Annotated in this window: 47 protein-coding genes and 2 pseudogenes (1 of these 49 running past the window's edge); 42 read left to right on the forward strand and 7 right to left on the reverse strand. The window is 46.7% G+C overall.

Features of this window, described 5'->3' with window-relative positions:
* From A8L45_RS04410 to A8L45_RS04480, 16 genes and pseudogenes are all read left to right on the forward strand, one after another.
* Window positions 1-899 (forward strand): baseplate J/gp47 family protein (locus A8L45_RS04410; RefSeq protein ID WP_175401904.1); only part of this gene is annotated, 899 nt, incomplete at its 5' end.
* Window positions 900-901: 2 nt separating this feature from the next.
* Window positions 902-3628, forward strand: a complete 2727-nt coding sequence (locus tag A8L45_RS04415; RefSeq protein WP_068899649.1) for a baseplate J/gp47 family protein — start codon at window positions 902-904, stop codon at window positions 3626-3628.
* Window positions 3625-5112, forward strand: coding sequence for a hypothetical protein (locus A8L45_RS04420; protein ID WP_245680640.1), 1488 nt, complete (start codon window positions 3625-3627; stop codon window positions 5110-5112). The genes A8L45_RS04415 and A8L45_RS04420 overlap by 4 nt, the downstream gene beginning before the upstream one ends.
* Window positions 5079-5708: a hypothetical protein gene (locus tag A8L45_RS25185; RefSeq protein ID WP_245680641.1), complete on the forward strand. Its 630-nt coding sequence runs from the start codon at window positions 5079-5081 to the stop codon at window positions 5706-5708. Before A8L45_RS04420 ends, A8L45_RS25185 begins: the two co-directional genes overlap by 34 nt.
* A gap of 10 nt (window positions 5709-5718) precedes the next feature.
* Window positions 5719-9054, forward strand: a complete 3336-nt coding sequence (locus A8L45_RS04425) for a DUF6519 domain-containing protein (protein WP_068899651.1) — start codon at window positions 5719-5721, stop codon at window positions 9052-9054.
* Window positions 9055-9063: 9 nt separating this feature from the next.
* The gene (locus A8L45_RS04430) at window positions 9064-9531 is read left to right on the forward strand and encodes a hypothetical protein (protein ID WP_139122300.1); all 468 of its coding nucleotides are present in this window, start codon (window positions 9064-9066) and stop codon (window positions 9529-9531) included.
* A 22-nt stretch (window positions 9532-9553) separates the two neighbouring features.
* On the forward strand, window positions 9554-11014 hold the full coding sequence (locus A8L45_RS04435) for an eCIS core domain-containing protein (protein ID WP_068899655.1): 1461 nt from the start codon (window positions 9554-9556) through the stop codon (window positions 11012-11014).
* Window positions 11014-11196: a hypothetical protein gene (locus A8L45_RS25190; protein WP_068899656.1), complete on the forward strand. Its 183-nt coding sequence runs from the start codon at window positions 11014-11016 to the stop codon at window positions 11194-11196. The genes A8L45_RS04435 and A8L45_RS25190 overlap by 1 nt, the downstream gene beginning before the upstream one ends.
* Before the next feature lie 301 nt (window positions 11197-11497).
* Entirely contained in the window at window positions 11498-11689 is a 192-nt protein-coding gene (locus tag A8L45_RS04445) for a hypothetical protein (protein WP_139122301.1), read from the forward strand.
* A gap of 360 nt (window positions 11690-12049) precedes the next feature.
* Window positions 12050-12805, forward strand: coding sequence for a DAPG hydrolase family protein (locus A8L45_RS04450; RefSeq protein ID WP_068899660.1), 756 nt, complete (start codon window positions 12050-12052; stop codon window positions 12803-12805).
* Window positions 12806-13031: 226 nt separating this feature from the next.
* Window positions 13032-13628 carry a Rossmann-fold NAD(P)-binding domain-containing protein gene (locus A8L45_RS04455; RefSeq protein WP_068899663.1) on the forward strand — a complete coding sequence of 199 codons (597 nt, stop codon included), beginning with the start codon at window positions 13032-13034 and terminating at the stop codon, window positions 13626-13628.
* A gap of 653 nt (window positions 13629-14281) precedes the next feature.
* Window positions 14282-14677 carry a DUF3224 domain-containing protein gene (locus A8L45_RS04460; RefSeq protein WP_068899666.1) on the forward strand — a complete coding sequence of 132 codons (396 nt, stop codon included), beginning with the start codon at window positions 14282-14284 and terminating at the stop codon, window positions 14675-14677.
* Between the two features lie 21 nt (window positions 14678-14698).
* Window positions 14699-15022, forward strand: a pseudogene (locus A8L45_RS04465) (helix-turn-helix transcriptional regulator); the annotation flags it as partial.
* Window positions 15023-15197: 175 nt separating this feature from the next.
* On the forward strand, window positions 15198-15422 hold the full coding sequence (locus A8L45_RS04470; RefSeq protein WP_068899668.1) for a hypothetical protein: 225 nt from the start codon (window positions 15198-15200) through the stop codon (window positions 15420-15422).
* 76 nt (window positions 15423-15498) lie between these two features.
* The gene (locus tag A8L45_RS04475; RefSeq protein WP_068899670.1) at window positions 15499-16182 is read left to right on the forward strand and encodes a helix-turn-helix transcriptional regulator; all 684 of its coding nucleotides are present in this window, start codon (window positions 15499-15501) and stop codon (window positions 16180-16182) included.
* A 149-nt stretch (window positions 16183-16331) separates the two neighbouring features.
* Window positions 16332-17324: a WD40 repeat domain-containing protein gene (locus tag A8L45_RS04480; protein WP_068899672.1), complete on the forward strand. Its 993-nt coding sequence runs from the start codon at window positions 16332-16334 to the stop codon at window positions 17322-17324.
* 47 nt (window positions 17325-17371) lie between these two features.
* Here A8L45_RS04480 and A8L45_RS04485 read toward each other — a convergent pair whose 3' ends face one another.
* Together A8L45_RS04485 and rne are read right to left on the reverse strand one after the other, a co-directional pair.
* Window positions 17372-18928, reverse strand: a complete 1557-nt coding sequence (locus A8L45_RS04485) for a SulP family inorganic anion transporter (protein ID WP_068899673.1) — start codon at window positions 18926-18928, stop codon at window positions 17372-17374.
* A 265-nt stretch (window positions 18929-19193) separates the two neighbouring features.
* On the reverse strand, window positions 19194-22466 hold the full coding sequence (rne, locus tag A8L45_RS04490; protein WP_432416288.1) for a ribonuclease E: 3273 nt from the start codon (window positions 22464-22466) through the stop codon (window positions 19194-19196).
* A gap of 433 nt (window positions 22467-22899) precedes the next feature.
* Here rne and rluC point away from each other — a divergent pair, with 433 nt between their 5' ends.
* Window positions 22900-23847, forward strand: a complete 948-nt coding sequence (gene rluC / locus A8L45_RS04495; RefSeq protein ID WP_068899677.1) for a 23S rRNA pseudouridine(955/2504/2580) synthase RluC — start codon at window positions 22900-22902, stop codon at window positions 23845-23847.
* Window positions 23848-24504 carry an HAD family hydrolase gene (locus A8L45_RS04500; RefSeq protein ID WP_083228200.1) on the forward strand — a complete coding sequence of 219 codons (657 nt, stop codon included), beginning with the start codon at window positions 23848-23850 and terminating at the stop codon, window positions 24502-24504.
* Between the two features lie 138 nt (window positions 24505-24642).
* On the opposite strand, the gene A8L45_RS04505 is transcribed toward A8L45_RS04500, so the two are convergent.
* Entirely contained in the window at window positions 24643-25233 is a 591-nt protein-coding gene (locus A8L45_RS04505; protein ID WP_068899679.1) for a Maf family protein, read from the reverse strand.
* 266 nt (window positions 25234-25499) lie between these two features.
* Here A8L45_RS04505 and yceD point away from each other — a divergent pair, with 266 nt between their 5' ends.
* The 14 genes and pseudogenes from yceD to ptsG all read left to right on the forward strand — a co-directional run bounded on the left by yceD (window position 25500) and on the right by ptsG (window position 37986).
* Window positions 25500-26030, forward strand: coding sequence for a 23S rRNA accumulation protein YceD (yceD, locus tag A8L45_RS04510; RefSeq protein ID WP_068899681.1), 531 nt, complete (start codon window positions 25500-25502; stop codon window positions 26028-26030).
* Between the two features lie 5 nt (window positions 26031-26035).
* Window positions 26036-26206: a 50S ribosomal protein L32 gene (gene rpmF, locus A8L45_RS04515; protein WP_068899683.1), complete on the forward strand. Its 171-nt coding sequence runs from the start codon at window positions 26036-26038 to the stop codon at window positions 26204-26206.
* A gap of 9 nt (window positions 26207-26215) precedes the next feature.
* Window positions 26216-27240: pseudogene (gene plsX, locus A8L45_RS04520) on the forward strand (phosphate acyltransferase PlsX).
* Window positions 27241-27245: 5 nt separating this feature from the next.
* Window positions 27246-28214, forward strand: coding sequence for a beta-ketoacyl-ACP synthase III (locus A8L45_RS04525; RefSeq protein ID WP_068899687.1), 969 nt, complete (start codon window positions 27246-27248; stop codon window positions 28212-28214).
* Window positions 28215-28226: 12 nt separating this feature from the next.
* Window positions 28227-29150 (forward strand): ACP S-malonyltransferase, encoded by a 924-nt coding sequence (gene fabD, locus A8L45_RS04530; RefSeq protein WP_068899689.1) that lies wholly within the window; start codon window positions 28227-28229, stop codon window positions 29148-29150.
* 59 nt (window positions 29151-29209) lie between these two features.
* Entirely contained in the window at window positions 29210-29944 is a 735-nt protein-coding gene (gene fabG, locus A8L45_RS04535) for a 3-oxoacyl-ACP reductase FabG (RefSeq protein ID WP_068899691.1), read from the forward strand.
* Window positions 29945-30101: 157 nt separating this feature from the next.
* Complete coding sequence (acpP, locus tag A8L45_RS04540; RefSeq protein WP_068899694.1) at window positions 30102-30335, forward strand: acyl carrier protein; 234 nt, start codon at window positions 30102-30104, stop codon at window positions 30333-30335.
* A gap of 97 nt (window positions 30336-30432) precedes the next feature.
* Entirely contained in the window at window positions 30433-31671 is a 1239-nt protein-coding gene (gene fabF, locus A8L45_RS04545; RefSeq protein WP_068899697.1) for a beta-ketoacyl-ACP synthase II, read from the forward strand.
* Between the two features lie 87 nt (window positions 31672-31758).
* Window positions 31759-32568: an aminodeoxychorismate lyase gene (gene pabC / locus A8L45_RS04550; RefSeq protein WP_068899699.1), complete on the forward strand. Its 810-nt coding sequence runs from the start codon at window positions 31759-31761 to the stop codon at window positions 32566-32568.
* On the forward strand, window positions 32562-33575 hold the full coding sequence (gene mltG / locus A8L45_RS04555) for an endolytic transglycosylase MltG (RefSeq protein WP_068899701.1): 1014 nt from the start codon (window positions 32562-32564) through the stop codon (window positions 33573-33575). The genes pabC and mltG overlap by 7 nt, the downstream gene beginning before the upstream one ends.
* Entirely contained in the window at window positions 33572-34204 is a 633-nt protein-coding gene (gene tmk, locus A8L45_RS04560) for a dTMP kinase (protein WP_068899703.1), read from the forward strand. The genes mltG and tmk overlap by 4 nt, the downstream gene beginning before the upstream one ends.
* On the forward strand, window positions 34194-35159 hold the full coding sequence (gene holB, locus A8L45_RS04565; protein ID WP_068899870.1) for a DNA polymerase III subunit delta': 966 nt from the start codon (window positions 34194-34196) through the stop codon (window positions 35157-35159). The genes tmk and holB overlap by 11 nt, the downstream gene beginning before the upstream one ends.
* A gap of 161 nt (window positions 35160-35320) precedes the next feature.
* A complete protein-coding gene (locus A8L45_RS04570) occupies window positions 35321-36097 on the forward strand; it encodes a TatD family hydrolase (RefSeq protein ID WP_068899704.1) in 777 nt (258 codons plus the stop codon).
* Window positions 36098-36564: 467 nt separating this feature from the next.
* On the forward strand, window positions 36565-37986 hold the full coding sequence (ptsG, locus tag A8L45_RS04575; RefSeq protein ID WP_068899707.1) for a PTS glucose transporter subunit IIBC: 1422 nt from the start codon (window positions 36565-36567) through the stop codon (window positions 37984-37986).
* A gap of 81 nt (window positions 37987-38067) precedes the next feature.
* On the opposite strand, the gene A8L45_RS04580 is transcribed toward ptsG, so the two are convergent.
* On the reverse strand, window positions 38068-38970 hold the full coding sequence (locus A8L45_RS04580; protein WP_068899709.1) for a LysO family transporter: 903 nt from the start codon (window positions 38968-38970) through the stop codon (window positions 38068-38070).
* Between the two features lie 459 nt (window positions 38971-39429).
* Between A8L45_RS04580 and A8L45_RS04585 the strand changes: the two genes are divergently transcribed.
* Both A8L45_RS04585 and dsdC read left to right on the forward strand, forming a co-directional pair.
* Window positions 39430-40014, forward strand: a complete 585-nt coding sequence (locus A8L45_RS04585) for a TfoX/Sxy family DNA transformation protein (protein WP_068899711.1) — start codon at window positions 39430-39432, stop codon at window positions 40012-40014.
* 204 nt (window positions 40015-40218) lie between these two features.
* Window positions 40219-41145, forward strand: a complete 927-nt coding sequence (dsdC, locus tag A8L45_RS04590; protein WP_068899872.1) for a DNA-binding transcriptional regulator DsdC — start codon at window positions 40219-40221, stop codon at window positions 41143-41145.
* 38 nt (window positions 41146-41183) lie between these two features.
* Here the strand turns inward: dsdC and A8L45_RS04595 are convergent, their stop codons facing one another.
* Window positions 41184-41741: an outer membrane beta-barrel protein gene (locus tag A8L45_RS04595; protein WP_068899720.1), complete on the reverse strand. Its 558-nt coding sequence runs from the start codon at window positions 41739-41741 to the stop codon at window positions 41184-41186.
* A gap of 474 nt (window positions 41742-42215) precedes the next feature.
* Between A8L45_RS04595 and A8L45_RS04600 the strand changes: the two genes are divergently transcribed.
* Both A8L45_RS04600 and A8L45_RS04605 read left to right on the forward strand, forming a co-directional pair.
* Window positions 42216-43535, forward strand: a complete 1320-nt coding sequence (locus A8L45_RS04600; RefSeq protein ID WP_068899722.1) for a DUF945 family protein — start codon at window positions 42216-42218, stop codon at window positions 43533-43535.
* Between the two features lie 226 nt (window positions 43536-43761).
* Entirely contained in the window at window positions 43762-44178 is a 417-nt protein-coding gene (locus tag A8L45_RS04605) for a CBS domain-containing protein (RefSeq protein WP_068899723.1), read from the forward strand.
* Window positions 44179-44249: 71 nt separating this feature from the next.
* Here the strand turns inward: A8L45_RS04605 and A8L45_RS04610 are convergent, their stop codons facing one another.
* Window positions 44250-44837 carry an LEA/WHy family protein gene (locus tag A8L45_RS04610; RefSeq protein ID WP_068899725.1) on the reverse strand — a complete coding sequence of 196 codons (588 nt, stop codon included), beginning with the start codon at window positions 44835-44837 and terminating at the stop codon, window positions 44250-44252.
* Between the two features lie 459 nt (window positions 44838-45296).
* Here A8L45_RS04610 and A8L45_RS04615 point away from each other — a divergent pair, with 459 nt between their 5' ends.
* The 5 genes from A8L45_RS04615 (at window position 45297) to udp (ending at window position 52949) form a co-directional block, all read left to right on the forward strand.
* A complete protein-coding gene (locus tag A8L45_RS04615; protein WP_068899727.1) occupies window positions 45297-46634 on the forward strand; it encodes an MATE family efflux transporter in 1338 nt (445 codons plus the stop codon).
* 577 nt (window positions 46635-47211) lie between these two features.
* Entirely contained in the window at window positions 47212-47583 is a 372-nt protein-coding gene (locus tag A8L45_RS04620) for a diacylglycerol kinase (RefSeq protein ID WP_068899728.1), read from the forward strand.
* A gap of 21 nt (window positions 47584-47604) precedes the next feature.
* Entirely contained in the window at window positions 47605-49254 is a 1650-nt protein-coding gene (locus tag A8L45_RS04625) for a phosphoethanolamine transferase (RefSeq protein WP_390336302.1), read from the forward strand.
* Between the two features lie 367 nt (window positions 49255-49621).
* Window positions 49622-51952, forward strand: coding sequence for a zinc/cadmium/mercury/lead-transporting ATPase (locus A8L45_RS04630; protein WP_083228202.1), 2331 nt, complete (start codon window positions 49622-49624; stop codon window positions 51950-51952).
* Between the two features lie 235 nt (window positions 51953-52187).
* Window positions 52188-52949 (forward strand): uridine phosphorylase, encoded by a 762-nt coding sequence (gene udp / locus A8L45_RS04635; protein ID WP_068899732.1) that lies wholly within the window; start codon window positions 52188-52190, stop codon window positions 52947-52949.
* Window positions 52950-53015: 66 nt separating this feature from the next.
* Here udp and A8L45_RS04640 read toward each other — a convergent pair whose 3' ends face one another.
* Window positions 53016-54182 carry a Card1-like endonuclease domain-containing protein gene (locus tag A8L45_RS04640; RefSeq protein WP_068899734.1) on the reverse strand — a complete coding sequence of 389 codons (1167 nt, stop codon included), beginning with the start codon at window positions 54180-54182 and terminating at the stop codon, window positions 53016-53018.
* Window positions 54183-54550: 368 nt separating this feature from the next.
* On the opposite strand from A8L45_RS04640, the gene A8L45_RS04645 reads away from it, so the two are divergent.
* On the forward strand, window positions 54551-57671 hold the start of the coding sequence (locus tag A8L45_RS04645) for a hypothetical protein (protein WP_068899735.1). Its footprint extends 5189 nt past the window's final position; only the first 3121 of its 8310 coding nucleotides appear in the window; the start codon lies at window positions 54551-54553; the stop codon falls past the right edge of the window.

Below are 57671 nucleotides of genomic sequence, written 5' to 3' on the forward strand. Positions count from 1 at the left end.
ATTTGCTGGCGACAACAGGCTCGGCACTGGTGTTCACCACTGACATTGAGGCTGACGGCACTGTTTCACTGCGTTTTGGTGACAATACGTTTGGTCGTCGTCCGTTGCCCGGCACCCAGTTTACTGCGAGCTATCGGGTGGGTATTGGTACCGCAGGTCACATTGGCCCAGACAAGCTGTTTCACTTGGCGCTGCCGCTGCCCGAGGTAACAGAAGTTCGCAATATCACGGCGGGTGAGGGGGGACGTAACCCGGAAACCAATGCCCAAATCAGAAAACGGGCCCCTTTTTTGTTCAAGACGCAGGAGCGGGCAGTAACCCGGGAAGACTATCAGACACTGGGCCGGCGGGTGGCGGGCATTCAGGATGTGTCCTGTGCCTATATTCACACCGGAAGCTGGATCACCACCTTTGCTTTGCCAGACCCCGAGGGGCGGATAGAAACATCGGACGCCTTGCGGACAGCTCTGAGAGATCACTATGAGGTGTTCAGGCTGGCGGCCCATGATGTCGAGGTCTCTTCACCTGTGTATGTGCCACTTGAGATCACCCTGCACGTTTGTGTTGCCCCCAACGCCTCGCGATCTCAGGTGCGTCAGCAACTGTTGAGGCTGTTTTCTTCCCGCCGTTTACCTGATGGATCGCTCGGCCTGCTTCATCCCAATCGTTTTAGGGCGGGCGAGACCTTTCATCTTTCACCGCTGATTGCTGCGGCCCAGAAACTCGATGGCGTGATCGCCGCTAAGGCATTGAGGTTTCGGCGCTTTGGTGATCCCCGTACCAGTGGCTTGGGCGACAGAAAACTCACTTTTTCCCGTACCGAGATTGCCCGCGTTGATAACAACATCAGCAACCCGGCCAATGGGGTGTTCGAGGTTGAAATGGATGGAGGACGTTGATCATGAACGATGCATCCCATTGTGATGCCTGCGGCGGTGTTGACGTCCGGACACCTGCTGCGCCTGATAATCCGGCCGGACTGTCGCGAATTGGCTATCGCAGTGGTGAGTATCAGGATTTCTCTCTGAGTATGACGGCGCGGCTGTCTTCAGCGAAATACGGTGCGCTGGGTACCCTGACCTCCCGGGAGCTGGATGACTTCACTCTGGCGCTCATTGATGCTTGGTCAGCCAGTTGTGATGTGCTCACCTTTTATAACGAAATGTGGCTCAACGAAGCTTATATCAATACCGCCATTGAAACCGCTACCTTGCACGAACTGGCAACCTTGATTGATTACGTGCCGCACCCGGGCGTGGCGGCAACTGTCGATCTGGCCTTTACCGTGGCGGAAGGGGAAGGCATTCCAGAACAGCTCACCGTGCCTGCAGGCACCAAAATTCAGAGCACGCCGGGACAAGACGAGAAGCCGGTTATTTATGAAACCCTGTCTGACCTTCCTGTCCGGGCGGCATGGAATGCTATTCGACCGACACTGACCGCGCCGCACCCGCTGACTGCCACAACCACCCGCATTCCGCTTCCCGGCAGCAGCCTCAACCTTAAGCCCGGTGATGCGGTGTTTTTTGTTGGTGACGGCGGCAATCAGGTGTTCGCCACCATCAATAAGGTGACGATAGTGCTGGCCGACATCGCCCGCGATCCGGAGGCCATTGATTTAACCTGGATTGATATTTCTCCACTCGCCACTGCACCGTTGAGCGCGATGAGTTTAAGCGGCACCGTAGCGGTATCTACCGCATTTTCAGCCGGGACGCCGTCTTCTAACAAGGTGCCGCTCGCCAGCAAAGTTGACAGCTATAAGGGTGAAACACTGGCAGCGCAAGAGTTAAGTGAATTACTGGCCGTAGAACAAGAGAAAGAAAAAGCCTTCTTTTCTCCCTTTATTGCTTTAGCCAAACCCACCCGGGCAGTACAGGTGTTTCGCACCAAAGCGGCGATTTTTGGCCATGCGGCGCCGCCGCTGGATAGCCTGCATTATTCATTGACGGGTACGTTTCCGGTTTTTGATAAAAATACCAGCGGTGTGATTGTTGAAGATGTGGCCTCTGGACCTTATGCCGGGTTAACGAAAACCAGTTGGGCCGACAAAGGCACCCTTCAGCTGATGGATGATGGCAACGCTAGTCAGATTTACCTCGAGCGACCCATGAGTGACATTGCCAAAGGCAGTACCGTGGTATTGCTTGATGGCGATAAATGGCTGACATCTGAGGTGACGGACAATACCGAGCTGGCTGCCGCCTTTTTTACTGTCACCGGAAAAAGTGCCCGCCTGGCACTCGATTCGCGTCTGTACTTCAGCCAGTTTTCTATTCGCGGTACATCGGTGTTCGGTGCCAGTGAATGGTTGACCATTGCCGATCCACCGCTGGTGGAACCGCTTGATCAGACTGCCATTTCCGTTGCGTTAAATGGCTGGTATCCGGGACTGGAAGCAGGACGAACAGTGATCCTCAAAGGTGAGGCGGAAGGGATGGGCGCAGAGCCTGTGGTGGCGAAAAAAGTGGTGCAGTCGGTCAGTCACAGTCTTGAGGAGCAAGGCGGCACAACCTTGACCTTTACCGAGCCCATCGGCGCATCTTATCTGCCGCAAAGCCTGCGTATTTATGCCAATGTCGCCGATGCGACGCAGGGTGAGTCAGTGGTGGAAGTGATGGATGATGGCAGCGCTACGCCGCACCTTGCTTTGGTCTCCAAGCAAGCGCCGCAAACCTTTGTCCCTGCGGCCACGGCCTCGGGTGTCAAATCGACCATGGACATTCGGGTCAATAAAATTCTTTGGCATCCAGTCCCCCATTTTCTTAATGCGTCCCCGACCGATCGGGTATATACCCAGCGTATCGATGAGGAGGGCTACAGCCATATCACCTTTGGCGATGGTGTAAATGGTGCGATGCCGGGTAAAGGTCAGCAAAATATCCGAGCAAGCTACCGCAAAACACTGGGTCTGGAAGGACGGGTCAAGGCAGGTCAGCTTAACTTGCTCATGTCGCAACCGCTTGGCGTTCAGGCGGTGAAAAATCTGCTGGATGCCGAAGGCGGTGCTGACCCTGAGAGTCGGGACCATATCAGGGTCAGTGCGCCGCTGTCGTGCCGGACTCTGGGCCGGGTCGTGTCGTTGACCGACTATGCCGATTTTTCCCTCAGTTATGGCGGGATTGCCAAGGCGACGTCTCAGTGGCTGCATATCAACGGCAGACAGCAAGTGGTGGTGACGGTCGCTGCAGAGGAAGGGGCACAGGTGCCGGAAGGCGGCGATCTGCATACTGCGCTCAGTGAAGCCCTTGCCGTGGCTGGCGACCCTTTTGTGCGTTTTATGCTGCGAAGTTTTCGTCACCGCTTTTTCCGACTCGGCATCCGGCTCAAGGTCCATGCGGATTATCTTCGCGAAGAGGTGGTTGTTGATGCAGAGGCAGCGTTGTGGGCCAAGTTATCTTTTGCTGCCCGCCATTTCGGTCAGCCAGTGTTTGCCAGCGAAGTGATCGCGATTTTACATGATGTTCAAGGCGTCGAGGCGGTGGTGGTTGAGCGCCTTTACAGCGGCAATATTCCCACCCGCAATGACGGTCTGGCTGCGCCGATGGCAGAAATCAACGCGGGTGAGGTGGTGGGTGCCACCATTCTGAGCCTTGGCTCCATTGATTATCTGGAGGCCAGCCTATGAACAGTCTGTCACCTGAATCACTCTATAACCTGTTACCCGAGGTGTATCGCCGTCGCGACGAGGAGCAGGGCTTCCCACTAAAAGCCCTGATGGAAATACTGGCTGAACAGGCGCAAATTGTTCGGCATGATATCGACCGACTATACGACAACCAGTTTATTGATACCTGTGATGAGTGGGCGGCCCCCTACTTGGGTGAGCTGGTCGGTTACCGCTACGGACCAGAGATTCCGGGGTTAAGTCGACGGGCAGCTGCGGCCAATCAGATTCGGCTGACCCGCAAGCGCGGTGTTGCGCTGGCGCTGGAGCAGCTTGCCGTGGATACAACCCGCTGGCCTGCACGTGTGGTGGAGTTTTTTCAGCAACTGGCGCGGCCTGAGCACTTGTCAGCGTTGCGGCCACAGCATCATTACACGCTGAATGTCCGAGACAGTGATCGCTGTGACGCTATCGGCACCGCGTTTGATACCGCGAGTTATACCATGGCGACCGGGCGGATCAGCCAGGGAGAAGGGCGTCATCATTTTCGCAATGTTGGCTTGTTTCTCTGGCGATTGGGGCACTATCGTCAGTCAATTGTTCCGGCATACCGACATGCAGCCCGGCGCTATCTTTTTAACCCGCTGGGTTGTAACACTCCCCTGTTTAATCAACCGATTCCTGAGCCGGATATCAATCATTTGGCCCGTGAAGAAAATCTCCCTGTTCCTTTGCGCCGACGTGGGACAGCAGGCGCTCGGCTGGCGACATTTTCCCCTCATGCTTTCACTGTCGTGATTGACGGGATTTTACAAACACCCGATCAGTTGCAGATCTGTAACCTGAGTGATGACGGTCCTGACTGGGCACACTCGCCAGTGAACCGGATTTCGGTTGACCCTGAACTGGGGCGACTTTCATTGCCTGCAAGCATGCCTGAGCCTGACGATGTTGAGGTGACTTACCACTATGGTGCCTGTGCCGATATTGGCGGCGGCGCGTATTCGCGCAGCGAGGGTTTTTTGGTGACAAGCCAGCCTGTTCAGCACGTTGGTCATGGCGACTCGATTCAGACGGCACTGAATATGGTGAAATCGGGTGGCGTGGTGGAGATTGTCTCCTCTCATCTGTTCAATGAATCTCCTGACGTTGAGGTTGATCCAGACCAAACCCTGTCACTGCGGGCTGCAGATGGTCACCGGACCTTTATCCAGCTTGATGGTGACGATATGACGCTGGTAGGCGGACAGGAATCAGAAATTATTCTCGACGGCTTGGTGATGACTGGTGGGCGCTTGGTTGTGCCGGACGATGGCAATAATCAGCTGCGTCGGTTGGTTCTGCGAAACGTCACCTTGGTACCGGGTCAGACATTAACATTGGACGGCCAATCCGTTTCTCCCACTCAGCCCTCGCTGATAGTGGCGTTGAGCAATGTGAATGTCGAGATAGAGCGTTCAATACTTGGGGCGTGCGCACCGCGGATGGTGTCGCGGTATCGGTAACAGACAGCATCATAGATGCCTGTGACAACACCCATACCGCCTTTGCCTCACTCGATGGTCTTACCCATGGTGGCAGTCTGACCCTTTGCGAAAGTACCGTGATTGGTAAGCTGGCGGCACGATCGTTTCCTTTGATCTCCAACACTATTGTCGATGCTTTGCTGACGGATGGCGATGACTGGGTTTCGCCCGTCTGGGCGTTACAACGTCAGACAGGGTGTACCCGGTTTTCCTACATTCCACCTGAATCACGTGTTCCCCGTCAGCACAGATGCCAGCCTCAATATGCGGTGTTACGCGCTGTGGAGGCGGCGAAGGAAAAAAATCCCTCTTTATCTGATGTTGAGAGTGAGCAGATCGCCAGAGGCGTGAGAGCACGAATAGTGCCAGCGTTTACCTCATTGCGCTACAACGATCCGGCTTATGGTCAGCTGTTGTTGTCAGCCCCGGAAGCAATCCGCCGTGGGGCGGACTCGGGCAGTGAAATGGGGGTATATCATCATCTTTACCAGCCTCAACGACATGATGCGCTTTCGTTCCGTCTTAATGAATTTCTCCCCATTGGCCTCGACGCCGGCCTGATTTATGTGACCTAAGGAGGCAAATTTGGCTACGGATATTTCAGGAAAAACCTTTGATCCCCGGCACAACTATTCTGAGCTGGTTTCGATGCAGGGCAGGGTGGTGTCAGATACACCACTCAACGAAAATGCGGCGATCATAGACCGTCGGTTTCGGGCAGAAACGATCGACTTGGCGGGTTTCTGCGGTTACCCGGCCCATATCCCAGACAGTTTTCGTATCGAGATTGCAGGCGGGAGCTTGTTGATCCACCCGGGGCGCTACTACGTGGATGGCCTGCTGGCGGAAAACTTTGGTCACGGAGATCATGCCTTTTACTTGCCGCTGGAAGAAGAACGCAGTGACGAGCCTGTGCCGTACCAGTCTCAGCCGTATTTGCCCAATATTACGCCCTCAACACTGGAGAACGGCCGCTATCTGGTTTTTCTGGATGTGTGGAAACGTCCGATCACTTTTCTTGAAGACCCGACGTTGATCGACCCGGCTATTGGTGTTGATACCAGTGCTCGCATACAGACGGTGTGGCAGGTGAAGTTATTCCCAGTCAGTAATGATGTCACTTGCAATACTGACGATGAAGATATTGCGGGTTGGCAGGCATTGACTGCTGCATCATCCGCCAGACTGACCACCCGCGCCAACCCAACGTCGGCGGTAGACGATCCGTGTCTGCTGCCGCCAGAAGGCGGATATCGGGGGCTGGAAAACCGCACCTACATGGTGTCGGTGCATGATGTTAACGATGACGGTGTCCCTTTACTCAAATGGTCGCGGGTCAACGGCGCATTTGCCGGACGCATTCTTGCCCAGCCAGCGAATAACACCCTGACACTGGAGCAGGTAGCGAAGGACGACTATCTCAGATTTAGTCCCGGCGACTGGGCAGAGATAACCGATGATGTGCGGGTATTGAATGGTCAGCCGGGCACCATGGTTCGGGTGCTGTCTGTAAACGATGCCAGTAATACCGTGGTGCTGGATGCCCCCTTGGCAGCAGGGGTTGTGCCATTGCTTCCGGCCTCGACGGCGGCCGACCAGAATGTTCATCCCATCCTTAGACGTTGGGACCAGTCCGGTGCGGTGGTAAATACCGATGGTGACCCGATTACCAATCTTGATGCCCCGGGTAGTAATGGGCTGATCCCCGCGCCTGAAGGTACTTTTTTGGTACTGGAAGATGGTGTGGAAGTGGCGATTTTCCTCGAAGGTGGCGTCGGTGAATACCATCTTGGTGATAACTGGAGCTTTATCACCCGTTATGCCGATAGCTCGGTGGAGATTCTGACCGCTTCGCCACCGCAGTTGCTTCATCATCATTATTGCCGCCTTGCCTTTGTTGATGTTGCGAACCGTCAATTTATCGCGCCCGTTTTTCAGGATTGCCGTGAGCCCATAGGCACGATCGGATGTTGCACTGTGGTCGTTCGACCGGGCGAGGATATTCAGGCGGCACTGGACAGTCTTTCCCCCGAATTTGGTGGCTGCGTCTGCCTGAAAGTCGGTGTTCATCGGCTTTTTCGACCACTTCGGATACGACACCCCAATGTCATGCTTCATGGTGAAAGCCACGGCGCCCAACTTCTAAACCTCAGCAATGATGCTGCCATTGATGTGCGCTCTGACTCAGGAGCTGTGCTGAGAGGCATTCATATCTCGACTCTCAGAATTGTTAACCGGGGAGGGATGCTAAAACCCTCCGGCGTTATTTCCTTGCGAGATGTTGCAGACAGTGTGGTGGAGCAGTGTCAGATTTCTTTTGTGATAGAGACCAGCCAGTCGTTCGATATTCCCGCGATTGGCCTCTATGACTGCTGGCGGGTGAAAGTAGCCGATTGTTCGATCACCGACGCGACGATTGGCGTGTGGATGGATGACAACGGCGGCGATCTGGTGGTACGTGACAATGTGTTTGAGGCTGTCATTAAGAACCACAACGGATTGATAGGCGTCGCCGTTGCCAATTTGACCGGGAGAGTACTTGTTATCGATAACGATATCAGTGGTTTCCTGCGTGGGGTAGTGGTGAACAATGAACCTTTGGGGCGAGCTTTTTCGACGGCGGCTCACACCCAAGTCAAAGGTAACCGGATCACGCTAAATAACAGGTTCGGCAAGCAAGATGCCATTGCCATTGAGTGCCATTGCCCACAGGGTGTGTTGTCTGAAAATCAGATTGTATTGCAGGCCGAAGACAGCACGGGTATCGCGGCAAGTGGTCTGGGCAGCCTGATTGAGCGCAACCGAATCGAAGCCGGAGAGGGAGCTGAAATACAGGTCGCGGTGTTGCTTGATGGCAGCACTGATAGTTTTACCGCTGGGCTTACTGTGGCACAAAACTGGATCAGAGGCTGCAGTGGCGGAGTGATAGCTGAAAACGTAGCGGGTCTGCGAATTGACAGCAATGACATCTCCAGTGATGGCCGGGGTAATGACATGGCGGTATCCGTGACGGAATGCGAGGTGGTCAGCATTGAAAATAACTTGATTGTGTCGCTGACGGTGCCTGTTTTCGCAAACCAGTGTGAAGATGTACAAATTATCAGTAATCAGATTCGCGAAAACAGCATGTCGATTGCGTGTCAGCAATGTATGCGGGTCGATATCAGTCATAACCAAATCAGCCATTGCGACAGCGGCGGAATCTTCCTTATTTCATGCCAGGCCAGAGCCGCCATCGTTGGCAACCAAATTAATTATGTGGGCACGGCAGCAAAGGGCGTTTTTGCTTCCTCAATTCTCAGCATTTTTCACCTTGGTGAGTGTCATGTTGAATCAAACGAAGTGCTCAATACAGGCGTGAGTGAGAAAGGGGAAATAAACCCTCAAAGAACAGTGGGAATTTGTGCGCTTTATGTCTTAGAGGCTCGGGTTGAAAGTAACCTGGTGTCTTATTCTGATTTGATGACCCGGGAACGGATTATTGATGATAGGGCGCTACTGCTCCAGGGGCTTTATGAAGTCTCGATAATTGTGGGTGAGGATCCGTTCATTTTATTGGGTTATTCAGCACAGATTTCTAACAATAAGTTTCTCGGACGCGGTCCAGATACTTTAGTTGAAATACTATCGCGAAGCTTCTCAAAGAATGTGCGTGCTCGATTTGAGCGCGTATTTTTCACTAATAACTTTATCGAGCATGTTGGCCGCAACCCCGATCAAGTGGCCAAAAACGCGACAGTGATTTTGCAGGGGTTTCAGGCAACGGTATCTGGGAATCAGGTGAAGTCAGGGACCCGTTTTCTTCCTTCTTTTGATTTCAAGAATATGGACGGTCCATTCATTGGCAACATTACTACCGGACGTGTTGTGAATCATGTTGAGTTTCCGGTACCGGAAAATGCATTTAATACGCGGGTATAAAGGAGTGTGATGATGGCCAGAGCAAGTAATGCAATGAATAAAAACCTGTCGCTTGTTAAAGCGTTGCAAAGAAGAAATCGATTGGATAAAGAAAAAAATCCGCTAGCGAAAACCAAACAAGCGGCGAAAGATCAGAGAGAAAAAATCGAGAGTCGAATTAATGCGCTTGAGAAACAACGTGCTGAGTTTAATCAACAAATCGACGATACGATTAAAAAAGAACGCCAGCAGCTCAGGGCGTTGAGTCGCCTCGAGGATATGGTCAGTGACGCGTTACCCATGAAAGATGGGATACCAATTGTCGATGAGAAACCGCCTGTGATTGAGGATAAACCTGATATCAAGGATAAGCCGATTGCTGAAAAGCCAAAACCAAGGGCGAGACCTCGCAAAGCAAGCCCTGATTCGGCGGCAAAACCCAGCACCACCAAACGCACGACAACAGCAACAACCCGACGTCGCACCACCAAAAAGTAGTTTTCTCGGAGAGATAAGTATTATGGCGACATTGACTTTCGGCGAGAGGCTCTCTTCAGCCAAAAAGATAACTGAAAATCATGTGAACCCCCTCAGTAAGCAAATCAGTCCTTTACTGTTAAGGGGCAATCAGACACCAATCACGTCACTGGAGCATGATAGGGGTAAATCTGGTTGTCATTGCTCATCACCGTTGGCAAAAAACGTTCGTGAACAGAAGAAACATGTGTTGACACCACGTTCCTCATGGACAGTAAAAGTGCAAATGAAAACAAAGGCCGACTTAAAAGGAGATGCTGCAGAGCGTGAAGCCGAAGAGGTTGCTCAACATTTTTCTGAGGGGAGGCTAACAACATCTCAAGGTAACGGTAAGTCTTGCGAAAGTTGTCAATATACATCCAGTGCTCTTAAGCTCAGTCCATTATTTACTCCGATAATCCCAAGCCAATTACAAAGCTTGATACCCGGTCAGGGTAATCAGTTAGCCAGACCTGTCAGAGAGCGAATGGAGAGAGGTTTTGGTTATGACCTTTCTCATGTGCGAGTGCACACTGATAAAAAGTCGTCAGAGGCTGCGACAAGAATGGGGGCCAGAGCGTTTACGTTGGGCAACCATATCGTTTTTAACCGGGGTGAATTTAAACCGGAAGCAGCGTCGGGAGAGAGAATATTAGTACATGAGCTGACACATGTCCTCCAGCAGGCCAAAGTTGGTGAAAGTCGTCCGCAGTTATTGAGTGATAGAGATTGTGCCAAGGACTGTTCAAAGAAAGATGGCACCGATGTAGCGACGGGTAAATACTCGATCACTATCTATGCTGACAAAGAGGGCCCCTTCCTACTCTTACCTTTAACCTATAAAGTGGGCCATGCGTGGCTCAAACTGCAAGATGACAACGGTAACTATTGGACCTATGGCTTCTGGCCTAAAAAAGGCTTCGATGGAGATAATCCCAGTGCAGACGTTGATGGTTGTATTCATCATCCTGATCAAACCACTCATAACAACAATAATCCAGCCACTCAGACTTTTGAGTTAACAGCTATACAATTTTCTGACGCTTTCAAATATGCCGTAGATACCTGTCTAAATCGCCCAAAATATAATCTCTTTGGTTTGCAATGCACAGAATTTGTGAAGCGCACCTTAAGCGCCGCTGGAAAAGGCAGTGCAGGTGGTTTCGGCCTTATTTGGGAAAGCCCAAATGCACTTGCTTCATGGATTAAAACCAATGCCCTGGTGGTTGGCGCCAATGTCACCGGCGCGACATCGGCAAATAATAGTGCTGGGCAAGGTAGTCTTGCTTTTGATTTTCAATACCGGCATCAATTCTACTCTCTGTTGGGTCAGAAGCTTCGTTTATACGGTGTTGGGCAGGCTGAGCTGGGAAAACCAATCAAAGCGGGCTCTCTGGGCGCAGGACTCGAATTGAACACACAAAAGATATATTTACCTCAGCTTTACCTCGAGGCGGGGGGGTGATGGGAGATTTGAGCCCCACTCAAGACAGGTTTGGTGCTGGAGTTTCGATGAATGCAGGCTTGAGATATAACATCGATGAACTCGCATTTGTGGGAGTGAAATACAGTTTGGTGAAAGATTTAGTCAATAACGATCCTGACCTCAATCGACTGATGTTCACTGTCGGTATTCGCTTGTTCTAAAAGCGGCAACGCCACCCTGAGCTACGGGTTAGCGAGCCTTAACGATTTCTACTGCAGCTTGATAAAGTTTATTTTCAGTATTTCCTGTGGGCATCCACATTCAAATTGGTAATTACAATTTCAGATACACTGCGCAAACATGGCTTTTTCAGCACTTGGGGCTAGTTTTTTCTTCGGCGGCTCACAACCAAATCAAAGGTAACCGGATCACGCTGAATAACGGGTTCGGCAAGCAAGATGCCATTGCCATTGAGCGCACCGAATTGAAGCCAGAGAGGGAGCAGAAATACAGGTCGCGGTGGTGCTTAATTGCAGCACTGATAGTTTTACTGCGGGGCTTACCGTGTCACAAAGCTGGATCAGAGACTGCAGTGGCCGGGGTAATGACATGGCGGTGTCCGTGACTGAATGCGAGGTGGTCAGCATTGAAAATAACCTGATTGCGTCGCTGACTGTGCCTGTTTGCGCAAACCATTGTAAAGATTATCAGTAATCAGATTCGCGAAAACAGCATCTAGGTTATTCATACCCAAGTCCTTATGCGGTCTATGTATATATCGAACGTTCTGATCGCTATTTTAGGCATTTAATACAGTCCTTGTGTGCAGCTTAGGTTAATTGAGGTTCGTTCAATCGACAAAAACCGATTGCGCTAGCTCTCTGTCGAGAAATGTATCTTTCGTTTGATAAGTTCTAACCATTGAAAATAAAATTCTCGGATGAAATAAGGTTATTTATATTATTAACAATTAATATCTCATATTTAATAATAAATTATTAAGTACTCTATTATAATTAGGATGTTGTAAGTTACTGGAAATAAATTTATTTATATAAAGATAGGGATATAGTAATGGATGACCATAAAGAATATGAAATCTCAATGGAGCCTATTCCAAGAGAATTGGAAGAAATTTCAAGGAAAGAAATTGCATACTCTACATTTCCTAATATTAAATCGGCTAACGAAATTTTAATGCATTGGGACACTTACTCTAATCGTATACTTCGAGCACCTGATGGACGCGTTCTTGTAACGTGTCATACAAATATGCATGATGTAGACGCTAAAATGATTGAATGGTGGTTTGGTTGGCATATCAATGCTTCATCGCGATATCGGCTTTGGCATCCCAAGGCTCATTTGAAAGCGGAAGTGAAAGATGACAGATCTCATTATAAAAGTGATAGAGATAAATACATTGATAACATTTCATATGTTGATGAATATATTGGTGGTAAAACTATGAGACTCGCAATCGCCTTTATTGATCCGGCTGACGTTGGATTGGAAATAGACTATAGGTTGGGTGAAACGGCAATATGTGCTCATACTTCTGACCGAGTGTTAAAAGGTGATGCGGGATCACTCATTCATATGATTGTTCCAACTGTTGGAGGTTGTGAAATGAGAAGTATTTTTTGGCTAGGTGAATTAAATTTAAAGTGGCCAATAATTGGGAGGATACTCAAACCAATCATTAATACAACTCTGATCAGAAAATTTTTCGTCAATGATAAATTAGCTACTGACTTATTCAGACACTGCGCGGAAGAGATGAGTCATTTAGCACGATTTTTACCTAAACTATGCAATGATAAAAGATAAATATGTACTGATACGAGATGAGTGAAATCGTGGATTTTACTTTGAAATATAGGTGGGATTTTAAGTCGTTGGTCAATACTCATCTCAACCCTATATGAAGATAAAAGTTTAATTTTTGTATTTTGTATTCTAGATCGCAAAATAGTATTAAGTGACCAGAAAATAATACTTCTCAAGCAAATGGCGGTATTCTAAAAAGATAATAATATTATGCTTAGGATACCATATGAAAATTCTTATCATAGGTGCGAGTAAAGGACTTGGTTTTTATTTGAGCCATCACTTTCAAGATGCTGAGGTATATACAATATCTAGAATTAAAATAGACAGTGAGGGTATCAATGCATATCAAGTTGATGTTAGTCCAGATAAGAACCCAGACTATTCTTTTTTACATGGAGTAAAATTTGATCTTATCGTTTATCTTGCATCTCTTTGGGGTGAGTCGGCTCAATTAAAAACGAGTGAGTTGGTCAATTTTTTAAATGTTGGACCCATCGGATATTTAAATGTTATCAATGAACTGATTGATATGGGCTCTGTAAATGAAAAATGTAAGATCGTATCTATTGGATCGACAGCTGAAATCTCTGAGAGTCGTCAATATCCTGCATTTAAAATAAGTAAAAAGTTACTTAATGAAATATCAAAGAATCTTCAGAGCATTCATAAAAATCTTAACTTTACACATTTCACCATGGGTGGAATTGGTGAGGGAAGAATAGAAAACAGTAGCGTTGCTCAGATAATAAACAATATTATTAGCCTCGATGAAAATACTGTTGTGTCACATATTACTTTAAAATCAAATGATGATGTGTAGTGGTAAGAGGAAGATGACATCTGATCGTATTTTTTTCTTAGGATGACCAACGTTTGGTCATCTAAACATGAACAGTGCCAATATCATTTCGCGCATGAAAGGTGTTTATGATGACATTGCCGATTTACTGAATACTCGCTGCGCAAAGTAGATGGCAAACGACTGAGTATATCGATCAGCTTTGTTCAATGATCTTCTGAGATATCTATAGTGAATGCTCTGATTGACCCCCACCGAAATTTATCCTGACACTTCCTGTCAGGGGCGTCGCTTTATCATGGCGGTGAACCAGACAGGAGAACCATGATGAATAACATTATCGAAACGTTTTCGTTTTCACTGCTTTCAGAGGCAAACAGTGAGGCCTTTCTTGCAGCAGCCAACGAGACGATGTAAGCCACTAAGTCGTTTAGCGGGTTTCTTTTTCGTTCTCTGAGTTACCAATCTGATACCAAAACGTGGACAGACACGATTTACTGGCGCACTCCGCTGGAGGCCAGCGAGGCAAATCGGCGATTTATGCAGCTTGCTGCGGCCGAAAAAATGATGTCCTATGTCGATCTTATTTCTATTAAAAAGTCACTCGGGGAGATAAGGCTGCAGGGTGAGTCGACTGACGCCACCTCAAAAAATACGCAGCGGGAGGCATCGGAATGAAAATATCGGGTCAATTTTCAGTGACCTTGACTGGTTGCGAACCTTATCACCCTGGCAGTGAGGGGAATAGACTCTCTCATATGAACATTGAAAAGGTATTTTCAGGGCCGCTGAGAGGTGACAGTCGTGGTGAGATGCTGAGTGCGAGAACTTCCACCGAGGGTGCAGCGGGCTATGTTGCCATTGAGGATGTACAAGCGGTCCTTGAGGGAAGAAAGGGAAGTTTCGTTCTGCAGCATTTTGGTGTGATGTCGGAAGGTCACGACAGATTGATACTTGAGGTTGTTCCCCAGTCAGGCACTGGTCAGCTCAAAGGGTTGTCCGGTAAAATGCACATCTATATTGAGCAGGGACAACATTTCTATGAGTTTGACTATCGGTTACCACAATGACGTTATGAGTGGTAACAGAAAGTGAGTAAATCGGAACGACTTTTCGCATTACTGACTTTGTTGCATGCCCGGCGTTACGCTGTGACAGCCAAAGTGCTGTCTGAAGCGATGGATGTCAGCGAGCGCAAGATTTATCGGGATATTCAATCATTGCAACTCTCCGGTGTGCCGATCACCGGAGAGGCAGGAATCGGGTATCTGCTCGATAAAAAAGCACACCTTCCGCCATTAATGTTTAACGAAGAGGAGGTAATGGCACTAGCGGTTGGCATGAAGATGGTACGAGCGTGGTCTGACAAAGGGCTGGCGAAAGCTGCGACCTCTGCGTCAGACAAAATACAAAGCGGCTCCTGAAAGGTTAACGAAACCCATCGATACAGGAGGTTGATATATCGTGGCTAGCTTACGGTGTCTGACTCGCATTGCTTGATTTCAATCGCAGGCTTTCTTCTATGATGTAGCGAACAATGAAAAGCCTACTTAGAGTCACTTGCACCATTCTGTGTTGAAAAGAGTTGTTATGGGAAAGCGTGAAGAAATGGCGATGGAATTCGCTCAAATTGCAGAGGAACTGGAGAAGGCGGCAGCACATTGCAGAATAACGGCTGAGCACTTTGGAGAGCACAACGTTCCCCGTGCTTGTGCACATATCTTCGCGTCGCAAGGCCATATTGTTAAGGCAAAAAAGCGTATTGAATCAGCTGCTGAAATACATTCGGACTTCGCACAGCTACATGAGCGTTAGGCTTTCTCGGCCTGACTACATCCTGATAAGACAAAAATGAGGCCCTATGCAGGACCTAAAAGAGTGGTAACAGACAGTGAGTAAATCGGAACGACTTTTCGCGTTACTGACTTTGTTGCGTGCCCGGCGTTACGCTGTGACAGCCAAAGTGCTATCTGAAGCGATGGATGTCAGCGAGCGCACGATTTATCGGGATATTCAATCACTACAACTCTCCGGTGTGCCAATCACCGGAGAGGCGGGAGTGGGGTATCTGCTCGATAAAAAAGCTCACCTCCCGCCGTTAATGTTTAACGAAGAGGAGGTAATGGCACTAGAGGTTGGCATGAAGATGGTACGAGCATGGTCTGACAAAGGGCTGGCGAAAGCTGCGACCTCTGCGTCAGACAAAATACAGTCAGTCTTACCTGAACATCTCAAACGTCAACTCGAGACCATTCCTGTATTGGTACCAGACTTTCATATTGAGACAGAGTTCGCTGCAGTGGGTGAGACGATTCGTAAGGCGGTCGATTCCCGACAGGTAATTGCGTTTGATTACTTATCTGGCGATGGCATTGCAACAAAACGGCGTGTGCAGCCATTAGGGCAGGTTTTCTGGGGCAAAGTCTGGACGTTGGTTGGCTGGTGTGAACTTCGGGATGATTATCGAAGTTTTAGGCTGGATCGTATCTCTGCCTTATGCGTGATTCAAAGAAACTTTGAACAATCGGAAAGTAAATCCCTCCGACATTATCTGCAGCGCTATCGCACTATCTAGCGTTTTGTGTGTGATGTTATTGTGACTGCAGTTAGACCAAAATCAGATCCTACTTCAAAAAAAGAGTAGGGATTGTCAGAGTTCTCTCGATTATTTCTACGTCCTGCCGCTTCATGATCGTGAATATCTTAATCTTTGGTAAGGAAACCATGCGAAAGTATGTGTGTGCACTAATCATCGTCTTACTCGCAGGGTGTGGTAATGACGAAGGCATAAAATCAGTCAATCGTATTCAGTTAACTGATTCCCCGGTTGAACAGGCTTTACTTTCTGCGGATGGCAATTTGACCGCGTTGGTGACGTCATCACAGAATATTCAGGTCTGGGAAAATACCCTTAAAGCCAAGGTGTTGGACATCGCATCCGGCACGTTTAGAGGTCAAATTGTCAGTTTGTTGATATCTGAGGATAATTCCACATTAGTGGCAGCCAATGCCCGACAGGTATTTTTCTGGGATATAGCGACTGGAGAAAAGTTAGCAGAGCACATATTGTCAGGTATCCACCCTATGGCAAAAATAAGAGGGTTGGCGATATCAATGAAAAGTCAGAGCCTGATAGCAGGTTTTTCTGATGGTTCTGTGACTGCCATGAACTTATCATCAGGTAATACAAAGACCCTCACTGTCCATAACAAATCTGTTAATCACCTATATTTCAGCCCAGATGGAGTATCAGTGATCACTGCAGCAGATGACGGTTTAGTGAAACACTGGTTACTGGCTAATGGTAAGGTTCAGGAGCAATATAAGTTTGACCACAGTATTAGCAGTCTTGCCGTTGACCGGAGCTTTGAGCGCTTTTTTGCCTCGGGAGTGATGAAAAAGCAGCGGATAATCCATCTTGATGCCAGTAAAGCACCATCGAATCTGTCTTACAGCAAACGCTTCAAATGGTTTAAGAAAGCGATCTTTGTTGAAGGTGCACCGATACTGATCACGGCCTCATCTAAATCAGAAATTACGGGTTGGAATGAGAACAAAGGTAAGGAAGTGATGTCTTGGAAAATCACTGACTCAGATGATGAAGTGAGAATACTGGATATTGAGATGTCTGACAGCAACCATCTATACAGTATCAGTACCGAAGGAGTATTAGAAAGCTGGGATGTGAAGCCTCTGGTAACTGCCAGTCTTCAGTGAAAGGAAATAAAAAAAGCGAGCAATGAGCTCGCTTTTTTCTTTATGGCTTAGGCCAGTACGTCAGTCGCAACCTTGTAGGTCGGATCTTCAATATGGTTTATTTCAACCAGGCTTCCGGCTTTGGTCAGTAATGCATGACAATCTTGGCTCAAATGACGCAGGTGCAATGTTTTGCCCGCTTTGTTGTAACGCTCAGCCAGCGTTTCAATTGCCTCGATTGCTGAGTGGTCAGCCACTCGGGAATTGGCAAAATCAACAATCACATCGCTTGGGTCATTCTGAGCATCAAACAACTCAAGGAAGTTGGCAACAGAGCCAAAGAATAACGGCCCATTCACTTCGTAAATCTTAGAGCCTTGTGCGTTGGTGTGGCTGGCAGCATAAATGTGTTTAGCGTGTTCCCAGGCGAACATCAGTGCTGACACTATTACACCAATCAGAACCGCAACCGCCAAATCAGTGATCACTGTGACACCTGTAACCAGTACAATGACAAAGAAATCGCGTTTAGGTACACGGCGGGCCAGCTTGAAAGTTGCCCATTCGAAGGTACCAATTACCACCATGAACATCACACCAACCAGCGCAGCCAAGGGGATCATTTCAATCAGCGAAGAGGCGAAAAGAATAAAGCCGAGCAGTGCTAGAGCAGCAGTGATGCCAGACAATCGACCACGGCCACCAGAATTGATGTTAATCATAGACTGGCCAATCATTGCGCATCCGCCCATCGCACCAAAGACAGAGCAGGTCATATTGGCAACACCCTGACCGACACACTCGCGGTTACCACGACCACGTGTACCAGTCATCTCATCGACAACGGTTAACGTCAGCAATGATTCTATCAGGCCAACAGCAGCCAGAATCAGAGAATATGGAAGGATGATATAAAGAGTGTCCAGTGTCAGCGGTACTTCAGGGAAAGCAAATGACGGGAGGTCACCAGCCAGCGTGGCTTCAGGATTGCCACTCATTGAACGCAGAAAATCGACCACAGTGCGGGTATCCAGGTCAAGACCGACCACAGCCAGAGTGACAAAAATAATGGCGACTAATGAAGAGGGCACTGCCGTGGTTATTTTAGGCAGAAAATGGATAATCGCCATGGTGATACCGACCAGACCCAGCATCAGTGCCATTTGGCTGCCTTCCAGCCACTGCAGGGCACCAGACGCATCAGGGACTTTAAACTGTCCGAGCTGGGCAAGGAAAATGACAATAGCAAGGCCGTTTACGAATCCAATCATGACAGGGTGAGGCACCATACGGATAAACTTACCCAATCGGAAAATACCGAAAACGATTTGAAGCACGCCAGTCAGTAAAACTGCGGCGAAGAGGTATTGTACGCCATGGTCAATGACCAGACTAACCATGACGACAGCCATGGCACCGGTTGCGCCGGAAATCATACCCGGGCGGCCGCCGAGAATTGCAGTCAGCAAGCCCATTATGAAAGCGGCATAAAGCCCCACCATTGGATCAACACTGGCGACAAACGCAAATGCGACGGCTTCTGGTACAAGTGCGAGTGCCACGGTTAAACCGGACAGCACATCGTTCTTGACCGATTGATGTGAAATCTGAGGAAATTCAAACATTGTGATCGCTTTTAACTTGTTATTGGTGTGTTAAATGAACATTAAGCTCTTGGGGCTTGATGATTACAAAGCACCGGATACTACACTAATTCTGTTACAGCCTTCAATGTTTCTGGCTAATCAATGTACTTTCTCATAGCGTTAGTGAGAATTTTCAGTCATTGGCCAGATAGTCAAATCTGCTGTAAATCTCGTCTTTTTCTAAAAGGTATAAAAAAAGAGCCATGCTTTACATGGCTCTTTGGTCACCAATAGGTGCTATTTATTAGCAGTATTCAGGCTTTGTCGCAGGTGCCTGTGAGCGGCTTGTTGCCGTTTGACTGCCAGCCTGTTTTGACGGCTGAGCAGACGGCTTAAACGTTGCCACAGCAAGCTGAATTGGCTCAGCGGTGATCGCTGGTGCCGGTGCTTTTGCCATTGGCGCTGTCACTGACTTGCTGCCGTATAAAGGTTTTGCCGCATCAGTGTTGAACGAAACATCTGCGAACGTTTCAACCTTCACTGCTGTTTCACTAGCAGTTACGGCTGCCGCAGCAACAACCTCAGCAGTGTCTTCAGGCGCTTCCTCGACTACGGGTTCAGCTACTGTCTGTGATACTTCAACCGTCGCTTGCTCTGAAACTTCAACCGTTCCTTGCTCTTCAACTTCAGCAGAAGCGGCTTCAGTGACTGACTCCTTGGTTGCTTGTTGCTCCGTCTCAATGGCACTATCATCGGCCTCTGGAGCGTCTTCATCGATAGCCTCAGCATTTGTATTGTCGTTACTCTCAACAACTTCAGCTTGAGTGACAGGCTTTGGTTGTTTCTCAGTCACAGGTTCAACAGGATTAACCTCAATCAGCGTCTCTGTCTCTGCCAGCTCTTCTGCCTTAGGCGCATCTGCCTGAGTCAGGTCTCTTGAAACAATAACCTTACCCATTGCCACTTCAGGTGCTGCAACACCGCCAAGTGTAACCTGCGCAGAAGCAGTTTCTACATTTGCTTCAACGTTCTCTGTTGCTTCAGCTTTGTCCGCTGGTTTCTCGCTAATGTCGGCGGAAACAGAAACAGTCCGTGATGGCCATACTTTGCCCATTGCCATTTCTGGAGATGCCACACCTGACGCCAGAACTGGTGCTTTAGGCTTGGTGATCACACTGACGGTGGACTCCATATTCTCCAACTGTTCAAGGCTCTGTTCAGTTGTCGCTGAGTCACGGTTACGACGTCGTTGACCGCTCGCACGGAGATGACGTAGAGAGCGACGGTTACGGCGCTGTCCATCACGCTCTGGCTGATCACCATTTTCATGACGAGGTTGTTTAACCGCTTTCGCATCTGCTGCTACCGCTTCACCTATTGTTTGTAGCGGTGAAACCTGTTGTTCAGCAGCGTTATTACCAGCCGAGTTTGAATCAACACGTACTTTCTTATTGAGCTTACGGCGCTGACGACGCTGTTTCACCTTCTCAGTTTTTTCTACTGCTGCTTTTTCAGTGTTTTCGTCTTTAGCTGGTTTAACTGGCTTGGTCGCTTTAGCCTGCTTATCCGCTCTCAGCGCCTTTTGCTCTTCCAGCTCTTCTCTTGGCTGTCGCTGTTTGCGTTGACGGTCAGGCTTTTCGTTCGGTTTGCGATTTTGGCGTTTATTCTGTTTCTCACCCTGATGCTCGGCAGCTGCCTTGCGATCGGATTTGTCGCCACGCTCATTGCGGCGTTTACGCTCATTACGTTCGCCATCGCGCTGTGGTCTGCGGTTTCGGCGATTTCCCTGACCTTCCTGGCGATGTTGAGATTGGTTTCTGCCTTTTTGTTCAGTACGGCTTTCTTGCGTCTCTTCGGTCGGTGTAAAGAACTTACCAATGAACGAAATGAATCGTTGCAGCAGACCCGGTTTATCCGATGCTGAAGCCTTAGAGTGAGATGCTTGCTGCGCAACAGGGGCCGGAGAAGAAGGTGCAGCAAAACCTTGTAGAACAGGCTCTTCACGTTTTCGAACAGGCGCGGCTGTCTGAGTTTCTTCCTTAGCTTCCGCTTCGCGGATATCTTCCAGTTGTTTTGGCAGCTGATAAGACAGTGTTGCGTTCTCATCACCAGAACGAACTCGAACTACCTCGAAATGTGGCGTTTCCATTTCTGAATTCGGTACAACGACGACACGTACATCATGGTGTTTTTCAACATGCTGGACTGAACGACGTTTTTCATTGAGCAGGTATGATGCGACCGCAACAGGTACTATAGCCATGACCTGTCCGGTGTTCTCCTTAAGTGCCTCCTCTTCGATCAATCGAAGGATAGACAGCGACAGAGATTCAATATCACGGATCACACCTGTTCCTGTACAACGCGGACAGATATGGTGGCTTGCTTCAGCCAGAGACGGACTCAGGCGCTGGCGAGACATCTCAAGCAAACCAAAGCGGGAAATACGACCAATTTGAACGCGGGCACGGTCCATTCGGACAGCTTCACGCAGACGGTTTTCAACTTCACGCTGATGACGAACAGGGGTCATATCAATGAAGTCAATGACGACAAGACCACCAAGGTCACGCAAGCGCAACTGACGAGCAATTTCATCCGCTGCTTCAAGGTTGGTTTGCAGGGCCGTCTCTTCAATATCAGAGCCTTTCGTTGCTCGGGCTGAGTTGATATCAATTGAGGTCAGTGCTTCAGTTGGGTCAATGACAATAGAACCACCGGAAGGTAGACGTACCTCACGTTGGAACGCAGATTCTATCTGGCTTTCAATTTGGTAGTGACTGAACAGAGGTACGTCGCTTTCATAGCGTTTTACACGCTGGATGAAGTCAGGACGAACCAATTGGATATGGTCTTTTGCACGGCCAAACACTTTTTCGCTGTCAATGAGGATCTCGCCAATATCACGACGAAGATAGTCTCTGATAGCGCGGGCGATAACGTTGCTTTCCTGATGGATCAGGAATGGAGCAGGGTTTGCGTCTGCCGCTTCTTTGACCGCGTTCCAATGATTGAGCAGTACTTTTAAGTCCCACTCAAGTTCTTCAGCAGATTTGCCTACACCTGCGGTGCGGACAATCAATCCCATTCCTTGTGGTAGCTCAAGGCCGGACATCGCCTCTTTCAACTGACTGCGCTCTTCACCTTCGATACGACGTGAAATACCGCCAGCACGAGGGTTGTTTGGCATCAGTACCAGATAACTTCCTGCCAGAGAGACAAACGTAGTCAGCGCAGCACCTTTGTTGCCACGTTCTTCTTTGTCAACCTGAACGATAACTTCCTGACCTTCTTTTAACACCTCTTTGATGTTTGGTCGGCCTTGGTAGGTATAGTTGCTTGGGAAGTACTCTTTAGCAATTTCTTTGAGGGGAAGGAAACCGTGTCTTTCTGAACCGTAATCGACAAACGCTGCTTCTAGACTTGGCTCGATACGAGTAATGCGTCCTTTGTAGATATTCGCCTTTTTTGATTCAAAGCCCGGACTTTCAATGTCCAAGTCATAAAGCCGCTGACCGTCAACTAATGCGACGCGCAACTCCTCTTTTTGAGTTGCGTTGATCAACATTCTTTTCATAAATATTTATTCTCGATTATTTGTCGTTGTTATTAGTTGTCGGTGACGTGATAAACACGCAATGCTGCCGGACCCCAAGTCTGAAATGGATGCAACCTCACGGCTGGGATTCAGGGGTGCTCTAGGGCATTACTTTCGACCAACTGACACGGAAAAAACGTTTGCACCGATTTACTCAGTTGGATCTCCTCCTGGGAGCTAGTCTTTGAACACTGGCATTTCTCAAATCATGCCAACAAACTAACGCATGTTTATTTTGTCGCGTCTTACGCCTGTGCTGCGAAACGAATAAACGGTATTTACTTACCTAATCTGGTGATATTTTAGTCACCCTTTGCAAAAAAGCCTGAAACTTTTGTGCGTTAAGGCGCAACTATAACAGGGACACTTTTTTGCAGCAAACTCCTTTATCACCGTGATACTATTATCGGCTATGAATACAGATAAACCAAAAGTGCAATTCATCGATATTTCTGATGACATTGCAGGCCAGCGGATTGATAACTTTCTCCGAAATAGGCTTAAAAACGTCCCTAAAAGTATGATTTATCGCGTTCTCCGTAAAGGAGAGGTGCGAGTTAATAAAAAACGTATAAAACCCGAATATAAGTTACAGGAAGGAGACGTAATTCGTCTGCCACCCATTAAGATTCCAGAGTCGACAAAGGCTGCTGCTCCCAGCACAAAACTCGAAAAAGTTGCCGAGTTAGAAAAATGTATTATTTTTGAGGATGATCACATCCTAGTGCTCAACAAACCATCAGGAACAGCCGTTCATGGTGGCAGCGGTCTTCATTTTGGTGCAATTGAAGCACTCAGAGCATTGAGGCCTGATGCCAGATTCCTCGAGCTGGTTCACCGGATTGATCGAGATACTTCTGGTATTCTGTTGATCGCTAAAAAACGTTCTGCTCTCCGCCATTTGCAGGCTCAGTTTCGTGAAAAAATAGTGCAGAAATATTATTTCGCATTGGTGATGGGAAGTTGGAAAGCGTCGTGTAAAAAGGTCACTGCGCCGCTGTTAAAAAATGAAGTGAACAGCATTGTCAGGGTTAATCCTAACGGCAAAGCATCAGAAACACGCTTCAAAATAATGGAAAAATTCGAGCAAGCGACGCTGGTTCAAGCCAGTCCGATAACAGGCAGGACACACCAGATCAGGGTTCATGCGCAGTATACAGGGCATCCTCTGGCTTGGGATGACAGATACGGCGATCCGCGCTTTGATGCTTACACTAAAAAGTTCGGTCTTGGCAGATTATTCCTGCATGCAGCAAACATTAAGTTCTCCCACCCGGCAAACGGAGAGCTGATGGACATCTCAGCCAAGATGGACGGCCAACTGGAAAAAACGTTACAAGGATTAAGGAAAACGCTGTAAATGAAGGAAGACGTGCTGAAAGCTTATAAGCTGGTGATTTTTGACTGGGATGGGACCTTGATGGATTCGGTCCCAAGAATTATCGCCAGTTTCAGGAATACGGCGGACAGCATGCCGCATTTGCCTCATCACTCTGATGAGGCATTCAAAGCAACCATAGGTCTGAGTATTGAAGTCGCCTTTAGGCAGCTTTATCCACTGGCGAGCGATGACGAGCATCAGCGTCTATTGCAAACCTTCCGTCATTTTTTCCTCAATGACGATGCGTTATCGAAACCCTTGTTTCCCGGCGCTATTCCTATCATTAACAAGCTGAAGGATGAGGGCTGTCTGGTGGCAGTGGCGACCGGAAAGAAGCGGGAAGGGTTGAAGCGCGATATGGCTTTGGTGAGTTTGAGTAATACGTTTGATGCGACGCGGTCTGCAGATGAGACGGCTTCTAAACCTGATCCGCTAATGATTGAACAGCTCCTTGAAGAACTGAAGTGCGATAAAGAGTCTGCGGTGCTTGTTGGTGATAGTCACCACGATATGCTGCTGGCAAAAAATGCCGGAATCGATGCTATCGGGGTAACCTACGGCGTGTCAGACCGACAAACATTGTCTTCCTATGGCCCCGTGGCTCTGGTTGACGACCTTCGGGAATTGATCGCTTAGTGTTGATTCTAAACTCCCTGAGCAGGGTTCCACAGGCAATGTCTTTGCAAGCTCTTTTTTACCAGTAAAGGGGCCGACTCTCTTTACTGGTATGCCGGGCATTAGACGGATAAGACTCTACTTACATACCGACGCTTATTATCTATGGTTCAGCACTGAAACCCCCTCGTTTCTCAGCATCTCACAGAGTCTGATGATTGGCAGTCCCACTAAGGTGTTGGGGTCACGTCCTTCCAGTCGATCGAACAAAGTGATACCCAGCCCCTCAGATTTAAAACTCCCGGCACAGTCGAGCGGCTGCTCAAGCTTGATATAGTTTTCTACCTCGTCGGGTGTCAGAACCCGAAAGTGAACATGGAAAGGCTCTACATCTGTCTGGTAGGTGCCAGTACGAGAATTTAGTAATGTGAGCCCGGTGTAAAAAGTCACCTTTTTACCCGAGGCCGCGAGTAATTGCGCAACTGCATTCTCCTCCGTATGCGGCTTACCCAGTACTTCCCCATCAACGACACAGACCTGATCAGAGCCAATGATAAGAGCATCGTTGTTAGCTTCCTGACAGGCGGTTGCTTTTTCCATTGACAGCCTTGCAACTAATGTTTGCGCGTCTTCGCTTTCATGTCGTGTTTCATTTATATCTGGAGATTGAGTGATGAAAGGCAATTGAATTTTTGCCAGCAATGAAGCGCGGTAACGGGAGCCAGAGGCTAAAACCAGTGGTTGAGACATAGGATAAATACTCACAAAGTCGATTAGTGATAGGCAGATGACAGTGTAATGTCATACACTGTTCGTTTCGAGGTGTTTGGCGATCAACTGCACACAGTTGGTTAATCGCGATACAAAGCAGGATTTCCTGATGCAAGCTTTGCTAAGTCGCTGTTGTGCAGAAAGTAACCAAATTTAACTTTATCAAAGCTTGGGTCTCTGAGAGTCGCATTTATGGTGTAATTTCCTTTGACTCAGGCCGGTTTGAAGGCTAATATTCGCGCCCTATGCAAAAGGTAAAGCTACCGCTAACGGTTGACCCGTATCGCAGTGCGCAAAAGCGACTCGACTATGATGGTATCATTGTAGCCGCGCAGCTGGAGCGACTTGCAGAGGCAACTGAAGGTGTGATCAGCGATGCAGGCGTAAAACTCTCATTCGATGTAGATGCTCAAGGCCTCAAAATTGTTAGCGGCAACGCAACAGTTGAAGTGGAACTTGAATGTCAACGTTGTTGGGGGAATTTCGCACATCGTTATGACATTGAATTTTTATATAGTCCGATTTTCAATGAAGATCAGGCTGGCGATTTACCGGATGCTTATGAGCCGGCGATAGTCGACGAAAATGGTGAGATTAACCTTATTCAGCTCGTCGAAGACGAACTGATTGTGGCTTTGCCGCAGGTTGCTATGCACGAAGAAGAAGATTGTAAAATCGATTCTGAAAACATGGTTTATGGGGAAATCCCACTTGCTGATGAGCGTCCGAATCCATTTGCCGTTTTGAAAAACTTAAAGCAAAGTAACGAGGAGTAGGGTCAATGGCCGTACAACAGAACCGTAAAACCCGTTCTAAGCGTGGTATGCGTCGTTCACACGATGCACTGGGTACTGAAGCAGTATCTGTAGATGCAACTTCTGGTGAAACTCACCTGCGTCACAACGTGACTGCAGACGGTTTCTACCGTGGCCGCAAGGTTATCAACAAGTAAGGTTGAGCCTTGACTGGTCTTACCATTGCACTTGATGCGATGGTGGGGACTTCGGTCCTCAGGTAACAGTGCCTGCCTCCGTGCAGGCATTGTTGCATTATCCATCGTTAAAAATCATTCTTGTCGGTGACAATGATCTCATCGTCAACCAACTCAAACAACTTGGTCAGCCAGACCATCCCCGTCTTTCTATTGTTCATGCTGACACCAACATTGGCAATGACGAACGCCCTTCTCAGGCTTTAAGAAACAGCAAAGGCAGTTCAATGCGAGTTGCACTTGAACTCGTCGCTGACAATAAAGCCGATGCTTGCGTCAGTGCCGGTAACACGGGTGCGTTAATGGCACTGTCTAAATACCTCCTCAAATTATTACCAGGCGTTGATCGACCTGCTTTGGTCTCTGCCCTGCCAAATATGTATGGCGATGCGGTGTGGTTACTTGATCTTGGCGCGAACGTGTCTGTCGATGCCGACACTCTTTTTCAATTTGCTGTTATGGGTGCTGTGATTGCTGAAGAGCAAATGGAAAGACAGCCCAAAGTGGCATTACTCAACATTGGAGAAGAGGAAATTAAGGGTAATGATTTGGTAAAACGCTGCTCTGAAATGCTGCAGCAAAGCCAATCGGTTAATTATGTCGGATATGTTGAGGGCGATCAGCTATTTACTGGCAATGCTGACGTTATAGTCTGTGACGGCTTCGTTGGAAATGTCTCTCTAAAAACCAGCGAGGGTGTGGCCAGATTATTTTTAGGGAAGTTGAAAGATGCCTTGTTTTCTCATCCTATAAAGAAATTGATCGCCAAATGGCTGTTTGGTGAACAATTAATGGCACTGAAACACCTGAACCCCGACCAGTATAATGGCGCAAGTCTGCTAGGATTGCGCGGTATCGTGGTAAAAAGCCATGGCGGAGCAGATGTCGCTGCCTTTAAGCACGCAATTGCAGAAGCAGTACACGAAATCGAACGGCAATTACCAAAAAAAATAAGTGACCGTTTAGAAGCCGTATTACTCGAGAGGCACATTTAAACTTCATGTTCAGTAAGATTTCAGGAACAGGCAGCTATTTGCCTGCAGCGATCCGTACCAATGCGGATTTGGAAAAAATGGTAGATACCAGCGATGAGTGGATAACCACACGGACAGGTATTAAAGAACGTCGCATAGCCAGGGATGATGAGACCGTAGCTTTGATGGGCTATGAGGCCGCACGCCGCGCGATTGATATGGCTGGTATTGATAAGCAGGATATTGATCTTATTGTGGTTGCGACAACCAGCGGTGAACAAGCGTTTCCTGCGGCTGCCTGTGAAATTCAGGATATGTTGGAGATCAGTGGTTGTCCGGCATTTGATATCGCCGCAGCATGCTCTGGCTTCGTTTATGCGCTGAGTGTTGCTGATCAGTATGTTAAGTCTGGTATGGCATCTAATGTCTTGGTGATCGGCTCTGATCGCCTGTCGCATACCTGTGACCCAGAAGACAGATCTACCATTATTATCTTCGGCGATGGTGCGGGTGCCGTGGTGCTGTCTGCAACAGAAGAAAAACAAGGAGTGTTGTCAACACACCTTCATGCTGACGGTAAGTACGGCAAACTACTCAACCTAAGAACGCCAACCCGCATCAAGAAAAACTCGCCGACTGAAGATGCCTATTTTCTGGAGATGGCCGGCAATGATGTTTTCAAAGTTGCTGTGACTCAGCTTGCGAACATTGTGTCTGAAACGTTAGATGCCAATCAAATGGCGAAGTCAGAAATTGACTGGTTGGTTCCTCATCAGGCAAATTATCGAATCATTAAAGCGACCGCTAAAAAACTGGGTATGCCAATGGACCAGGTGGTTATCACCTTGGACAGGCATGGCAATACGTCGGCGGCTTCTGTGCCAACTGCACTGGATGAAGCTGTCCGAGATGGTCGTATTCAACGTGGTCAAACGTTGCTGCTCGAAGCCTTTGGCGGTGGTTTTGCCTGGGGCTCGGCGTTAGTTAAGTTTTAAAAGGAACAGTAAATGTCCAAATTTGCAGTAGTTTTTCCCGGTCAAGGCTCTCAGGCTGTCGGTATGCTGGCAGATCTTGCTGAGCACTATGATGTAGTGAAAGAAACATTCGCTGAAGCTTCTGATGTACTGGGCTATGACCTGTGGGCACTGGTACAAAATGGTCCAGAAGCCGACCTCAATGAGACACATCGTACCCAGCCTGCTTTGCTGACGGCGTCAGTTGCAGTGTGGCGTGTGTGGAACCAGCAGGGTCTTGAGCAGCCATCTGTGCTCGCTGGGCATAGCCTTGGTGAGTATTCAGCATTAGTCTGTGCAGGCGTTATCGACTTCAAACAAGCGGTGAAGCTTGTGGAGTTGCGTGGCAAACTCATGCAAGAGGCTGTACCAGCCGGCGTCGGTGCAATGTCAGCGATTATCGGTTTGGATAATAACGCTATTGCTAAAGCTTGCGAAGAGGCTGCGCAAGGTGAGGTTGTCTCACCTGTCAACTTTAATTCTCCGGGTCAAGTTGTCATTGCAGGCAATAAAGATGCAGTAGAGCGTGCCAATGTATTGTGTAAAGAAGCGGGAGCTAAACGCGCCTTGCCGCTTCCTGTTTCTGTACCTTCTCATTGCGCTCTGATGAAGCCAGCTGCAGAGAAATTGGCAGTAGCTCTGGCAGAAGTGTCCTTCCAATCACCATCTATCCCTGTCATAAACAATGCGGATGTGGCGATGGAAACTGACCCTGATGCCATTAAAAATGCTTTGGTGCGCCAGCTTCATGGCCCGGTTCGTTGGACTGAGAGCGTTGAAGCAATGGCAGAACAAGGTGTTGAGACGTTGCTAGAAATGGGGCCTGGTAAAGTATTGACAGGTCTTGCAAAACGCATCGATCGCAAGCTGAGTGCATCAGCTGTCAACGATACTGCCAGCCTAGACGCTGCAAAGTAACAGGATTTTTTGCGGTTTGGAAAAAATACCAAACTGCTGATAAAGAGGAATAACGGAAAATGAACTTAGATGGAAAAATTGCACTGGTCACTGGCGCGAGTCGTGGCATTGGCCGCGCAGTTGCAGAAGTTCTTGTAGAGCGCGGCGCAACTGTTATCGGTACGGCTACGTCTGAGGGCGGTGCTGCAGCAATCAGTGATTACCTTGGTGATAAGGGCAAAGGCCTCGCGTTGAATGTCACTTCACCTGAATCCATTGAAGCGGTGTTGAAGTCCATCAAAGATGAGTTTGGTGATATTGATATACTGGTGAACAATGCGGGTATCACCAAAGACAATCTTCTCATGCGAATGAAAGAAGATGAGTGGCAGGATATCATGGATACGAACCTGACCTCTATCTTCCGCATGTCCAAGGCAGTGCTGCGTGCAATGATGAAAAAGCGTAAGGGACGCATCATCAACGTTGGTTCCGTCGTCGGCACTATGGGTAATGCAGGGCAGGCAAATTATGCAGCAGCCAAAGCAGGTGTAGTAGGTTTTACTAAATCAATGGCTCGTGAGGTTGCATCGCGAGGCATTACCGTAAATACTGTAGCCCCTGGTTTCATTGCGACCGATATGACTGACGCATTGAATGACGACCAGCGCGCGGCGACTTTGTCTCAGGTTCCGGCTGGTAGGCTTGGAGAACCGCGCGAAATTGCGGCAACTGTAGCATTTTTAGCATCAGACGATGCTGCCTACATAACAGGCGAAACGCTGCATGTTAACGGTGGGATGTACATGATTTAACCGTTTGAGTTGCAACTCTCGATGACGAAGTTCAAACTACGGACGATTACTGACCAAATCGTGGTTTGACCAGCATTTGGGGTGTTGCAACTTCCACGTTATTGAATAAACTACTGCACATATCGCATCTGCGAATCTTGTAAGGACTAGTATTAATATGAGCAACATTGAAGAACGCGTTAAAAAAATTATCGTTGAGCAACTGGGCGTAGAAGAAGCTGAAGTGAAAAATGAAGCTTCATTTGTTGATGACCTGGGTGCTGACTCTCTGGATACTGTAGAGCTGGTCATGGCTCTGGAAGAAGAGTTCGATACCGAGATTCCAGACGAAGAAGCTGAGAAGATCACTACTGTTCAAGCAGCTATCGACTACGTGAACAGCGCTCAATAATTGAGGCATGTTCATATCAGGCGGTCATTTTGACCGCCTGTGTTGTTTTTGGCACTAAGAAAAATTCAATCAATAACAATCTCCGGAGAAAATCATCGTGACTAAGCGTCGTGTTGTTGTCACTGGTATGGGTATGCTGTCCCCTGTAGGTAACAACGTTGAATCATCATGGAAAGCGCTGTTAGCGGGCCAAAGTGGTATTGAGAATATTCAACACTTCGATACCAGTGCATTTGCGACCCGTTTTGCTGGTTTGGTAAACGACTTTAACTGCGAAGAATACCTTTCAAAGAAAGATGCTCGTAAGATGGATCTTTTCATCCAGTACGGCATCGCTGCCAGTGTCCAGGCGTTGAAAGACTCAGGTCTGGAGATTTCAGAACAGAACGCTGATCGCATTGGCGTTGCGATTGGCTCAGGTATCGGTGGTTTGGGTCTTATTGAGGCAAACCACAAAGCACACGTAGAGAGAGGGCCTCGTAAGATCAGCCCATTTTTTGTGCCCTCGACTATCGTGAATATGATAGCGGGTCACGTATCGATTAATTATGGTCTGCGTGGGCCGAATATTGCTATTTCAACCGCTTGTACAACCGGTCTTCATAACATAGGCCATGCGGCGCGTATGATCGCATATGGTGATGCTGATGCCATGGTTGCAGGTGGTGCAGAAAAAGCATCAACAGAGTTAGGCATGGGTGGTTTTGCAGCAGCAAAAGCATTATCAACTCGAAATGATGATCCAGAAGCTGCCTCTCGCCCTTGGGATAAAGACCGTGATGGCTTTGTTCTCGGTGATGGCGCGGGCATCATGATACTGGAAGAGTACGAGCACGCTAAAGCGCGTGGTGCCAATATTTATTGTGAGTTAGTCGGCTTCGGTATGAGTGGCGATGCTTACCATATGACATCCCCGAGTGAGGATGGTTCTGGCGGTGCACTGGCAATGAAAGCAGCCATTCGTGACGCAGGTATTGATCAATCATTGATTGGTTATGTAAATGCGCATGGCACATCAACGCCAGCAGGCGATGTTGCTGAAACTAAAGGGATACGCCTCGCACTCGGTGAAGCAGCTGACCGTACTCTGGTATCGTCAACGAAATCGATGACAGGTCACTTGTTGGGTGCAGCGGGCTCTGTAGAAGCAATTATCACAGCGATGTCACTGGTTGACCAAGCTGTGCCGCCGACGATTAACCTCGAAAATCCAGATGATGGATGTGATCTTGATTACGTTCCTAACGAAGCAAGAGATGCGAAGCTGGAATATGCTTTATGTAACTCTTTTGGTTTCGGTGGAACTAACGGCTCGTTGATTTTTAAAAAAATCTGATAGCATCTGGTAAAATAAACGGCCCGATACGACCTATCGGGCCGTTTTTTGTTATATGGAATTAAATCGCTTGTTGAAAGGATAATCATGGTATTGCTGAACGGTATTAATACCCAGCAGATAGAAATTGCTGACCGCGGTCTGCAATACGGGGATGGTTGCTTCACTACCGCTCTCTTGATTGATGGAAAACCACAATACTGGCCATCGCATCAAGCCAGACTGGAAAATGCAGTTAAGGCACTGGCGATCCCATTTCAAGAATGGAAAGACCTTAATGACTGGGTAAAAAAAGCCTGTGCTGATATACAAGAAGAGAAAGCTGTGCTCAAGGTGATGATCACCCGAGGCTCTGGTGGGAGAGGATACAGTCCTAAAGGATGCTCAAAGCCTAACGTATTGATAACGAGCAGTACTTTTCCGCAGCATTACGAAATATGGGCAAAAAAAGGCATTCAGCTGGCTGTCCTTCGCTCACGGTTAGGTCATTCGCCTTTGGCAGGTATTAAACACCTCAATCGACTCGAACAAGTTATTGCCAAGGCTGAACTTGATGAGCTCAATGTGGAAGACGGTATAGTCTGTGACATGCAGGGAGCCATGGTTGAGACAACAGCATCCAACCTTTTTTGGCGGGTGAAGAATACGCTTTTTACGCCTCGATTAAGTTGTGCTGGGGTCGAGGGCATAATGAAGATGCATATTACAAAGTGCGCAAAAGAATGCGGATATGAGATCAATGAGGTGGAAGCTGAACCGTCAGTGCTTGAGCATGCTGATGAAGTTTTCATTACGAACACCTTGATGGGGATAATTCCAGTCAATCAATGTGACAGTTACACCTTTACAAGTAGGGAAGCATTGGAGTTGATTGGTAAGAGGTTGAAAGCGTGCTAAAGAAAATCGCTATATTATTGTTATTGTCTGTTGTTGCCACTGTCAGTGTTGCCGCCTGGAGCGTAAAGCAGATCGATCTTTTTGTCTCAACTCCTCTTAACCTTGAGCAGCCTGAATTAATCACAGTCACAGAGGGCGCGCATTTTAATAAAATGCTCAAATATCTAAATGAGTCAGGGTTAGTCGAATCATCGCCATGGGCTCGTTGGGCTGTGAAACGCTATCCTGAACTTGCGCGAGTGAAAGTGGGAACATACCAGATCAAACCGGGCATGACCCTCGCAGATACGTTTGCAGTATTTAGGAAAGGAAAAGAGCATCAATTCTCGATCACTTTCGTTGAGGGCAGCCGCTTTAGCGAATGGAAAAAGCAACTGGCTTCAACCGATAATTTAAAACATGATACTCAGCAATTGTCAGAGGCTGAGTTGGTCAAAGCGCTTAAATTGAAGGTCGACAACATTGAGGGCATGCTACTGCCAGAAACGTATAACTTCGTTGCAGGTCAGTCTGAGCTGTCTATTTTGAAAAGAGCGGCCGACGAAATGCAGAAGACCCTTGATGCAGCATGGAGTAACAGACAAGCATCATTACCTGTGAAAACACCGTATGAACTGTTGACTCTGGCATCAATCGTTGAAAAGGAAACCGCAGTTAGCGACGAGAGAGCGAAAGTGGCGTCGGTGTTTGCTAACCGATTGAACAAACGTATGCGCTTACAAACCGATCCAACAGTGATTTACGGTATGGGTGAGCGTTACAAAGGAAACATCACCAAAAAGGATCTTCGGGAAAAAACACCGTATAACACCTATGTTATTCGTGGGTTACCCCCAACACCTATTGCTATGCCGGGAGCAGCCTCAATACTTGCTGCTGCAAATCCTGTAAAAACACCTTATTACTACTTTGTTGCTGATGGCACAGGTGGGCATACATTTTCAAAGACACTGTCAGAACATAATCGGGCAGTGAAAAAACTCATTCGAATTCAAAGAAAAAAATGAACGCTAAATTTATTGTTGTAGAAGGCCTCGAAGGGGCAGGAAAAACCACTGCGATCAAGCAGGTCATTGCCACATTGAATGCGGCAGGTATTGCGGATATTGAGCAAACTCGCGAACCGGGTGGTACGCCGTTGGCTGAGAGAATGCGTACCTTAGTGAAAGAAGGGCACGACGACGAACCAGTGACAGACATGGCAGAACTGTTGCTGATGTATGCGGCTCGTATTCAGCTTGTCGATAACGTGATTAAACCTGCTCTGGCAAATAATAAATGGGTGGTCGGTGACCGCCATGATATGTCCTCACAGGCCTATCAAGGCGGTGGTCGAGGTTTTTCTCCAGCGTTGATGCTGAAACTGAGAGATATGGTTCTGGGCGACTTTCGCCCTGCATTTACCCTCTATATGGACATAGATCCCACCATTGGCTTGACCCGAGCCAAAGCAAGAGGGGAGCTGGACCGTATTGAGCAAAATAAAATCGACTTTTTCCAGCGTGCGAGACAGCGCTATTTAGAGTTGGCAAACAGTGATGACAGCGTTGCTATTATCGATGCATCGCAAGGTATAGAGAAAGTTGCAGCAGATATTGATGCAGCGTTATCTGAGTGGCTCAGACATGCTGACTGATATCTATCCCTGGCAGCAAGAGATGTGGCAGCAATGGAAGCAATTGCTTGATGTATCGCGTTTGCACCATGCCTTGCTGCTTGCCGCACCAGAGGGGAGTGGCCGTATGGCGTTGGCTGCTATGCTGGCTAAAACAGTTCTGTGTAAAAATGCAGTGACCGAACCCTGTGATAGCTGCCATAGCTGTCAGTTGTTTGAAGCGGGAAATCATCCGGATCTGCACGTACTCAAGCCTGAAACCAAAGGTAAGCAAATTGGTGTAGATGCCGTCAGGCAAACCAACCATTACGCTTGGGAAACTTCTCAACTGGGCGGTGCTCGGGTTATTTTGGTTGATGGTGCAGAGTTACTGGGTGAGGCTGCCGCCAATGCGTTATTAAAAACCTTGGAGGAGCCGCCTTCAGGTTGCCAATTTATTCTAATGACAGATGCAATCGACCGCTTGTTACCGACTATTGTGAGTCGTTGCAATAAGTGGAAGGCTAATCTGCCTGAAGAGCATACTGTAAGACGTTGGGTCGAAGCTGAACTTTGCGAGTCAGTGCCTTTGCAGGTTGTTCGGCTCAACCGGGGGGCTCCCTTGGCGGCAAAAGAGTTTATCGAGTCTGGTGATCTTGTAAAACATCAAAAGCTTATCCTCGCACTTTGCGAATACCTTGCAAACAAACAGGGGCTCTTTACCGTCACTGATCTTGTCGTAAAGGCGGAGCAGGATGGACTGAAATGGTTGAGTTTTCTGTTACTGGACATACTTAAGTATCAACAGGGCAGCCAGACTGGGATCATTCATAGCGATATGACCAGTGAGCTACAAAGATTGTCAGGACTATTGCGCCCCGGATTGGTGATGGCTCAGTTAGCATCATTAAACAAGCTGACAGCCGATATGAGCAGAAGTAGTGGCCTCAACCGTGAACTGATGATCAGTCAGTGGCTTAGTCAGTTTGACACGTAAGCGCATAACAAAAAAACGCGCTGCTTAACGCGGTGAAACAGACATTTAAAAAGAGAACGAATCAGAAAACTGATGTTTCAGTTGTCAATCGTCTGGATGGCCGCTAATGATTGTTCAGAATAGAAGAAATATCAGTCTGATAGAGATACCGGAGTATTAAGGTGTTAGTTGATTCACATTGTCATCTCGACAAACTGGACTATGAAAAGCAGCATCAGGATGTTGCTGATGTATTGAGTAAGGCACAGGAGCGTGGAATAGACTATTTCCTATCTGTAGGTGTCACCCTGAGCAGTTTTCCTGCGATGATGGAAATGATTAAACCGTTTCCTAATGTGTTTGCATCCTGTGGTGTCCATCCACTGGATATTGAGCAGGGCTTTGATTTCAGTAAATTGAAAGAACTGGCTTCCGATGAACGTGTGGTAGCAATTGGTGAAACTGGTCTCGACTACCATTATCAGCCTGAGCTTGCTGAGCAACAGCAGGATATCTTCCGCCATCATGTCCGTTTGGCCGTTGAGTTGAACAAACCATTGATCATCCATACCCGCATGGCGAGAGAAGATACCTTGCGTATCTTACGTGAGGAGGGAGCAGAGAAAGTGGGCGGTGTGCTTCATTGCTTCACGGAAAGTTTAGAAATGGCGGAAGCAGCAATAGAGCTTGGATTTTATATCTCAATCTCAGGGATCGTGACTTTCAATAAGGCGGAGGAGCTCAAAGAGGTTGTTCGTCGACTACCACTTGAACGACTGCTGGTTGAAACCGATTCCCCCTATCTTGCACCTGTCCCTCATCGAGGAAAGCAAAATCAGCCAGCTTATACCCGAGAAGTAGCAGCTTACATTGCAAGTCTTAAGGGCACGACGATAGAGAAAGTGGCAGAAGCTACTACAAATAACTTCTTCACCTTGTTTGGTGGAGCCAAACGATAATATCGTCTAAAAAATAATCGAAAAACATAAGAAGCCAGGCGATATGACTGGCTTTTTTATTTTGGAAGATACGCGATACTTATTTTCAGAACATAATTATGTGCAATTTACTGCATATTTTTAACATTGATGGCTAATAGTCGTGATCTTTTACCTGTAAGTTTCATCTTTCGCCATTCGGCCTTGTCTGCCTCTGAATCCCTCTATATAGTTTGCGACTGAGTCCATGTTTTTGGATGTAATGACAGTTATAGTGAACATTTTTTGCGCTTTCGTTTTGAGCCTGATCATCATCACATCGGAATTTTTTGTCTAGAGGGCAGCAAGTTACGGCAAGTAGCTTCTTTTTTGACAATTTTTTCTGAGCGAGACAACGAAAGAGTATTCACTTTGCTGGCTTTAAACGGTGTTCTTTCCCCTACAAAAGAACAAAAGGTCAAAATTCTAACTCTAATTAGGAGTCAAACATGTTTAAAAACCTGTTTGCTAACCTGCAAAAAGTCGGTAAAGCCTTGATGCTTCCGGTCTCTGTACTGCCTGTTGCGGGCATTTTACTTGGCGTCGGAGCCGCTAATTTCAGCTGGCTACCTGAAATTGCTTCTCATGTTATGGAAAAAGCGGGAGGCTCTGTTTTTGAACAACTGCCTCTGTTATTTGCTGTCGGTGTTGCGCTTGGCTTTACCAACAATGATGGTGTGGCAGGCCTCTCTGCTATTGTGGGATACGGTATCATGTCCGCAACCCTTAACATGGTTGCAGGTACCGACGTTAATACTGGCGTATTAGGTGGCATTCTCGTTGGTGGTGTTGCAGGTTGGGCATTTAATAACTTTTTCCGTATTCAACTCCCAGACTATCTGGGCTTTTTTGCCGGAAAACGCTTTGTTCCCATCATGACCGGTTTTTGTTCTATTGCACTCGCTCTTGTGCTGTCAGTCATCTGGCCTCCGATCGGTAGTGGGATTGCCAGTTTTTCTGATTGGGCTGCAAACCAGAATCCAGTGACTGCCTTCGGTATTTACGGCCTCGTTGAACGCGCACTTATTCCCTTCGGGCTTCACCACATCTGGAACGTGCCTTTCTTTACTGATGCAGGTACCTGTGTAAATAAATCCGGTGAAGTAGCTCACGGTATTATGACTTGTTTCCTGACGGCTGATGACGCATCACGTGCTGCTGGAAATGGTTTTGGTCAACTTGCAGGTGGCTATTTATTTAAGATGTTTGGCTTGCCAGCAGCTGCGTTTGCTATATGGCATTCTTCTAAGCCTGAAAACCGTGCAAAAGTCGGCGGTATCATGATATCAGCAGCCTTCACTTCTTTTCTGACAGGTATTACTGAACCTATTGAGTTCTCATTCCTGTTTATTGCTCCAGTGCTTTACGTTATTCACGCACTACTGGCGGGTCTGGCCTACGTAATCACCAACTACTTCGGTATTGTTCACGGCCATACTTTCTCAAATGGTTTCATTGATTTCGTTGTTCAGTCTCCAAATGCGGACAAGATGTTTGAGCTGGTGCTATTTGGTTTGGGTTATGCGGTTGTTTACTACATCGTTTTCCGTGTTGTTATCGCGGCGATGGATCTGAAAACTCCTGGCCGAGAAGATGAAGAAAAATCTGAGGTTGGTGCAGTGTCAGAGTCAGAAATGGCGAAAGATCTCGTGATGGCATTTGGCGGTAAGCAGAATATTACGGCACTTGATGCATGTATTACGCGCCTTCGGGTGTCGGTCGACAGCGTTGATAAAGTGGACCAAGACAGACTTAAGAAGCTTGGTGCGGCCGGAGTTGTTGTTGCTGGCGGCGGTGTTCAAGCTATTTTTGGTACAAAATCGGATAATCTGAAGTCTGATATGGATGAATGGATAAGAAATAACGGATAGTCCGACGCAATTGAGAGAGGAGAGCGAATGCTCTCCTCTTTTCTCATCAATGAGGTGATATAAATTAAGAGAGGGTCGGCGTTATCCAAATGATAAGAAAAACAACATTAAAACGGGAACCAGAAGGCTCAGAATAAAGCCACTCACGATTGCAATAGGCACACAGCGAATACCGCCCGAGCTCTGAATCACAGGTAAAGTAAAATCCATCGAGGTTGCTCCGCCGTAACCGATTGCTGTAATGGTGTATCGAGAGATCAGGATGGGTATCAGTACTAGAGCGACCATTTCGCGTGATAGCTCAAGTAAAAAAGATGCACCGCCGTATATTGGGCCCAGTCCGTCGCCCATTAATATCCCTGCTAAAGAGTACCATCCAAACCCTGAAGCCATCGCCAGTCCATGATTGATCGGAATATCGAGGATGAGGGCACCCACTATCCCGCCAAACAGTGATGAAAAGACAACAACAGTCGCTGACGCCATGCCTTTTTTATTGAGCACAATCTGTTTCAGTGTCATGCCACTATTCCTAAGCTGTATACCGATCAGAAATAGCAGTAACAGCAGGATGTACTCACTGGCCTTGTCTACCCAACCTAAGTTGAGGTTAAAAGTAAGGCCAATGATCAGGCCAAGACCAACAACGACTACCAGTTTTAGCGATTCAAATACCATCTTGTGCAGAGGGAGGTTTTGGTGCTGATCTGATGTTTCTGTTTTCCATATCAGGTCAAGAATTGGTAGCGTAAGTAAGTTCATTCCTCCTATACAGACGAAGAAAACGGCCGCAAGAATAAGAATTTGTCCAACATTCTGTCCAAGGTTATCAAGTGATGCGAGGCTTAATCCCATTAAGCCTAAAATGAAAAAAACGAGGCGTGACGTCGATTTACTTATAAAATCAACCCTTTTTTCACCTTTCACTTTCAGCAGATAACCGAACACAAGAGGTATAAAAATCGTTAGAACATCGGGAAACATTGATCTCTCATTTAGTGTTTTGTTAATAAAGCAGCCGACTCGAGACTACCAGTAAAAAACTAAATATCAATGTAATCACTTCGTAACAAACGCGGATAGGGGAAGAAACAGCTGTACATAAGGGGGATTGGTAGCAAAAAACAAAATACCTCGTGCATATATGACGTTTTAAACGTCAAGCCCACTTTCTATTGGCCGACAACTTTGTAAAAAACAATGAATGCGTTAAAAAAAATGATGGCATTTTGAACAGGAATAAATGGTTAAACCAACAGAGAACTGTATCTCACACTTACTTTGTGTTTATTAAAAGTGACATATGTTTCATTTTTGCTTACAGTTGTCTAACTTTTTGATCGTTTCAATGGTTTTCTTCTTTGACTTCGGTCATGATTATTTTGCATCGAGAAAATACGAAAAAAGTTGATCGACAATTCGCTTAGGGAGCAGGAGACGCAGATGTTTGAAGTAAAGGAAGGCTTTGTCGCGTATCTACAACAAGTTGGTGAAACTGAAAAGCGCTCAATGTTTGGTGGTACCGGTTTTTTTGTCAATGGTGCCATGTTTGCCTTAGTTAAAGATGAGAGGATTTATCTTCGAGGCGGCGCTGATCTGACCGACAAGCTGATTTCACAAAAATGTAAAAAATTCGTTCATGTCAAAAAAAGTTCGACAGCAGTTGTTAACTACTATGATGTGACCTCTTTGTACCAACAAGAAGACGATGTTCTGGTATCACTGGTAAAAAAGTCCATAGAGACATCAGTGGCCGAAAAAGAATATCGCGACTCAAAATCCAACAAACGCTTAAGAGACTTGCCGAATCTTCGTCTTACTATTGAGCGTATGTTGAAGAAGTCAGGTATTGCTGATGTCGATACTTTCTTCTCTCTTCCTCCAGAAGAGATATTTAAAATGGTGCAGGAAGCCCATGGTTATGATGTTGACGTCAAGCTGCTTTGGATGTTTGTTGGTGCACAAACAGGTGTGCACTGGACACTCATTGGTGAAGAGCAGAAACAACAATTGTTAGAAGCAATCTAGCCTTCTTGAAGAAGTTATTACTGAGGGTCGCCATTGTGCGGCCCTTTTTATTTTTATCGTTTAATTGATGCTCTCCGCTAGTTAAATCTCTGCACAGGTAATAAAAGTCGCCAGTATCTTCTAAGATGGACTTCACTGCAGTCTCAATCCTTTTGGGATATGCTCTTATTACATATAGATACCATTGGATTTTTGACCTCTTTTATGAAAGTTCCTGCCCTATCTTCTACGTTATTATCCGGGTTACATTGTTTTAGTGTCGCAGCAGAGCAGATGAGCTTCACACGTGCAGCATCCGAGCTCAACTTGACTCAAAGTGCGGTCAGTCATCGGATCAAAAATCTTGAGCAGAAGCTCGGCGTACAACTTTTTATTCGTAGACCAAGACAATTGACTCTTACGCCAGAAGGTGAACAACTTAAGCTGTCTTTGAATGAGCAGTTTGCCGCGATGAGTCTTCAACTCAGGGAACTCAAACATGCTCATCTTGCTGGTGACTTCACTATTTCCGTTCCTCCCACTTTTGGTCAGATTTGGCTTGCTCCCAGACTCTATAAGTTCTCTGCTTTATTTCCTGAGCTCACGCTCCATATCAGAACCCGAAACGACCTTGTCGATTTTCAGACCGAGGCCTTCGACTGTGCAATTTATTATGGGAATGGCAGGTACACAGGGTTAAGCAGTGTATTTCTCTTCGATGATGTCATCGAGCCAGTATGTAGTCCTGACTACGCTGCAGCACATTCTTTATACGGTGCATCAGAAAATCTGTTCCGATGTCACTTATTGCATGACGCGGCACCATGGGCAAGTGCCAGCGTCAATGATGAATGGCAATATTGGGCAAAGGAAACAGGGAGTGTACTGAGCGAGAGAAATTCGAGCTTTGATCGTGCCGATATGGCCTTTGAAGCGGCAAAAAATGGGTTGGGAGTTGCTATTGGTCGCAGAAGCTATGTTGAGCAAGATTTGGCGGCGGGAAGTCTGGTTGCACCTTTTGATATGCCAGTATGCGCACCATTTAAATACCACCTCGTGTACCGGCGAGACCTGATCACATCGAACAAAGTACAAGCATTCCAACAATGGATAGAGTCTGAAATAAGTAGTAAAAATAAAGCCTCCCGGTAAGGAGGCTTTTTGCCGTTTCTATACGTGAAGCGACAGAATTAGAATTTGAAGCGAGTGCTGAGCATGAGTTGGTCGCCGTACGCTTCTTTGAAGCGATACTGAGCGCCGATAGAGAACAATTCAGTCGCATGGAAGCGACCAGTAATTGAACCAAATACTGTTTCATCTTCTTGCTTAATATTGATATGACCGATTTCTCCGCCCACCTCAACTTGCGGTGTCAGCCATTGGCGCACACCGAGTGCAACTTCAATACCGAATTCACCGTCTTTGTAGGTTTCGTTTTTCAGATTGCGGAGAGCAACTTCACCGTATACATCGGCCCAGTCGTTAACGGGTGAATGAAAACCAATGGCAGCGGTAGAATCCCAATCGCTTTCAAATTCAGTATCGATCTCAGCGCGCACGTGTGCATTTGGGTGAATTGATTTGCTGAAGCCGAGGCCATATGTCACAGGGCTCAAACCGACACGAGCTTCAAAGTAGTCGTAAGAGAAGTTGCTCATGCTATTGAAAGGGGCTGAGTCCTGATTGGCAAGAGCTGAAGTAGATAAAAGTGACGCCAGTAAAGTGCAGCAAAGTGTAATTTTACGCATGGAATGTCTCTAAGAAAGATTTATGCACGATATAGTAATAGAAACGCCTTTTAATAAACAACTGCTGGCTTTGAATTCTTTTTAGTTTTGATAGTGATAAATGCAATTTAATCTCCTAGACAAGTCTAACTTTTGAAAAAAAATCAAACTTTGCATTTTCAGTTGTTAGATTGGTTCAATATTCGGTTTTTTATATCAACTTTGTGTTGTTGGAAGAGCCCGTGGCATAAGCGACTTAAGACAGGGAGTGCTGGCACATTTGGGGACGAAAAATAGCTAAATCTTCGATAACTTAGTCTAATTTCATGAGAAATTGCTCGTTGAAGTAAAAAATTCTATTAAACTGGCGTTATGCCCAAACAATTTTAAATGTTAGTCGTAATGAGATTGCCCGTAATGATACTCGAGTTATTCATACATGGGCACTCGAGAGTAACCCTCTATTTTTTATATAACCACAAAAAAGGTGAAGCCATGATTTTTGGCAAATACGCTGCAATTGGTGGTGGTATCGCTGTTGTGTTGCTATGGCCGCTGGCCGTGGGACAAATCGGTCAGTCTGCTTATGAAAATGAGTTAAAAAAAATTGATGAGCCAGATATGGAACTGAGCAATGTCTCCTACAACAGGGGATATTTGTCATCGGATGCGGTCACACGAATTACCTTCAAAAATGCGCTCAGACAGAGCCTGGAAGAGGAGGGGCTTCCATCAACGTATCAGATTAACCACACCATTACACATGGCATAGCTGGCGTTGAGTCTGTATCGGTATTAGATATGCAACCGGAGCTAAAGGAACTCGCCAAAACACTGTGGGGAAGTGAGGAGTCGCCCGTCGTCATTAAACAGCAAACATCCATCACTGGTGCGACTGATTTTAACTTTACGGTTAATGGACTAAATGCTGTTGAGGATGGTTATAAGGTGGTCAGTAAGCCTTTCATCTTGACTGGTCATCAGGACAAAGATGCAAAAACTCACTTTTCTTACTCACTTTCATCCTTAAACGTCATTGCTGATGACAATCAATCTTTTGATGTTAATGGCTTGAAAGGCGAGGGCCAAGGCTTCATGGACCAAGGTGTCTGGGTGGGCACGCAAAGATTCGATCTATCTATGGTCGAGTTAAAGGGTGATGTCGATGAGAGTTTCACGCTGAAAGACTTATCAATCAACATTTCTAATGAGCTCGATATGCTGGCAGCAAAAGAAGGGCAGGATAAAGATGTACAGCCTAAAACAATAACAACCAACAATATCTTTAAACTCGGCGAATTTTATACTCCGAGCACAGAATTTACGCTTCAGAATGTGGAGTTGGGTGTTGGCGCTGAATCTTTGGACCGAGATTCCGTTATTCAACTATACAAGCTGTCAAATGCCATGACAGGTGAACCGTCTGAGCGTGAACTCGCCGCTATCATTCAGGCTGTTGATGAAATGGTTGAGAAAGGCGTTAAGTTCTCCCTATCCCCTGTAAAAGCAGATTTGCCTCAGGGTAAAACCAGCTTTGATTTAACATTAAATGTCGATCCGGGTATCAACAAAGTCAGTCAAAATGTTCAGTTGTTAGTAGACAAGATACACGGTGGTTTATCAGCATCTATTCCAACAGTATTGATCAGAGCTGAGCCTTCACTGAATTACTTTGTTAGTGAGCTGAGCAATATGGGATTTGTTGAGGAAAAAGGCACGAATACTGAAATTACTGCAACTCTCAAAGGAGAAGTTCTGGTTTCACCGACCGGACAGGAATTTCCATTGATGTATTTATCTCAGTTATTTATGTAACTCTTACGTAAATCCTATTGGGTTCAAAGAGAAAGGCTCGGCAAACCGCTGAGCCTTTTTTGTGCCCATGTCCTTAATTAGATTCTTAAGAATAAAGTTTAACCTTTGTGACAAACCATAAAATTTACAGGGATAAAGCTAGTAAATTTCATACTTTGACCGACACTAGGATTATGGTTGTTTGGTCAATCAGTACCTTATCTTATGTCCACAAGAGGAGGACTATATGGAATCAATTAAGGTTGAGGATTACATGAACAAGCGCCCGGTGACGTTCACACCGGATATGCCACTGTCTGAAGCGATGGACAAGATTCTGAAAACACACCAGTCTGGTGCGCCTGTGATTGATGACCGCCACAAGGTGGTTGGTTTTCTGTCTGAGTTGGACATGATTCACCAGCTTTTGAAGGTGGGTTATGCATGTCAGGATTCCAAAACAGTGGGTGACTGTATGTACAAAGACGTGCTTTCAGTCTCTCCTTACGACAACATCATGCGACTTGCTGAGCAAATGGTGCCAACCAAACCAAAAGTATACCCTGTGTGTGATGGGGGGCGTCTTGTGGGACTGATAACGCGCCGCGATATTCTCAAAGCTATTAGTACACAAATTGGTGATGGCTTCATGCACCCTGTATAAGTCAAACGATGACAGCGTTTAACACATTTAAAAGGTGCAAGATGCACCTTTTTTTATTTTTACAATGTCGGCTATAAATTCAGATGTTTCCCCAGCAAGTCTTTAATGACACCGACTTTATCTTCTGGCAATGGGATTGAAATCGTCTTTTCACTTTCCTGGTCAACAGACAGCGGTATCAAAGAAATGGGATGATCTTTCATGGTTGGTTTGCCATGTAGCCGGTATTTAAGCTGAACGGGGATTGAACTGTCATTACGCAAAATATTGCCTGCTATGGCACCTGCTGAGTTAAATAACTCTTCATAAACAATCTCTATGGGTAAACGGATATCAGACTTTCCACTGGCATTCAGTGCAATTTCTGAATTGACGCTTTTCAACAGCCGCTTACCTTCAATAGATACATCAAGGTCAACAAAGAGGTTTTTTAGTCCGACATTATTTGGGTTATTGGCTTCGAGTATGACATCCAAAGCGATTTTTTTAGCCGTAACTGAACGAATGTTGAAAGATTTGTATTCGGCTGTCGGTTCCTTCAGGTCAAGGCTAGCGACTACGGCACTGTTTAATGCGTTATTTATTGAGCTACAGCCTGTTGTCAGCACTAAGAAAAAGATGACCGTACAAACGGCGCGGACTTTACTGCAAAGAAACATTTATTCTCCTTTTGTGGTGAAAGGCATCCACTTGTTGGGGATGCGAATAGACGCGACATAGTAGCAGCAAACACAACAGCGCTCATGTCATTATGATGTGTATCATGTGCAGTCGTTGAGCGCCTGTAAACACATTTACCATACCACTTGTACGGGTAACTTTAGCACTCACGCAGTGTCTTGTTTCGATGGTTTCGTTCCCGCGATCACGCTCGGTTCTCTGTTCATCACCCAAAAAGCACTAGATTTTTTTGCCAACTGATACGACACATGTGAAAAATAAGGTGCCTTTTATTTTTAGCTTCGTTAGTCTGTCATCGAATTTTTATCCAAACCACCTATGGATTGTTTCTTTCAGCTTAAAGCGCCAGTTCTTACTGCCTCATCTCGCGTCTTTGTGCTGCTAAAGTGCATCTTTAGAACAGAATCCGCCCTTCAAAACGTGAGTTAAAGTTTTTCATGTCTGCTCAAGTACAAGCAAAATTTGTTACCGGCTCGGTAATGAAGCATATCACTGTCATGTCTGTCTCCAGTGCTGTTGGCCTAATGGCACTCTTCTTTGTTGATTTGCTGGATATGTTTTTTATCAGCATGCTTGGCGATCTTGATTTAACCGCAGCGATTGGCTTTGCAGGTATCGTGGTCTTTTTTGCCACGTCAATTTCAGTCGGTACATCTATCGCAATGGGCGCAATAGTCAGTCGGGCAATTGGCGCTGGTAAACGAGATGTTGCCCGTAATATGGCGTCGAGTGTTCTGTTGGTATCCCTGGCCGTAAGCTTGACTGTCGTAAGTTGCCTGCTTTTTTCTCTCGACTCACTACTGGCTCTGCTGGGCGCATCCGGTAACGTGGCAGAGAAAGCAAAAGATTATTTAACGATTATGCTTCCCAGTGCACCGCTCGTCGCGATGGGAATGGCCGGCGCGGCTGCGCTGAGAGCAGTAGGTGATGCAAAACGATCAATGTCGGCAACACTCGCAGGTGGAGCAGCAAATGCAGTCTTAGACCCCATATTTATTTTTACTTTGTCTATGGGTATAGAAGGCGCAGCGATTGCCAGTGTGATTTCTCGAGTGGTGTTGTTTGCGGTATCCATGCGTGGTGTTATCAAGATACATGATTTACTTGCTTTACCCACAGTGAAAAACTTTTTGCACGCCCTGAACCCGATTGCAAAAATCGCCATTCCTGCTGTGTTGACTAATCTTGCTACTCCTATAAGTAATGCCATTGTGACAAGTCAGGTGGCCAAATTCGGTGAAGAATTTGTTGCTGGTTTTGCTGTTATCGGCCGCCTTATGCCAGTTTCTTTTGCCCTCGTCTTTTCATTATCAGGAGCCGTTGGGCCCATTATTGGGCAAAATGTTGGTGCTGGTGTCATTAGCAGGGTGCGCCTGACGGTTTATGAGGCACTTAAGTTCATGATTGCTTACTGTGTATTGGCTGCCGGAGTTCTGTTTATTGCTCGAAATGCTCTGGTTGATGCGTTTAGCCTTCATGGAGATGCTGCGGATATGGTTTTACTCTTCTGCACATATCTGGCTATTACCTTTATCTTCAACGGGATGCTTTTCGTATCTAATGCAGCATTTAATAACCTTGGTAAGCCTACTTGGTCAACCATGCTTAATATGGGTAAAGCGACATTGGGTACCATTCCCTTCGTCTACATCGGAGGTGGGATTGGCGGTGCTCAAGGGGTGCTGATTGGTAATGCTGTTGGTTCACTTGTGTTTGGAATTTTGGCCTACACCATAGTGCTAAGGTTTATTTCTGGCATAGAACAGAAACAGTAATAAATAAAGATTTTTTTGTTTGAAACAAAAAAGTGTATTTTTCTACCTTTTTTTTAAGGTCATACATATTGTTTGAGTTAAATTGTATGACCTTTATATTCAAATTTTTATATTTATAATCCTCTCTCGTCTATCAATTCCCTTATTAAATAATATATAGAATGTTAGGCAATTTTTAACTTAAATAACTTCGGTAATTTATTATCAAAATTATTATTTAATGGAATACTAAAGTAATAACTTTTGTCAATATCGGCCAAAATGTATATTTTAATAAATCAGGGCGGGAGTAAAATTATATGCGGGTGTTGTTATTAAAATGTAATATTGCTATTCTCTATTTGTAAATTTTATGGCTTTTTCCGGTTTATTCTTCATTGTTAGGGTATTTTTTCGTATACTCGTGTCTGCCTTTTATGGGTAAATCATAACTATGCCAGAAATAATGGAGATGGGTGATTTTAGATTATTTCTATCAGGCATTAAAAAGAAAAAGTATCTAAAAACAGTACATTAAACAGCTCGGAATTAGCGAGTCTGTTGATGTTTTGTACGTTTTTATGTCAGGAGATTGTTAATGAAACCGGGCCATACTGGCATTGCTCGTATATACAAAGCGACAGGATTTTCCATTCAGGGAATTAAAGCCGCATTCAAACACGAGGCAGCGATTCGTCAGGAGTTTTTCTTACTGGCGTTTTCAGCAATATTCGCCCTCGCATTTGATTTTAGTCTTACAGACAAATGCCTTTTGATGGGTTCAGTGATTTTTCTACTCATTGTTGAGCTCTTAAATTCAGCTGTTGAGACTGTCGTTGACAGAGTTGGCTCCGAATACCATGAATTAAGTGGTAGAGCTAAGGATATAGGTTCAGCTGCTGTTTTCTTCGCATTAATCCTCGTCTCAATGACTTGGTTTGTTGTGTTATTTAACTTTTTCGGCCAATAAAAGCTAATTAGAGGAAATACCTTGCTCTCAAATATTAATAGTCTTCCGGGATCATTGAGCTTTCAGGCAATAAGAGAAAAATGTAAAGTATCCATGACAACATTTATTGTTGCCATGTCTCTTTATTTCGGTTTTGTACTCAATACGCCAGTAGTTTCTGAAATTATTCATCTCAGTGAGAATAGCCAGGCTGGCTTATTTGCGTACAGCGCGCCGTTACTACTGACCTGTTTGTTTATCGTCATATTCTCAGTGCTTGCGCTCCCTTACTTATTCCGCCCGTTATTTATCGTCATTACTCTGTCATCTGCTATCGCTTGTTTCGCGACATCGAGATATCAGATTATGTTTGATTCGTCGATGATAGAAAATGTGTTCGAGACGCATACCAGTGAAGCCCTCTCTTTTGTCTCGCTCAGTGCAATAATGTATGTGTTGATTTTGGGCGGGGTGCCTTCTATTTTAATTGGCCTTGTGAAAATAGATACCAGTGCATCGATAAAGTCTCGTATGTTTAAACGTCTGGCTCTAGTTACTGTGGCTGTTCTGGGCATACTCGCTATTGCTGGGGCTTTCTACAAAGATTTTGCCTCGATAGGAAGGAATAACTCTTACATCAAAAAGATGATTGTGCCTGCGCATATTTTTAATTCAGTAAAATACGCATACAAAATCAATTTTGAACCTGAATTACCCTTCAGAGAGCTGGGTGATGATGCGACACTTGTTCCTGCTTCGAACGGCAAACCGACATTGATGGTGCTCGTCGTCGGAGAAACGGCGCGTTCGATGAATTTTCATTACAATGGTTACCCGCGAAATACAAATCCATACACTGCGGACAAGGGCGTAATTTCGTTTGCAAATGTTACCAGTTGTGGGACATCGACAGCCCATTCACTCCCTTGTATGTTCTCGAAACTTGAGAGAACTAATTATGACCGTCGTCAAGCCAACAGCCAGAGCAACGCGCTCGATATCATGCATAAAGCGGGCGTGGATATAAGCTGGCTTGATAATGATGGCGGCGATAAAGATGTTGCCCAAAAAATCGGTATGAAGATGGTTGGAAGTTCCTCTTCGGATACGTTTTGTGATGGTATGACTTGCCATGATGAGGTGTTACTGGACGGCTTTGACCAGCGTGTGGCTAAAATGAAAGGCAATAAGCTGATTGCGCTTCACACAATCGGCAGTCATGGGCCGACTTACTGGAAGCGTTATCCTGCATCCATGGCACGCTTTACGCCTACCTGTGACAGAAGTGATATCGAAAACTGTACCGATGAGCAAATTGTTAATACTTACGATAATACCATTGCATACACCGACTACTTCCTGAGCAAAATCATTGATAAGCTGAAGACATACGAAGACAAATACAATGTGGTCATGATGTATCTCTCGGACCATGGTGAGTCACTCGGTGAAAATGGCATTTACTTGCATGGTACGCCTTATATGATTGCCCCAGAAGAACAGAAGCATGTTCCTTGGATCATATGGATGGGTGATGGATACGCCAATTCCAGAGGCATTGACCGAAAAGCACTCGAGCAACGTGCGGCGCGGGGTGAGTTTTCTCATGACAACCTGTTCCATACTCTTATCGATTCTTTTGGTGTTAAAACTGCCGAAATGAACAAAGAAAAAAGTTTATTCAGTCACTGAGTTATTGTGGCCTGCTTGCCAGACTGGCAGGCAGGCCAAATTACGTCGCGTTTGAACAGCGCGGAACCTGACATTCTCTGTGTGATCACTCACTTCTACTCCTCTTCTGTGCCCTTCCACCATTAATCGGCAATAGTCTTTGTCTTATTAGTATTTCAACGTCTCTTTCTTCGCACTTATCCAAATGCTTTTGTCCTAATTCACTTGCAAATGAACCAGATTTTGTGGCTTTGGGCTGACATGATAAGAACCTCTGTGTAAAAAGTTGTCAAAGAGGTTTTATAAAAAAAACCAGACAAAGGCTTGACCTTGGATTCAACTCCAAGGTTTAAACTCCTTACTAAATTAGACCAAGATGGAGTTTGTGATGTGTAAGCCTTGTGCATCTACCCAATGTAAAAATACTAAACACACTCAGGTGAAACGCGATACCGTCGCCCAGCCTGCAACGGCGATCACTGCCTGCTCAATAGAGGGTGATAATATGACTGCCTCAACGCCAGAATACCCTGAACCAGATGAACCTGCCGCTGCGAGTAAATGCTGTAACAGAGAAAAACAACAAGATACTTCGCCTCAGCCTGCAGAGCTTGAATCAACTCAATACTGGCAGGTGTCGAACATGGATTGCCCTAGTTGCGCGAGTAAACTGGAGTCGGCAATTAAGACCATAGACGGTGTCGACAGAGCGCAGGTGATCTTCTCTACTGAAAAGCTACGAGTGGACTTTAGCCTCAATACTAATGCCGCAGAGGTGGCTGAAGAAGTGCAGCGTCAAGCTGTAAAAGCGGGCTTCCCCCTTTCTGAGGTTTCTCGTCGAAAAGATAAAAATGCAAAAAAATCGCTCAAGCAGCGCATTTTCGATGAGGCTATTTTATTGAGCTTGGTTCTGGTGATGACATCAGCCGCTCTTTTATCGCTTTGGTTACCGGAATTAGGCAAATCGCTATTTATTGGCGCTACCCTGATTGGCTTATACCCCATTGTCAAAAAAGCATTTAATCTCGCTAAATCCGGTTCCCCGTTTTCTATCGAAATGTTGATGAGCGTTGCAGCCGTTGGCGCATTGTATCTGGGCGAAACCGTTGAAGCCGCAATGGTCCTGGTCTTATTTCTGATTGGCGAGCGATTAGAAGCATATGCCTCCTCCCGGGCCAGAGATGGTATTCAGGCCTTAATGTCTCTTGTACCAGATGATGTGGTCAAAATTAATGAGCGCGGAGAAAGGGAAAAGGTAGAAGTAGAAACCCTCAGCCCTGGCGACGTTATTGAAATTGCACCGGGTGAACGTTTACCAGCAGATGCCGAGTTATTATCGACCGCCGCAAGCTTTGACCAGAGTGCGCTGACCGGTGAATCTGTGCCTGTTGATATCCTTGAGGGCAAAAAGGTCATGGCAGGCTCACTGGCAGTTGACCGGGTTGTACGCCTCAAGGTTGTCTCCCGGCAGGGAGAGAGTGCCATAGACAGGATTCTGAACCTGATTGAAGAGGCAGAATCAAGAAAAGCACCTGTCGATCGCTTTATTGACCGTTTTAGCAAATGGTACACGCCAATGATGCTGGTTGTTGCGTTGATGGTTGTGGTGTTACCGCCGCTTCTGCTAGGACAATCATGGGATGTGTGGCTGTACCGTGGGTTGGCACTGTTACTCATCGCCTGTCCTTGTGCACTGGTTATTTCAACGCCGGCAGCAATAACGTCTGGTTTGGCGGCTGGCACACGGCGGGGCGCTTTAATCAAGGGTGGTGCCGCACTTGAAGCACTAAGCAAAATCGACGCTGTCGCCTTTGATAAAACAGGTACTCTCACCAAAGGTCAGCCTAGTGTGACTGATCTGGTGTGTTGGCAACATGAAGAAGCAGATTTTATTGCTGCCGCGGCGGCGATAGAAATGGGCTCCCATCACCCGCTTGCCCGCTCATTGGTCGATTATGCGCAAAAGAGCGGCGTGAAAATACCAGAGGCAGAGAACCGGATGGCTCAGGCTGGCGAGGGTGTTTCCGGCATCGTTGATGGAAAACGTATCCAAATTGTTGCTCTCGATAAGTTAGCCAATGGCCTCAAGCTTGATCACGACCAGACTGCTCAGGCTGATGGTATTGCTGCGCAGGGAAAAACCGTGGCCGTGGTGTTTGAGGATGAAAAAGCGATTGGTCTTATCGGTTGGCAAGACTCACTCAGGGAAGGGTCTGTTGCGGCTGTCTCACGATTATCTGCAATGGGTATAAAGTCCGTAATGTTGACAGGAGACAATCCTACCGCAGCTGCCGCTATCGCCTCTGAGTTAGGAATGGATTATCGAGCTGGTTTATATCCTGAGCACAAAGTGAGTGAAGTACAAAAACTGACATCGACGCAGTCTGTTGCCATGGTGGGAGACGGCATTAATGATGCTCCTGCGATGAAGGCATCAGATGTTGGTATTGCAATGGGCAGTGGAACGGATGTAGCTCTGGAGACCGCGGATATTTCACTCAGTCATAATCGGATAGAGGACTTGCCTGAAGTCATTGGACTTGCCCGCGCGACCATGTCTAACATCAGACAAAACGTTACGCTGGCAATTGGCCTTAAAGCTGTGTTTCTTGTCACTAGCGTGGCAGGTATCACTGGGCTTTGGGTTGCTGTTCTTGCTGACAGTGGGGCGACTGCACTGGTGACGCTCAATGCCCTGAGGCTACTTAAGAAGGGATAACGCGAAATGAATAAAAAGCCGACACATTGCTGTCGGTTTTTTCATCTTTGAGTGATCTTATTTCCACCTCAATGAAAATGAAACGTTAGGACTTTAATTATTGGTGATGTTTGTCACTTTAATTTGTTGTCTGCGCAGTTAGTTTATGGGCTTGTGAAACGCGCCCTTAATCAGGGACACGCTCAAACGGCACAAATAAAACCCTATCAGTTGCCGTCTCAAAAGGAGAAACTCGATGTCTGAAACTGCAGTATTCCATCTTGGTGTGAACAAAGACGACCTAAAAGGTGCCGAGGTTGCCATTATCCCGGGTGACCCTGCCCGAGTTGAGAAAATTGCTAACCTTATGGACTCACCTGTATTTTTGGCAGCACATCGCGAATATACACTTTATCGTGCAGAACTTGACGGCAAACCAGTCATTATCTGTTCGACAGGTATAGGCGGCCCATCGACATCTATTGCCGTTGAAGAACTTGCCCAACTTGGCGTTCATACTTTCTTACGAGTAGGGACAACGGGTGCGATTCAGCCAAATATTGAGCCGGGCGACATGATAGTCACGACGGCATCTGTTCGTCTTGATGGTGCCAGTTCTCACTTTGCGCCTATGGAGTTTCCTGCAGTTGCTGACTTTGATGTGGCTACGGCAATGAAACAGGCGGCTGATGCAAGTGGTGCCAAGGTACATACTGGCGTGACAGCATCTAGTGACACTTTTTATCCGGGACAAGAGCGTTACGATACGGTAACAGGTCGTGTTGTGCGCCGTTTTCAGGGGTCAATGGAAGAATGGCAGCAGATGGGTGTCCTTAACTATGAGATGGAATCTGCCACTTTGCTAACCATGTGTGCAAGCTCTGGGTTACGCGCAGGCTGCGTTGCTGGTGTGATCATTAATCGCAACAGTGCAGAAACACCTAATCACGATACGTTAGCTGAAACTGAAGCGCGCTCTATCAAAGTTGTTGTCGAAGCTGCCCGAAAAATGCTGTGATGTTTTTCTGACGTAAACGTAAAAAAGCCGGAATAATCCGGCTTTTTTTGTTCTTATAATACAGTGTTATTGCACAGGATTTTCAAGGCCGCCGGCATTGAAAAACCAATTGAACAGACAGTTTTTCAGATCGCCGAGTTGTTCAGGTCCTACCAACGCCAGACCAAGATCCTTGGCACGGGTAACATCATGATGTCGGAGAGGACGGAAACTGACCAACATGGCACGTGCTTGAAGGCCACCCAAGAGATCTCTGAGTGATTCGAGCTTGTAAAGGGTGTCATCACCATCGTTTGACATACTTTTTGTTTTGCATTCAATGATGTGGAGCTTGTTATTCACTACTGCAGCGACATCAAGCTCGTTCCGAACTTCAATATCGCCTATTTGGCGATAAACCTGCACACCCAGAGAGTTATCCTGAATCGTAAGCAGTTCATGCTGAATTTCATCGACTAAATAGTGGACATAACACTCAAGCCACTCACCGTTAGCGAATCGACGCGCCTCTTCACTGCTAAAACACAGCGTACCATCTTTATACGTCGCAAGATCAACGTCTTTCAGGTCATCAATCAACATGGCAAGCTCACGGTAGCCTTGTTGTTTTTCAGATAACTCAACCTCGAGCCTCTGTTCTTTGCGACATGTGGTAGCCAGATAGTTAAGTGTGGCAAGGCCCGGACCAAGTTCTTGCGCATTGCTGGCCCATCTTTCGCCGAGAAACTTCACCTTCTGGTCAAGCGACTTAACGATATTTTCATCTTGCAGTTCGCTGCGTGCACCAAAGAGGGTGAGGTAATCATTTATGCCGATATGGTCCTCAACCTGTTGGTGCTCTACCTCATCAGGGTACAGCCAGCAGAGTTCATCACTGAAAGGTTCAATGACGTAAATTGGCCAGCGATATGAACGGAATACTTCGTAAGCCGATAAAAGGCGGTGTCGTAAACCGCAGCTGGCATTAAACAGCACTTCGCTGCCATCCTGTTTCAGGCGTTCTGCAAGTTCCCTGAGTTTTGCTTTGATATCACTGATGCTGACATTTGACGGTATTTTGAAGAACTCACTTTCAATTCCTTTGGGAGTCAAAACATCTGAAAAGCGGGTAAATTGTTGTTCTTGTTCTGCGGTACCAATCAGAATGAGCTTTGCGACTGCCAGCTTCTGATGCAGAACGGCTGTGATAAGCCGTACAGGGTCGTTATCAATAATTCCTACATGAACTGACATAGCTACTCCATCGAATGCTGCTCACTGTCCATTTTTACCACAATTGCCCAGCTATAGTTACGCTAGACCGGGATTCTGAAGAGCAGGCGACATAAGTCAATAATTTGCATAGAAACCCTAATATTGGGGCAATATCTTGCTTATTCAAGTACCTAACAGAATTTTTATTCTTTTTACCGAGGAAAATATCCCCTCACATATGTTTTTTCTCTATTTACTCTAAAAATCTTTCAAAAGTTACCTAGTCTTAAGTATGCGCAAGTGTTTCAGATTTAATGTGTCTTTGTCGGGACTTAACGATTTTTGGCCGCAAAAAATTTTGCTCATTCTTGCCCCTGAAATGATCAGCGATGGAGTGAACTGGTTGCATGTTTAACCATGGCCTTTCAGCGGCCCTGAACGTCGTTAAAAGCACTGGTACAGCTTATGTGCTTACCTGTGATGGCTTTGTTTTACCCACGATTGAGGGGATGGGGTTAGACGGTAGTCAGATTTTAATGACAGGCGAGCAAGGGAGTCTGACCATAGTTTTCGATGGCATTTGCTTTGAATTGTCTGAGTACTCAATTGCCTGCGTCAATGTTATGGAGTATCAGCAGGCAGGGCCGGAATTAACGATTGTTGAATTGCCAGTCGACTTTTATCCCGAGCAACTTAATTCTGATAGCTCTTTGGACATCGATGTTTCAGCAATCCAAAAAATGATTGTCTGTGGTTTGGATCCGAGTACATGTCTTGTAGCCGCAACCAAGAAAGAGCCCGGGCAACCGAATGCTGGGTTTATGACTCACTCTATGACCAGTGAATATGAGATTACGGACAATGACGAGACCGACGATTCTTCGTCGTTAAGCGCTACACCAGACATCGACTTCAATTTGTGTGTGGCGGAAACAGATAACGAGAAAGAAGTAGGCATTGAAGAAAATCAGTATGGCCAAGGTGGTGAGGAGCCAGAACAACCAATTGATGAGCCGCAGCCAGTCGTTGCTGCCCCGGACACAATGGGCACATTCAGCGCGGCACCTGAAAAGATATCGGAAGAGACCATGGTTAATTCAGAAATACTTGCAGATGAAGACAACACTGGCGGTTCACCTTGCCCTGAAATGAACGGTATGGATGTTTTAGCTTCAGAAGCGGAGATATCGGTAATGACGGAAGACACCCATGACAACAACTCCCTGTCTGTTGCATTCAGTCATTCTTCAGTGATTGACGACGGAACACTGGGTTTGATGCCGGGTTCAATGCAAATACAACCCAGCGCACTAATACCGTTTCAGTTTTCCCTGGCTGGATTGAGTTCGCAGGGGGATCCACTTTCATTCGCATTGATGTGCGGATTTGATCAACAGAGAAATGGTTGTATCTCTGTGAAGGGCAGCTGTAATGATCAGACCGTGATGACATTGGAGGTCACCACTGCGTTTGAAGGTAACGCATTAATGGCTAACTATGATCTGCAATGCTCAGCCAACCTTGATCATTATGACAGCGCAGATGGCAACATACGGATAAATGATGAAGGTATTTGGTTACAGTTACCACTGCAAATGCTGGACGGCGGCAGTCAGATATACACAGTACAGATTGAGGTGGCGAGTCGGGAAGAGATGTTGACTGGCAGCAGTGAACCTGATCCGGTAGCTACCGAACAAGATTCTTCAATGGGCGATGTGATGGCGATGGACTCCGCTGTGGTAGAAGCTTCCCCGGATATGGCGGGTGATGACGTCCCTATTCAGGAAAACGTAGCGCAGGAAAACTCTCCAGAAGAAGCGGATATCATGCCCGCTGAAATGCAGCAAGATGCGTTTGCAGAACCCAGCATGTCTCTAGAGCCAGCAATGGCAGAGCCAACTGGTGGTGAAGAGAGCGTCCTCTTTGAACCAGATATGTTAGTTTCAGCTCTGTCTGCCGTGACTTGTTATGCCATGCCAGTGTTAGTGGACAGTTCCATTCCCGGACTACTCAGTCTGTATCTTGACGATGCCGACGGTCGCATTGCAGTGATGGATATTACACCGGTCCGGTGTAACGACGGTGTCAGTTATGATTACGAGTCCACCCAGCATCAGAAAGTAGACGTCGCCAGCGGCGAGGAATACTTCATACTGCCATTTATGTTGGTAGACAGCGTGACCGGAAATAGCCGTCCCTATCAGATACCCGTGGCGGTCAATCAGGGCGATCATGTACCTGATTTGTCCCTGTCCAACCAAGACCCTGCTAAGCAAATACCAGCGATGGACACCACGCCGTCAGAGCCTGACGCCATGGATGCTGCGATGCCAGAAACAGCATCGGAGATGATGCAGCAAGAGGCTGTTGCAGAGTCCAGCATGTCTCCAGAGCCAGAAATGGCACAGCCAACATGTAGTGAAGAGAGCGTTGTTTTTGACCCTGATATGTTGGTTTCAGCCCTTTCCGGCGCGACTTGCTATGCCATGCCAGTGTTGATAGACAGTTCCATTCCCGGACTACTCAGTCTGTATCTTGATGATGCCGATGGTCGCATTGCGGTGATGGATATTACCCCGGTAAGGTGCAACGACGGTGTCAGCTATGATTACGAGTCCACCCAGCATCAGAAAGTAGACGTCGCCAGCGGCGAGGAATACTTTATGTTGCCATTTATGTTGGTGGACAGCGTGACCGGAAACAGCCGACCATATCAGATACCAGTGACGGTCAATCAGGGCGATCATGCACCTGATTTGTCCCTGTCCAACCCAGACCCTGCTCAGCAAATGCCAGCGATGGACACCACGCCGTCAGAGCCTGACGTCATGGATACTGCGATGCCAGAAACAGCATCGGAGATGATGCAGCAAGAGGCTGTTGCAGAGCCCAGCATGTCTCCTGAGCCAGAAATGGCACAGCCAACAGGTGGTGAAGAGAGCGTTGTTTTTGACCCTGATATGTTGGTTTCAGCCCTTTCCGGCGTGACTTGCTATGCCATGCCAGTGTTGATAGACAGTTCCATTCCCGGACTACTCAGTCTGTATCTTGATGATGCCGATGGCCGTATTGCGGTGATGGATATTACCCCGGTACGGTGCAACGACGGTGTCAGCTACGATTACGAATCCACCCAGCATCAGAAAGTAGACGTCGCCAGCGGCGAGGAACACTTCATGCTGCCATTTATGTTGGTGGACAGTGTGACCGGAAACAGCGGACCATATCAGATACCAGTGGCGGTCAATCAGGGCGATCATGCACCTGATTTGTCCATGACTAACCCGGATCTAGCTCAGCAAATGCCAGCGATGGACACTACGCCGTCAGAGCCTGACATCATGGATACTGCAGAAACTGCACCAGATATGATGGGTGATGGCGCCCCGATGCAGGAAAACCTAGATCAAGAAACTTCATTACAGGAAAACCCAGTTGAGGAAGCTGAAGGTATGCCCGCTGAGATGGTGGAGCAAGATGCTTTTGCAGAACCCAGCATGTCTCCAGAGCCAGAAACGGAACAGC

It is taken from the genome of Veronia pacifica (genome assembly GCF_001707825.1).
Lineage (GTDB): Bacteria > Pseudomonadota > Gammaproteobacteria > Enterobacterales > Vibrionaceae > Veronia > Veronia pacifica.

What these genes read in the sequence shown, in the direction of transcription:
- A8L45_RS04415 (WP_068899649.1), top strand. Translation starts at nt 902, where the DNA reads ATGAACGATGCATCCCATTGTGATGCCTGCGGCGGTGTTGACGTCCGG.
- A8L45_RS04420 (WP_245680640.1), top strand. Translation starts at nt 3,625, where the DNA reads ATGAACAGTCTGTCACCTGAATCACTCTATAACCTGTTACCCGAGGTG.
- A8L45_RS04430 (WP_139122300.1), top strand. Translation starts at nt 9,064, where the DNA reads ATGATGGCCAGAGCAAGTAATGCAATGAATAAAAACCTGTCGCTTGTT.
- A8L45_RS04435 (WP_068899655.1), top strand. Translation starts at nt 9,554, where the DNA reads ATGGCGACATTGACTTTCGGCGAGAGGCTCTCTTCAGCCAAAAAGATA.
- A8L45_RS25190 (WP_068899656.1), top strand. Translation starts at nt 11,014, where the DNA reads ATGGGAGATTTGAGCCCCACTCAAGACAGGTTTGGTGCTGGAGTTTCG.
- A8L45_RS04450 (WP_068899660.1), top strand. Translation starts at nt 12,050, where the DNA reads ATGGATGACCATAAAGAATATGAAATCTCAATGGAGCCTATTCCAAGA.
- A8L45_RS04455 (WP_068899663.1), top strand. Translation starts at nt 13,032, where the DNA reads ATGAAAATTCTTATCATAGGTGCGAGTAAAGGACTTGGTTTTTATTTG.
- A8L45_RS04460 (WP_068899666.1), top strand. Translation starts at nt 14,282, where the DNA reads ATGAAAATATCGGGTCAATTTTCAGTGACCTTGACTGGTTGCGAACCT.
- A8L45_RS04470 (WP_068899668.1), top strand. Translation starts at nt 15,198, where the DNA reads ATGGGAAAGCGTGAAGAAATGGCGATGGAATTCGCTCAAATTGCAGAG.
- A8L45_RS04480 (WP_068899672.1), top strand. Translation starts at nt 16,332, where the DNA reads ATGCGAAAGTATGTGTGTGCACTAATCATCGTCTTACTCGCAGGGTGT.
- A8L45_RS04485 (WP_068899673.1), bottom strand. Translation starts at nt 18,928, where the DNA reads ATGTTTGAATTTCCTCAGATTTCACATCAATCGGTCAAGAACGATGTG.
- rne (WP_432416288.1), bottom strand. Translation starts at nt 22,466, where the DNA reads ATGAAAAGAATGTTGATCAACGCAACTCAAAAAGAGGAGTTGCGCGTC.
- rluC (WP_068899677.1), top strand. Translation starts at nt 22,900, where the DNA reads ATGAATACAGATAAACCAAAAGTGCAATTCATCGATATTTCTGATGAC.
- A8L45_RS04500 (WP_083228200.1), top strand. Translation starts at nt 23,848, where the DNA reads ATGAAGGAAGACGTGCTGAAAGCTTATAAGCTGGTGATTTTTGACTGG.
- A8L45_RS04505 (WP_068899679.1), bottom strand. Translation starts at nt 25,233, where the DNA reads ATGTCTCAACCACTGGTTTTAGCCTCTGGCTCCCGTTACCGCGCTTCA.
- yceD (WP_068899681.1), top strand. Translation starts at nt 25,500, where the DNA reads ATGCAAAAGGTAAAGCTACCGCTAACGGTTGACCCGTATCGCAGTGCG.
- rpmF (WP_068899683.1), top strand. Translation starts at nt 26,036, where the DNA reads ATGGCCGTACAACAGAACCGTAAAACCCGTTCTAAGCGTGGTATGCGT.
- A8L45_RS04525 (WP_068899687.1), top strand. Translation starts at nt 27,246, where the DNA reads ATGTTCAGTAAGATTTCAGGAACAGGCAGCTATTTGCCTGCAGCGATC.
- fabD (WP_068899689.1), top strand. Translation starts at nt 28,227, where the DNA reads ATGTCCAAATTTGCAGTAGTTTTTCCCGGTCAAGGCTCTCAGGCTGTC.
- fabG (WP_068899691.1), top strand. Translation starts at nt 29,210, where the DNA reads ATGAACTTAGATGGAAAAATTGCACTGGTCACTGGCGCGAGTCGTGGC.
- acpP (WP_068899694.1), top strand. Translation starts at nt 30,102, where the DNA reads ATGAGCAACATTGAAGAACGCGTTAAAAAAATTATCGTTGAGCAACTG.
- pabC (WP_068899699.1), top strand. Translation starts at nt 31,759, where the DNA reads ATGGTATTGCTGAACGGTATTAATACCCAGCAGATAGAAATTGCTGAC.
- tmk (WP_068899703.1), top strand. Translation starts at nt 33,572, where the DNA reads ATGAACGCTAAATTTATTGTTGTAGAAGGCCTCGAAGGGGCAGGAAAA.
- holB (WP_068899870.1), top strand. Translation starts at nt 34,194, where the DNA reads ATGCTGACTGATATCTATCCCTGGCAGCAAGAGATGTGGCAGCAATGG.
- ptsG (WP_068899707.1), top strand. Translation starts at nt 36,565, where the DNA reads ATGTTTAAAAACCTGTTTGCTAACCTGCAAAAAGTCGGTAAAGCCTTG.
- A8L45_RS04580 (WP_068899709.1), bottom strand. Translation starts at nt 38,970, where the DNA reads ATGTTTCCCGATGTTCTAACGATTTTTATACCTCTTGTGTTCGGTTAT.
- A8L45_RS04585 (WP_068899711.1), top strand. Translation starts at nt 39,430, where the DNA reads ATGTTTGAAGTAAAGGAAGGCTTTGTCGCGTATCTACAACAAGTTGGT.
- dsdC (WP_068899872.1), top strand. Translation starts at nt 40,219, where the DNA reads ATGAAAGTTCCTGCCCTATCTTCTACGTTATTATCCGGGTTACATTGT.
- A8L45_RS04595 (WP_068899720.1), bottom strand. Translation starts at nt 41,741, where the DNA reads ATGCGTAAAATTACACTTTGCTGCACTTTACTGGCGTCACTTTTATCT.
- A8L45_RS04600 (WP_068899722.1), top strand. Translation starts at nt 42,216, where the DNA reads ATGATTTTTGGCAAATACGCTGCAATTGGTGGTGGTATCGCTGTTGTG.
- A8L45_RS04605 (WP_068899723.1), top strand. Translation starts at nt 43,762, where the DNA reads ATGGAATCAATTAAGGTTGAGGATTACATGAACAAGCGCCCGGTGACG.
- A8L45_RS04610 (WP_068899725.1), bottom strand. Translation starts at nt 44,837, where the DNA reads ATGTTTCTTTGCAGTAAAGTCCGCGCCGTTTGTACGGTCATCTTTTTC.
- A8L45_RS04615 (WP_068899727.1), top strand. Translation starts at nt 45,297, where the DNA reads ATGTCTGCTCAAGTACAAGCAAAATTTGTTACCGGCTCGGTAATGAAG.
- A8L45_RS04620 (WP_068899728.1), top strand. Translation starts at nt 47,212, where the DNA reads ATGAAACCGGGCCATACTGGCATTGCTCGTATATACAAAGCGACAGGA.
- A8L45_RS04630 (WP_083228202.1), top strand. Translation starts at nt 49,622, where the DNA reads ATGTGTAAGCCTTGTGCATCTACCCAATGTAAAAATACTAAACACACT.
- udp (WP_068899732.1), top strand. Translation starts at nt 52,188, where the DNA reads ATGTCTGAAACTGCAGTATTCCATCTTGGTGTGAACAAAGACGACCTA.
- A8L45_RS04640 (WP_068899734.1), bottom strand. Translation starts at nt 54,182, where the DNA reads ATGTCAGTTCATGTAGGAATTATTGATAACGACCCTGTACGGCTTATC.